We start from the raw sequence: 57,671 nt of genomic DNA, 5'->3' as shown, positions 1-57,671 counted from the left end.
GTTCTGGTCGACGACCGCCCAGCTGCCGTCCGGCTGCTGGACCAGGACCGCGTGCTGGTGCGAGACGCCCGGGTCCTCCGGTGGCACCGACAGATCGATGTCGGGGGTGTCACCGGTGGAGTGGCGGCGGCGGCCGATCGTGAGCTGGTTGCCGACCAGCTGACGCTGCTGCTCCGGGGAGTACGCGGGCAGGTTGAGGCTGGAGGCCTCGGGGCCGCTGCGGTGCATCATCGCCATGAAGTACTCGCGGTCGGGACCGATCGTGGCCGTCCAGCCCGCGGGCGCCTGGTTCTGCGGCGGGAAGCCGGGGCCGGGGCCGGGGCCCTGGCCGGGACCGGGACCGGGTTGACCGTGCAGACCGGGGCCCGGCTGACCCTGCGGACCCGGACCCGGCTGGCCCGGACCCGGCTGGCCCTGTTCGGGGAAGCCCTGCTCCGGGAAGCCCTGGCCAGGACCGCCGGGGCCGCCGGGGCCGCCCGGGCCGCCCGGACCGCCCGGGCCCTGGTCGGGGAAGCCGGGCTGCGGCGGGGCCGGGGCGGGAGCCGGAGGTGCAGGCGGCGCCATGGACTCCTGCGGGGACGGCGGGGCCTGGCCCGACGGCGGCGGGATCATCCAGTCGTCGTTGCCACCGGGGCTCGGCGGAGGCGGCGGCGACTGCGGACCCCCCTGCGGGAAGCCGGGCGGCGGACCCTGCTGGGGACCGCCCTGCGGGCCGGGCCCACCGAGCGAGCCCTGAGGACCGGGGCCGCCCTGCGGACCAGGACCGCCCTGAGACATATCCGGGAAGCCGGGCGGCGGCGGACCCTGCATGCCCTGCGGGGACTGGGGTGCCTGAGGTGCCTGAGGTGCCTGGGGTGCCTGGGGTGCCTGCGGAGCCGGGGGCTGCTGCGGGCCGCCCTGCATCGGCGGAGGCGGAGGCGACGGCATCGACGGCATCGACGCGTCCGGCTGCAGCGGCTCCGCCGGGCGGTTCATCTGCGAGGGCCGCGAGCTCGTGTACTCACCGCCGCCGGACGGCGGTCCTGCCTGCGCGAAGCCGGGCGGCAGGTTCAGGCCCGGGGCCGGCGGGGCCGGGGGCGCGGGTGCGAACGACGTCGCGGTGTTGGTGAGGAAGTTCCACCGGCACTCCTCGCAGAACGGGGCGTTCGCCTCGCGCGGGGTGTTGCACTGCGGGCAGTTCTCCTGCGGGCCTCCGGCACCCGGCTGCGGGTAGCCGTACCCACCACCGGGGGCGGGCGGGCCGGGCTGCTGCTGCGGGTAGCCGTACCCACCGCCAGGGGCGGGAGGGCCGGGCTGCTGCTGCGGGTAGCCGTACCCACCGGCCGCCGGGGGCGGCGGGGGCGGCGGAGGCATCGCACCGGCCGGCGCGCCTGCTCCTGCCATGCGTTGGCCGCAGACCTCGCACCAGTCGTCGGAACCCGACTGGTGTCCGTTCGGGCAGGTCGGCATGTCGGCGCTCCCCCTCTCCTTCACTCCTGCAGGTTCTTACTTCTGCACGTTCTTACTTCTGCACGTTCTTGACGCGAACCGTTCGGGTCGACCTGGTCTCGAGAGTCATCTCGTCGGCCTCTTCGACCTTCGCTTTCAGTCGCACAGTACCCGTCGCCGCGTCGACGACGTCGACCACCTTGGCAAGGAGCTTGGCCGTATCCGCGTTGCCCGAACCCGCGGCCAGCTGAACGGCGCGGCCCAGCTTGGCCGTTGCCCCGTCCGTATCGCCGGACTTACGGGCGTCGAGTCCCTGCTGGATGACTTGTGCCAGTTCGGCCTGGCCTGTGTAGTGCGCGACCTGGGGGTTGATCGCCGTGGAGGCCACCAGGTCGTCCGTCCAGACCGCCCGTACCAGGCCCTGCGAGACGCTCTGGGCGTTGCCGTCGCCGCGGTCGATCACCAGGGAGACGCGGGCCGCGAGCATCTCCTGGCCGATTCCGGCGTCCGGGACCTCGACGCATACGTGGTAGTCACGGGACTCGTCGCCCCAGGAGCCGGTGGGGTAGTCGCCCGCGCGGGGGCCGACAGGGGTGCGGCGGTCGGTCACGTCCTCGACGGTGGGCGCGACCTGCTTCACGAACTTGATCTCCGCGCCCATCGGCGTCCACAGCCGCAGTGCGACGTCGGCGATCTCCTTGCCCATCGCCGTCTCCATGAGCTGGGTGAAGTCGGCGGTCAGTTCGGCCGGGTCGGCCACGATGTCGGCCGAGCCGAGCAGGGCCGAGGCGATTCCCGTGACTTCTTTCACTTCCCAGTCCGTGCCGACGCCGCGTGCGTCACAGGTGAAGCGGCCGGCGGCGGCGTCCAGGGCGGCCCGCAGGTCCTCGGGCGACTCGTGCTCGTTGCGCCCGTCGGTCAGCAGGATGCCGTGGCGTACGGCGGTGTCCGGGACGCCGTCGGAGTTCAGGAGCCGGTCGGCCAGGCGCAGCCAGCTGCCGATGGCGGTGCCGCCGCCCGCGGAGAGCCGGCGCAGGGACTGCCTGGCCGCCTCGCGCGTACGGGGACCGGCGACGGCGAGGCGGCCGCCGCCCGGGTAGACCTCCTCGGCGACGTGGGTGCCGGCGATCACCGCGAAGCGGACGCCGTCGCGCAGCGCGTCGATCGCGGCTGCCGTGGCATCACGGGCGCCGCGCATCTTCGTCGGCGGGTAGTCCATCGAACCCGAGCAGTCCACCATGATCGCCACGGCTGCGTCCGGGCTCGTGCCGTCCGGTGTACGGCCGTCGGCCGTGCCGCCGCCGGCCGACGTCACCGTCACGATGGCGTTGACCTCGCGGCCGCCCTCCGGCAGGTACTCGTTCGCATAGACCTCTACGGCGAACTGCGGACCGTTGGGTTTCGCGAAATTGGCCATGAAATGTGCCCCCCTTGATTCCCCTGATCCCCTGATTCCCCTGCTCCCGCGAGCCCCTGATTCCCCTGTTCCCCCGAGCCCCGTCGCCCGCGGGACCCGTCAGGCCGAGCCTGCCCCCGGTGCCGCGACGGGGAACGGCAGCACCGCCACTGTTACGTTGTCGTGCCCGCCGCCGTCCAGGGCGTGGCCGACGAGGACCTGGGCGCTGTGCAACGGCCGGCTGCCTGCGTCGGCGGGCACGGCGGCCGCCATCTCCTCGACGCCCTCCGCGTAGTTCCACAGGCCGTCCGTGCACACGACGACCACACCGGGCCGGTCGGGCTTGAACGACGCGGTGTGCGGCTCCAGTTCGTACGCGTCCGCGCCGAGCCAGCCCGTGATGGCGTGGGCCCGCTCGTCCGCGTACGCCTCCGCCTCGTTCATCAGGCCCGCGGCGACCATCTGCGCCGCCCAGGAGTCGTCCTCGGTGAGGCGGGCGGCGGGGACGGAGCGGTCGGCCGGGATCCAGTACGCGCGGGAGTCGCCGACCCAGCCGACGACGAGCAGGCCGCCCGCGACGACCGAGGCGACGATCGTGCAGGCCGGGGCGTTCTGGTGGTGGTCGTGCTCCGCTGCCGGACCGCCCTGCTCCGCAAGGGAGTTGACCGCGTCGGACGCGGCGATGATCGCGTCGTGCATGGCCTGCTGCGGGTGGACCTCGCGGGGCAGCGCGGCGAGCAGCGACTCGTTGGCGGCCTGGGCGGCGGCGACCGAGGCCTCGTCGGGCCGCGTCGCGGAGGAGACCCCGTCGCAGACCACGGCGACGACCGCGGGGGAGCCGTCGGGCAGGGCCGTGGCGGAGACCGTGAACGCGTCCTCGTTGCGGTGGTGGCGCAGGCCGCGGTCGCTGACGGCGGCCACGGCGTCCAACTCCTGCTCCATGTGGTCGCGTTCGCGCGGCTGGGCGTGCCCGCAGCGCTCGCAGTAGCCGTCCCGGTCGACACGGCCCGCGCGGCAGGCCACGCAGAGCTTCGTGCCCGCCGGGGGCGTGGGTGTGGGTGTGGCCGTACGCGGATCGGGCGTGCCGCGCGACGGCGTGGACGGCTCGTCGAAGTCACCGAGGCCGTTCGCGGCGGCAGGGGCGGGGCCGGGGGCGGCCGGGGCCTGCGGTGCGGGCGGAACACCCGGCATGGGCGGTACGTCCGGCATGGGTGGCGCATCCGGCAGGGGCGGTACGGAGTGATCCGCGCCCGGGGTGCGTTCCGTTCCCGGAGTGCGTTGCGTTCCCGGGGTGCGTTGCGTTCCCGGGGTGCGTTCCGCGCCGGGGGAGTGGGCCGCGCCGGGGGAGTGTGCGGTGCCGAGCGGGCTCGCGGCGGCCGGGAGTTCGGCGTCGGCCGAGTCCCTGCCCGCGAGGTCGCTGGGCAGGTGCACCGGCGCCGGTACGTCCGCGCTGTCCACCTCCCGGGCCTCGGGCCACTCGACCGGGGCGCCCGGCGGGGCCGGGAAGGGCGGAGCGGGCTCGGTGGCCGGTGACGCCGCGCCTGGGCTGATGGCGATCGTGGGATGGTCCTCCTGCTGTGCGCGCACGGCCGACAGGTCGTACCCACACGCTCCGCAGAACAGGTCACCCGACTCCAGCGGTTCGGCACAGCTGGGGCACGTCGGCCAAGGAGACCCGGGGGTCACCTGGTGCATCTGCGACATCAATCACACCCACGTCCGGGGGCGGAAGCGGTTGGCCCGCTCCACCAGTTCGATCCTTTCGGCGCCGCCTTTGGCCAGCCTGGCGAGCGTCCGGTACGAGCGTTCGAGCCCGAAGCGCAGGCCACGCTCGTCCAGACTGCTGCCGAGCAGCACGGTCTCGCCGGGGCCCTGCGGCGGCGCAGTAGTGCCCCGGCTCCCGGAGAGCACCCAGTCAAGGGCGGTCCCCAGGACCTCGGCCGACAGTTGTTCGCGGCGGACCGCGTCCAGACCGAAGTGCTGCAGCGCCTCGACCTGCCCCGCGGCGGCGGTCAGATCGTCGAGCAGCGGTTCGTGCACCGCCTGGTCCCGAAGTCGGGCGCGTACGGCGGCGATCCGGGCCGCCGTGAAGTGAATCGACGCCTCCGGAACGGCTTCCAGGGTACGCACCGCCGCCCGCCGGTCGCCCGCGGCCAGCTGGACCCGCGCGAGCCCGAACGCCGCGCTGACGTATCCCGGATCGGCGGTCCACACCAGGCGGTAGTACTCGGCGGCGTTGTCCAACTGCCCGAGCACCTCGGCACAGACGCCGAGGGCCAGCTTCGGCGCGGGCTCGCCGGGGAACGCGTCGTAGACGGCGTCGAAGGAGAGCGCGGCGGTCTCGAAGTCGCCGGTGGTCAGGGCGACCAGGCCGCGGTACCAGATCACCCGCCAGTCGTCCGGGTGGCCGTGTTCGAGCTCGTCGAGGCAGCGCACGGCGGCGTGCAGCTCGCCCGTCTCCAGGCGGGCCCGCAGCTCGCGCAGGCGCAGCTCGACCGAGGGCGCGGGGGCGGCGTCGAGCGCGGCGATCAGCTCGGCGGGCGCGGAGGCCATCAGGCCCGCCAGGAACCCGGCGTTGAGATCGCCCGCGTCGACCAGCGGCACGGGAAGGGCGAGCGCGGTCGCGGCGGTGTCGAGGGGGCGGACACGGCACCCGGCACCGGGGTGGCCGCCGGAACCGGCGCCTCCGGCGCCCGCCTTGGCAGCTCCTCTGCCCACCAACGCACCAGCGGCTCCGCCGCCAAGCATCCCGGCACCTCCGGTGCCAGAAGAATTGACGTGCCCGGCACCTCCAGCGGAACGCGCACCCCCAACAGAACCCGCACCTCCAGCGGAACGCGCACCCCCAACAGAACCCGCACCCCCAACGGCCCGCACCCCCAACCGCGAGACCTCCCCGCCCCCCGCCACGAACAACTCCGTGTCCGTGACCCGCACCTCGGGCCCGAACAGGGTGGACAGGGCCGGGCGCGGGCGGCCCGACTGGACGGCGACGACCTCGCGCAGCACGCCCGTCAGCTGCTCGGCCATCTCCTGCGCGGAGGCGAACCGGCGGGCCGGGTCGGGGTCGGTGGCGCGGACCAGGAGGCGGTAGAACGACTCGTACCGCTGGAAGACCTCGATGTTGCCGGGGTCGGGCAGGGAGTCCACGAAGAAGTTCGTGTACCCCTGGAAGTCGAAGGTGAGGACCGCGAGCGTGCGCGCGACCGTGTAGAGGTCGGACGCGACGGACGGCCCAGCCTCCGCGACCTCGGGCGCCTGGTACCCGACCGTGCCGTAGATCGCCGACTCGTGGTCGTCGAGGCGGCGCACGGCACCCATGTCGATCAGCTTCAGCTGGTCCTGCTGCTGAATCGCGTTGTCGACCTTGAAATCGCAGTACAGGAGGTTGCGGCTGTGCAGGTGGCCGAGCGCCTCCAGGGCCTCGATGCCGTACGCGCAGGCCTGCTCGACCGGGAGCGGGTCGCGTCGGCCCTCCGCCGTGCGGCGCTCGTTGGCGATCTCCTTGAGGGACTTGCCGCCGACGTACTCCATCACTATGTAGCCGTCGAGGGAGCCGGTGCGCTGGTCGAGGTGCTCGACGAAGTTGTAGATGCGGACGATGTTGGCGTGCTCGATCTCGGCGAGGAAGCGGCGCTCGGAGATGGCCGCGGCCATCGCGTCCTGGTCGCCGGTGTCGAGCAGGCCCTTGAGGACCACCCAGCGGTCGGACACCGCGCGGTCGATGGCGAGATAGATCCAGCCGAGCCCGCCGTGCGCGAGGCAGCCCACCACTTCGTACTGCCCGTGCACGATGTCGCCGGAGCGGAGCTTAGGCACGAACGAGTACGGGTGGCCGCACTTGGTGCAGAACCCTTCCGTCCGCCCCGGGCGGTCGCCGCGCGCCCGGCCCACCGGCGCACCGCAGTCCGAGCGGGAGCAGAACCGCTTCCTCTCGGGGACCTCCGGGTCCGCCTGGACCATCGCGCGCGGGTCGGGACGCGGCACCTGCGGCATCTCTACCAGGCCCACGCCGAGCCGCCCGCGCCCGGAGGCTCCGGACGGCGAGCCGGAGCTGCGCACCGAGACGGAACGAGCGGAGGCCGGGCCCGACATGGAGCGGGTCAGCCGGCCGGAGACCGAGCGCCGGGACGTGGACGACCGCGAGGAGCGCGAGGAACGGGACGACCGGGAGGAGCGGGCCGAGGTGCTGCCGCGGGCGGGCGCGGTGAGGCCCGTCGGCGCGGACGCGAGCAGGCCGTGCGGTGCCACGACCGGGGCCAGACCGCAGACGTCGCAGTACAGCTCGCCGCCGCCCATGTCCTCGTAACGGCCCTCGCAGTCCGGGCGCTGGCACTCTCTGCGCTCATCGGCGCTCACGGGTACCTCCTCACCTGCCGCCATCGATCCCTCTGCCGCCATCGATCCCTCTGCCGCCATCGATCCCCCTGCCGCCATCGGTCCCCCTGCCGTCGTCGGGCGTGTGCTGCTGCGGTACGCGGCCGGAGAGGACCTCCGCCGCCGCGTACTGGTAGCGCAGCACGGCGTCCTCGGCGACCCGCAGGTCGCAGGGCGCGCTCCACAGCATGCGGCGGGCCGCGTCGTACCGCTCGATCAGGAGCGGGTCCTCGGCGGCGCCGTGCCGGGCGACCTTCGCCTTGTACGCGTCGAGGCGGCCGCGCAGCTCCGCGCGGACCGCGAGCGGAGCGGTGACGGCGGTCAACGACTCGCGGGCGCGCAGGAGTTCGTCCTCCGCTCGCCGCTCCAGGGACTCCAGGAGCGGGGAGAGCCGGTTCCACTGGCCGTGCCTGCGGTACTCGGCGGCGGCCGCGAGCTGTTCGTGCAGCGCGGTGGGCGGTCCGCTGACCGCGGGCACCTCAGTCGCGGCGATCTTGGCGAGCACCTCCCCGCGGGCCGTACGAGCCTCCGCCAGGGTCCGGTCGGCGCGGGAGAGCACGTCCCGCAGCCGGCCGAGGCGCGCCTCGGCGTCCTGGCGGACGGTGAGCACGGCGTCGATCTCCCGGCGCACGTCTTCGAGTGCGCGCGCCTCGTGGTCGTACCGCTCGGTGTCGGGGCGGCCGCCGCCGGGGGCCGAACTGCCGCTCCTGGCGCGCCAGAAGGCCAGCGGGTCGGAGATCACCTGGGCGCGCAGCTCCGTCAACTCCCGGGTGATCCGCTCCAGATCGTCACCCGCGGGGTGCTCGCCCGGGCGTACGCCCACGGATGCGGCGAGCTTGCGGGTGCGGTGCAGCTCGGCGGCGAGGAGGTCGATCCGGGCGGGCAGCGCGGACCAGACCGCGTCGGCGGCCACGACCACGTCGAGGGACGAGGCGTACAACTCGTTCATCCGCTCGACCAGTTCGGGCAGCGTGAACTCCTCGCTGAGCCGGGCGGGGCCGGTCAGGGACTCCGGGGCGCCGGTCGCGGGCGGTCCCGCGGAGACGGTGACGGAGCGGCCGCGCAGCAGTTCGGTGAGCTCGCCGAGGTCGTCACGGCTGGGCCAGCGTCTGCGGGCGCGCAGTTCACGGGCGCCGGTCAGGGCCGCGGAGTACGCGTCGAAGTACGCCCACAGGCGGGTGATGGCCTGGTCGGCGGCGGCCCAGCGGTCCGCGGTGACGCCGGTCAGCTCGGCGCCCTCCAGGAGTCTGCGGCCCGCGTGGTCCTGCAGGGCGAGCAGGGACGTCTCCACGGCCTCGTGCTCGGCGCCGATCCGGGCCAGGGCGCGGTCCACCTCGTCCCTGTCCATGACGGGTCCGGGGAGTGGTCCGGGTCCTGCGGGTCCCGCGACGCCCATCGATCACCTCTCGCTGTGCCGGTTCTGCGGTTCGTTTCGGTACTTCTCCGTTGGCCTGGCTCGTCCGGTCCGCCTCGTCCGGTCCGGCTCGTCCGGTCCGCCTCGCCCGGTCCGGCTCACCGCCCTCAGTCCTCGCGGTACTTCGGCTTCGGCGGTCCGTCCACGTTCTTCAGATCGTCCGCGAGCCAGTCCTCGTACGCCTTGTCCCAGTCGCTCTTGTCGTCCGAGCCGTTCTTGCGGTAGTCGACCAGGACCTGGTTGACCTGGCGGACCAGGTCGGGCGACTCCTTGCTCATCGCCACGCCGTAGTACTCGGTGGTGAAGGGGTCGCCGACCAGCTGCACCGTCGGGTCCTGCGCGGCCTGGCCCGCGGCGAGCGCGCTGTCGGTGACGACCGCGTCCACCTCGCCCAGCTGGAGCCGTACCAGACAGTCGAGTTGGTTGGGCACCGTGGTGGAGACATCGGCGCCGAACGACCTCTGCTTGAGCTCGGCCTCAGCCGTCGAACCCGCGGCCGTACACAGCCGCTTGCCCTTCAGCGACGCGTTGTACCCGGTGATCTTCGACTCCTTGGGGACGAGGAGCTGCTGCCCGGTCTCGAAGTACGCGGTCGAGAACGCGACGTCCTCGGCGCGGTCGCAGGTGATCGTCATCGTCCGCACCACCATGTCGACCTGCCCGGACTGGATGGCCCGCACACGCTGGTTGGTGGGCACCGCGCGGTAGACCACCGCGTCCGGGTCGCCGAGCAGGGCGTCGGCTATGGCCCGCACCAGGTCGATGTCGAAGCCCTCCAGATCACCGGTGGAGGGGTTGCGGTACCCCCAGCGGTAGCTGTTCTGGTCCACGCCGACGATCAGCTTGTTCGGTTTGTCCTCGCGCTCCTTGATCTCCTTGACCGTGGGTCCCTCGTCCTTGCTCGGGCGCAGGCTGCGCACCGCCGACTCGGGCGTGCAGTCGTCGGCCGCGGCGGGGCGGGTCACGCCGAGTCCCGGGCCGCCGGTGCCGATGGGGTCGTCCGGGCCTGTGCGGGACAGCGGGAGCAGGGTGAACAGGGCCGTCAGGACGCAGGCGAGGGCCATCGCGACCACGCCGCCCCAGCCGCGCAGTCGGCCGGGCAGTCGGCCAGGCAGCCGACCGGGCAGGACGCGCGCCGGAAAGAAGCCGTCGCCGCGCTGCTTCCGGGTCATCCCGCCCCCTCGCGTCGCTCCTGACGGGCCCGAATCTCTCGTAGCTCTCGTAGCTCTCGTCGATCTCATCGGGCTCATCGGTACTCCGAAAGCCTGCGGCCGATGCCGAGCACGGCGCCCGTCGCGCCGAGCACCGCGACCACCGCCGCGCCGACCGGCAGCCCCGTCATCGCGCCGCGGCCGTCCTCGGCGGCTCTCCTGAAGTCCCGCTGTTCATGCGCCACGGCCTGCTCCAGGGCCTGATCGGCCCGGTCGAAGGACTCGCCGGTCGCCTCGTCGTCGCCTATGACGCGGTCGCGGGCCTTCTCGTAATCCCCCTGCATATCGGCGTCGCGGGCGGCCTTGTGGCGCTTCTGCCATTCCTCCACGGCCCCCATGGCCTTCTCGACGGGCACCCGGCCCTCGTCGTCGTCGGCGTGGTGCAGGGCCGCGCCGAGGGTGCCCATTCCGGCCCGGTCCGTGCCGCCGTCGCCGAGCTTCCGCATCAGGGCGCGGTAGTCCACGTCGTACTTGTCCTGCCCGGCGTTCGGGCCGTCCGGGACCGTGACCGCCCCGCGCGCGACCAGGGTCAGGTTCTCGTTGCTGCGGGCCTGGAGGGTGCTGATCCGGGCGTCGTTGAGGACGTTGAGCGAGCGCACGCCGTTGTCGTACGAGTCGGCCAGGGCGGCGAAGGCGACCGTGTGCCCGGCGAGCAGCCACAGCAGGACGGCGGCGGCCGTGCCGGTCGCGGTGACCAGGCCCGGGTTGAACACCCGGTTCGTCCTGCGGTAGTTGCGGCGCTGGGCCCACACCAGGGCGGCCAGGGCGAGCAGGCCGAGGGCTGTCGCGGCCCACGGGTACGACTTCGCCGCGTCGTAGTCGGCGCCCAGGCGGGCCTTCTCCGCGTCGTAGAGCTCCTTGGCGGCGGGGAGCATCTCCGTCTGCATCAGGTCGTTGGCGTTGCGCAGGTACGCACCGCCGAGGGGGAGGCCCTGGCGGTTGTACGTACGGGCTGTCTCGATGCGCTCCGCGTACTCCGGGAGGAGGGCGTTGAGCTTCGCTATCCCGTCGCTCGCGGTGCCGGAGCCCTTGCTGTTGGCGGCGGCGGTGGTGAGTTTGCGGGCGGCCGTCGCGATGTCGTCCTCGTACCGCTCGCGGACCGCCGCGGGTTCCTGGCCCTCGGCGAGGAAGCCGCTCGCGGCGGCGGTGTTGGCGTCGGCGAGGGAGACGTAGATCGCGGCGGCGTCGGCGGTGAGGGGCTGGCTGCGCTCGATGACATCCTCCGCGGCGGCCGCGCGGCCGGAGGTCTGCCAGGCGGTGACGGCGCCGAACGCGATGACGAGCAGGGCGAGTACGGCGCCGAGGATGCGCAGCCTGCCGGGCTCGGTCGTCGCGGCGGCGCGCAGGTGCTCCGCGCCCTCGGCGAAGGCGGTGCGCCGCCGTGGTACGGCGCTGCCGCTGTGCGGGTCTGTCACCTCTCGACCTCCCCCGTGGCCATCCGACGGTCACCGCTCCCCAGGCCGTCCAGTATGACCGCAGGGACTGACAATGGCTCCGGCGTTTCCTGGATCTTGTTCGTAGCGCAGCGGGAACCTGGGGGCCAGCCCCTGCCCTTGTACACGTACGGGGGGATTGTTCGGTTCCCCGGGGTGGGGTGGGCAACTTGCGTTGTGCGGCGGCTGGTTCGGGTGGCGGGGGTGTTCTGTTCCCCTCCCCGCCCCTTCCCGAAAGTCCTGCCGGACGGGCCTCCTCAATCTCCCCCAGCTACCGCTGGGAGGTGCCCCCAGAGGGGCTGAATTTTCAGCCCCTCCGGCGATTGAGGAGCGGGGTCCGGGGCGGAGCCCCGAAGCGCCGCAGGCTTTCGGGAAGGGGCGGGTAGGGGAAGGATCAGGCGGGTGGCGCGTAGTGGTCGCGCAGCCGTGCGTACGCCGCCTCCTCCGCCCCCACCCGATCCAGCCCCAACAGCGCCGCGCCCAGGACAGGCCGGGCCGTCATCACCAGAGGGGCCGCCTTCGGGGCGCGGGCCGCGAGGCGGGTGCGGATGGCCGTGTCCAGGCCGGAGTGGCCTGCCGCGAGGATCGAGCCGCCGAGCAGCACCGGGACGTCCGCGTCCGACAGGTCGAGGCGGTCGAGGGCGACCGTGGCCATCGCGACCACCTCGGCCGCGAGCCGTTCGACCAGGGAGCGGGCCACCGGATCCCCGGCCGCCGCCGTGGCGAACAGCACCGGGGACAGTTCGTGCCGCCGTACCGCCTCGATGCGGCCCAGGTGCAGGGCCTCGATCAGCGCGGCCATGTCGGCCAGACCGAAGTGCGCGGGCAGGGCGCGGGCCAGTTCCGTGGGCCCGCCCCGGCCGTCCGCCGCGCGGGCCGCGTGCCACAGGGCCTCCTCCGCCAGGCCCCATCCGCCGCCCCAGTCCCCGGAGATGCGTCCGACCGCCGGGAAGCGCGCCGTACGGCCGTCCGGGGTCATGCCCACGCAGTTGATGCCCGCCCCGCACACCACGGCGACCCCGAGCGGCAGCGCCCCGGCGGGCAGTCCGGCGCGCAGGATCGCGAAGGTGTCATTGCGCACGTCGACCGTGCGCCCCCACCCCCGGGCCCGCAGTGCCTGGGTCAACTCCCGCTCCTCGACCGGCAGATCAGCGTTGGCCAGGCACGCCGACACATGTGCGACCCGGTCGAGCCCGGCCTCGGCGAGTGCCCGTACGACCGCGTCCGCGAGCCCGTCGACGGCCCGTTCCACGCCCACGCGCGGCGGCTGGAACCCCGCGCCGCGCGCCGCCCCGGCGACCCGGCCGTCGGGCGTCACCACGGCCACGTCGGTCTTGCTGTTGCCCGCGTCGACGGCGAGCACGGTCCCTCTGGGGCCCGCTTCTGTCACGCCCACGCGAGGTGCTCCCGGTTGTGGGCGATGAGCCGGTCGGTGAGGGTCTCGGCGTACTCGTACTGCCCGATCAGGGGGTGGGCGAGCAGCGCCTTGAAGACCCGGTCGCGGCCGCCACGCAGAGCGGCTTCCAGGGCGAGTTCCTCGTACGCGGACACGCCTGCGATCAACCCCCTTTGCAGCGGGTCGAGTTCAGGCACGGGGAGTGGGGCGGCGCCCCGCGCGTCGACGCGGGCCTGCACCTCGATCACCGCGTCGTCCGGCAGGAACGGCAGCGTGCCGTCGTTGCGGACGTTCACCACCTGGTACGGACTTCCTCCGGTGCCGATCAGGGACGCGGTGAGGTCGACGGCGGCCTCCGAGTAGAAGGCGCCGCCCCGCTTGGCGAGCAGCGCGGGCTTCTCGTCGAGCGCCGGGTCGGCGTACAGCTTCAGCAACTCCGCCTCCATGGCGGCCACTTCGGCGGCACGGGACGGCTTGGTGGCGAGTTCCCGTACGACCTCGTCGTGCGCGTAGTAGTAGCGCAGGTAGTACGAGGGGATGACGCCGAGGCGGTCGAGGGCGGGGCGGGGGAGGCGCAGGTTGTCGGCGATCTCGTCGCCGCTCTCCGCGAGGAGCCGGGGCAGCAGGTCCTCGCCGTCCGGGCCGCCGAGGCGGACGCCGTTCTCCCAGGTCAGATGGTTGAGGCCGACGTGGTTCAGGAAGATCTGCGCCGGGTCGACGCCGAGGGACGCGGCGAAGCGGCGCTGGAAGCCGATCGCGACGTTGCAGAGGCCGACGGCCTTGTGCCCGGCCTGGAGCAGGGCGCGGGTGACGATGCCGACGGGGTTGGTGAAGTCGACGATCCACGCGTCCGGGTTGGCGCGGCGGACCCGTTCGGCGATGTCGAGGACCACGGGCACGGTGCGCAGCGCCTTGGCGAGGCCGCCCGCGCCGGTGGTCTCCTGGCCGACGCAGCCGCAGTCCAGGGGCCAGGTCTCGTCCTGTTCGCGGGCGGCCTGGCCGCCGACGCGGAGCTGGAGGAGCACGGCGTCGGCGCCGTCGACGGCCGCGTCGAGGTCGGCGGTGGTGGTGAGGCGCCCGCCGCGGTCCTGCCGGGCGAAGATCCGGCGGGCGAGGCCGCCGACCAGGTCGAGGCGGTCGGCGGCCGGGTCGACCAGGACGAGTTCCTCGACGGGCAGGACGTCCCTGAGCCGGGCGAAGCCGTCGACGAGTTCGGGTGTGTAGGTGGAGCCGCCGCCGACTACTGCGAGTTTCATGGGAGTTGAGCCTTTCTATGGCGTACGAGGACGGCTCTCAGCCTTTGACGCCGGTCAGGGTGACGCCCTCGACGAAGGCCTTCTGGGCGAAGAAGAACAGGACGATGACAGGGGCCATGACGAGGACGGTCGCGGCCATGGTGAGATTCCAGTCGGTGTGGTGGGCGCCCTTGAACGATTCGAGGCCGTAACTCAGTGTCCAGGCCGCGGGGTTCTCGGAGGCGTAGATCTGCGGTCCGAAGTAGTCGTTCCAGCAGTAGAAGAACTGGAACAGGGCCACGGCCGCGACGCCCGGTTTCGCCATCGGCAGGACGACCTTCAGGAGGGTCCGGAATTCGCCGCAGCCGTCCACCCGGGCCGCGTCCAGGTATTCGTCCGGGATGGTCAGCAGGAACTGGCGCAGGAGGAAGATGGAGAAGGCGTCACCGAAGGCCATCGGAATGATCAGCGGCCACAGGGTCCCGCCCAGGTCCAACTGCTTCACCCAGAACAGGTACATGGGAATGATGACGACCTGCGGCGGCAGCATCATCATCGAGACGACCAGCATCAGGGAGAGCCGCCGGCCGCGGAAGCGGAACCGGGCGAGGGCGTACGCCACGGGAATCGAGCTGAGCACGGTGAGCAGCGTGCCGAGCCCCGCGTACAGCAGGGAGTTCTTCCACCAGGTGAGGAATCCGGGGGTGTCGAACACCTTGACGTAATTGCCGAACTCCCAGGTGTTCGGGGTGAGATCGCGGGTCAGGGCCTGCTGGTCGCCCATCAGCGAGGTGAGCAGCACGAAGACGAACGGCAGCAGGAAGAACAGGGCGGCGGCGACCCCGAGCGCATGCACGCCGACCCAGCGGAGCAGAGCGGTCCGGTTCATCGCTCACCTGCCCCGACGAGTCCGGCGCGGCGCCGCATGAGGAGAGCCGTACCGGCCATGGCGAGGGCGAAGAGGACCAGGGCGACGACGCAGGCGGAGCCGTAGTCGAAGCGCTGGAAGCCGAGGTTGTAGACGGCCTGGGGCAGCGTGAGCGTGGATTTCTCCGGATAGCCGGGCTCGAACTGCTGGCCGCTGCCGCCGATGATCCCGGAGGCCACCTTGGAGGCGACGATCGGCTGTGTGTAGTACTGCATCGTCTGGATCACTCCGGTGACGACGGCGAAGAGCACGATCGGCGAGATGTTCGGCAGTGTCACGAAGCGGAACCGCTGCCAGGAATTCGCCCCGTCCAGTTCGGCGGCCTCGTACTGCTCCTTCGGTACGTCGAGGAGTGCGGCCATGAAGATGACCATCAGGTCGCCGACGCCCCACACCGCGAGCATGGTCAGGGCGGGTTTGGACCAGTCCGGATCCGTGAACCAGCCGGGTGCCGTGAGGCCGATTCCCTCCAGGGCGCTGTTGACCGGCCCGGTGCCGGGATTGAGCAGGAAGACGAAGGCCAGGGTCGCGGCCACCGGCGGCGCGAGATACGGCAGATAGAAAAGGGTGCGGAACACCCCGGCACCGGTCTTGATCTTCGTGATGAGCAGCCCGACGCCGAGCCCGAACGCCACCCGGCACGTCACCATCACCAGAACCAGCCACAGCGTGTTGCGCAGGGCGGGCCAGAACATGGTGTAACTGCCGAAGACATAGGACCAGTTGGCGGTCGAGTTCCACGTGGGCGCGCCGAAGCCGTCGTACTTCATGAACGAGAAATAGACGGTCGACACCAGCGGATAGGCGAAGAAGACGGCGAAGCCGATCAGCCAGGGCGACAGAAAGGCAGCGGTGCGCAGCGCCGACCTTCGGCGCTTCGCGCGCAGCGTGTACGCGGAGTACGTGGAGTATGTGGAGTACGTGGTCATGGGCCGTGGTCCCCGGGCTACTTGGCCTGTGCGATATCGGTGTCGATCTCCCGGGCGGTCTTCTCCAGGCCCGCCTGAATGTCCCGCACGGCGCCCTTCTCGACCTGGTATCCGAAGTTCTGCAGCGACATCTGGTACGTGATGCCGTTGATCGCGCCGTCACTGGTGTTGGAGTCCGGGTGCCGCGCGATGTCGAGGAATGTCCTGAAGCGCGGGTCGAACTTCAGCTTCGGGGACTTCAGAGCGGCCTTGGTGGACGGCACGTTCTTGATGGCGTTCGCGAACTGCACGACCGCTTCGGTGTCCGTGGTCATGTACTTCACGAGTTCCCAGGCGGCGTTCTGCTTCTTGCTCGACGGGGCGATCCCCATGATCGTGCCGGACAGATACCCCTTGCCGTAGCTGTCGATCTGGTCCTTCGGCACGGGGAGCGGGGCCACACCGATCTCGAATCCGGGATCGGTCGCCTCGGCCATGCCGAGCCGCCACTCGCCGTCCAGCTGCATCGCCACCTGGCCGGTGTGGAAGGGGTGTTCGGCACCCCATTCGTCACCGAAGGTCTTCTGGTACTTCTCCAGCTTCGCGTATCCGCCGAGCCTCTTCACCAGGTTCCGCTGCCAGGTGTACATCTCCTTGAACGACGGGTCCTTCGCGATGTTGGACTTGCCGTCCTTCGTGAAGTACGTGGGGCTCCACTGCGAGATGTAGTGCGAGGGCACGGTCTCGTAGCCGTGGTAGTTCGGCATGAACCCGAGCTGTTCGTAGCTGCCGCCCTTGTGCTTGGTGAGCTTTTCGGCGGCCTTGTCGAACTCCTCCCAGGTCTTCGGCGGCGCCTCGATCCCGGCCTCTTCGAAGGCGTCCTTGTTGTAGTAGAGCCCGTACGCATCGCTGAGCAGCGGCAGGGCGCAGCGCCTCCCCTCGAACTGCGTGTAGTCGAGCAGCGGTTTCGAGAAGGTCTTCTCCAGGTCGAGCCCGGACTTCTCGATGAACGGGCCGAGGTCGGCGAAGGCGCCGGACGAGCAGAATTTCCCGACGTTGGCGGTGGTGAACGACGACACCACGTCCGGGCCCTTCGAACCGCCCGCGCGCAGCGCCTGGTTGAGCTTCTCGTCGTTGATCCCGCCGACCACTTTCACGGTGATGTTGGGGTGCTTCTTCTCGAACCGCGCGATGTTCTCGTCGATGGCCTTCACCTCGGACGGCGCGGTCCAGCCGTGCCAGAAGGTGATCGTGGCCTTCGCCTTCGGGTCGTCGCTCGGACCCGTTTCGGTGGAGCCCACGCAGCCGGTCGCGAGGACCGATATCGCTGCGGTGGGGACGGCGACGCGGAGGAACCTGTTTCTGCGCATGACGGTGTCTCCCTCGGCGGGGGCAGGGGCAGGAGGTTTCAGGAGCGTGCGGGTGTCGTGCGGGTGTCGTGCGGGCGTCGTGCGGTGGAGCAGGTCAGTGGGCGGAGGTGTCGAAGACCTCGGCGCGGGTGACGGCGAGCGCGCTCTCCAACGCGCCGCGCAGCACCGGCTGTTCGGTCACCTCGCCGAGGACGAGCCGGGGCCGGGAGGCGGCGAGCTCGGCGAGTTCGGACTGGATCAGGGCGCGCAGCGGTTCGCCGCCCGCGCAGGTCACGCCGCCGGACAGGACGACGAGCCCGGGGTCGAGCACCGCGACGACGGCGGCGAGACCGGTCGCGATCCGCTGCGCGGTCTGCCGCAGCAGCTCCCGCAGGGCCTCGGCGTCGCCGCTCTCCCGCTCGGCCTGGGCGTCGCCGCTCTCCCTCTCGGCCTCGGCGGCCCGTCTCAGGAGGGCGGCGGCCGTCTCCGCGTACGGCTGCTCGGCGGTGTCGATGCCGAGGGACTTGGCGATCCGGGGTACCGACTGGGCGCCGGCCAGCTCCTGGAAGCCGCCGCTGTTGGCCTTGGCGACCTGCCGTACGAGCGGGGTGCCCGGCACCGGCAGGAAGCCGATCTCGCCCGCGCCGCCGGTCCAGCCCCGGTGCAGCCGGCCGCCGATCACGAGGGCGGCGCCGATGCCCTCCTGGTTCCACAGCAGGACGAAGTCCTGGTCCTCGCGGGCGGCGCCGAGGCGCTGCTCGGCGACGGCGGCGAGGTTCACGTCGTTCTCGTAGTCGACCGGCATCGGCAGGGCCGCGGCCAGCTCGCCGAGGAGCGCGGGGGAGTGCCAGCCCGGCAGGTGGCTGGCGTACCGGAGGCGTCCGGTGTTCGGGTCGAAGGCGCCGGGTGTGCCGATCACCACCCGGTGCAGCTCGGCGCGGGTGAGCCCGGCGTCCTTCGCGGCACCGTCGACCGAGGCGAGCACCTGACGTACCACGTCATGGCCGCCGCGGCCGGGGGTGCGCAGCTCGAAGCGGCCGGCCTCGGCGCCGGTGATGTCGGCGACGGCGGCGACGATGCGCTCGGGCGTGACGTCGAGGGCGGCGACGTGTGCGGCGGAGGCGTTCACCGCGTACAGCTGGGCGCTGGGGCCCGGGCGGCCCTCGCTGGTGCCGGTCGCCACGACCAGGCCGGCCGCTTCGAGACGGGCGAGCAGCTGGGACGCGGTGGGCTTGGAGAGGCCGGTCAGCTTGCCGATCCGGGTGCGGGAGAGCGGGCCGTGGGTGAGCAGCAGGTCGAGCGCGGCCCGGTCGTTCATCGCCCGCAGCACCCGCGGTGTACCCGGTGTTCCGGGTGTCGTGGGGGGAGTCCCCGCCATGCCGTGCTCCTCCGTACGCAGGTCCCGTACTGTTAGGAAGGTTTCCTATTGGTTGTGAGGAACCTAGCAGCGGGCTTCGGGGTGACGTCAAGAGTGCGGACACGGCGCACCCCCGCCGGTTGCCGACGGGGGTGCGGAGAAGAGCTGAGGGTAAGGGGAGAAGGGGTGAAGGGGTGAAGGGGGCGAAGGGGCGAAGGAGCGAAGCGGAGGGGCCGTTACTTGCTGAGGCTCGACGGCGGTATCGGGGACGCCGCGATCGACTGCGGGGAGGTCGCCGAGGCGTACGCGGACGGGGCCGCGACCGCCGGGGCCGGGTTGCCGTTCTCGTCCTCCTCGGCGGCGAGCATCATGCGGCCCACGATGCGGATGCCCGCGACGTCGAAGGCCTCCTTGATCCGCCAGCGCAGCTCCCGCTCCACGCCGAGCGCCTTGCCCGGCATCGTCTTGGCGCTGACCCTGATGACCATCTGGTCCAGGTAGACGGCGTCCAGGCCGAGCACCTCCACCGGGCCCCAGAGCCGCTCGTTCCACGGCTCCTCCTTGCTCATCACGGCGCCCACCTCGGTGAGCGTCTCGCGCACCTTCGCCAGGTCCTCGTCCGAGCGCACCGTGACGTCCACGCCGGCCGTGGCCCAGCCCTGGGAGAGGTTGCCGATGCGCTTGACCTCGCCGTTGCGCACGTACCAGATCTCGCCGTTGTCGCCGCGCAGCTTGGTGACGCGCAGGCCCACCTCGATGACCTCGCCGGAGGCGACGCCCGCGTCGACCGAGTCACCGACGCCGTACTGGTCCTCCAGGATCATGAAGACGCCGGAGAGGAAGTCCGTGACGAGGTTGCGGGCGCCGAAGCCAAGGGCCACACCGGCCACACCGGCACTCGCGAGCAGCGGCGCCAGGTTGATCTCGAAGATGCCGAGGATCATCAGCGCGGCCGTGCCCATGATCAGGAACGAGGCCACCGAGCGCAGCACCGAGCCGATCGCCTCGGAACGCTGCCTGCGCCGCTCCGCGTTGACCAGGAGACCGCCGAGCGCGGTGCCGTCGACGGCCTGGGCGCTGCGGTTCATGCGCTCGATGAGCTTGGTGATCGTGCGCCGGATCACCGTGCGAAGCACCGTGGCGATCACGATGATCAGCACCACCCGCAGCCCGATGCCGAGCCAGGCGGACCAGTTCTGCTCGATCAAGGCTGCGGCGTTCGTCGCCTTCTGCTGGGCCTCGTCGAGCTGGTTCGCGGGGTCCTTGGCGGATCCGGCCGACAGCGTCGACACGACGGACAGAAACACGGCGGGCACCTCCGGGCGTAGCGGCTGCCCACAAAAGGGAGAGGAGCGGGCAGACCAACCACACTAACGGGGCATTGTGTGTGGATCGTTGTGATGTTCGAAGGAGAGACGGTGCTCACGTCGAGGAGGGCCGGTCACGGTCGGCCGCCCCCCGGTGTGGTCGAAAACACTGCAAGCCCGTTACCGGCGCATGGTGGCGCTTCGACCAGGCATGAGGGGAGACTGAGAGCAGATCGTCCCGGCGCGAGCCACGCGCCGCCGGCGTACAAGGAGGCATCCGTGCCGCATGTCCTGGTCCTCAACGCGTCGTACGAGCCCCTCGGCGTCGTACCGCTCCGCCGCGCGCTCGTTCTGGTCCTCGAGAACAAGGCTCAGTGCCTCGAGGAGTCCGGCGCCTTTATGCACAGCGCGACCTACACCATCCCCGCACCCAGCGTGGTCCGGCTCAAGCGCTTCGTGCGGGTCCCCTACCGGGGGCCCGTTCCGCTGACCCGGCGCGCCCTCTTCGCCCGCGACGGGGGCCGCTGCATGTACTGCGGTGGCGTCGCAACCAGCGTCGACCACGTCATCCCCAAGAGCCGGGGAGGTCAGCACGCCTGGGAGAACGTGGTGGCGTCATGCCGCCGCTGCAACCACGTGAAGGCCGATCGTCATCTGCTCGAACTGGGCTGGCGGCTGCGTCACAAACCCGCCCCGCCCACCGGACTCGCCTGGCGCATCATCGGCACCGGGCATAGGGACCCGCGCTGGCTGCCCTACCTGCAGCCGTTCGGCGCGGACGACGCGATGGCCCGGATCGACGGCATCTCTGCCTGAGGCGTCCGGGTTTTTGTGTGACCGGGGCCGGTCGCCCGCGCCTCGACGGGTGACCGGGCTTCGGTCGGCGTGCGCAGGGGGACCCGTCTCAATCGCCGGAGGAGCCGGATTTCACCTCGTACGCCTCCACACCCCACAGCGAGTACCCGAAGCGCGTCCCCCGCTTCTCGCCCTGCACGCGGACGTAGCGGACATCTCGCTCGTCCATCCGGACCGTTTCCCGCCCGCCGCGGCCCTTGTCGACCGACGCCGCCGTGCGCCAGGTCTCGCCGTCCTCCGAGACCTGCACGCGGTACGCGGAGGCGTACGCGTCCTGCCAGTGCAGCGCGACCTTGCCGAGCCGCACCGGGCGGTCGAACTCCGCCTGCCACCACGCGTCGTCCTCGGCCGGTGAGGACCAACGGGTCTCCGGGTCCCCGTCGTTGGCCGCCGCCGCCGGGAAGTCGCGGGTCTCGTCGCCCGACGAGGTCGCCTTCGCGCCGCGCGCCAGATCGGGCCCGCCGGTGCGCGGGTACGCGCGGACGGTCAGCGTGCGGGTCTCGCCGCCGTACGAGACGGGCACCGCGTAGCTTCCCGCCGGGGTGCCCTCGGGCACCGTGATCTCGACCGGGACCGTGACATCCGTGCCGCGCGGCACCTTCGCCTCGTCCGGCACCCGCACCTCGACGCCCTCCGGGGCCCGCGCCGTGAGCTTCCCCCGGACGTCGGCGGGCCGCCGCGCGGTGAGCTTCGCTGTGACGCGTTGCGCCGGGCCGCCGATCTCCGCGTCGGCCTCGTCGCGGCTCAGCTCGAACGCGGCGTCGGCGCCGTCGGCGAACCAGGGCACGACGTGCTGCGCGGGCACCGTCGTCCGTACCGCGTCCGCCCTCAGGCCCTTCGCGGCGGTCTCCGTCCAGCCCTTGCCGGTGAGCCGGCCGAGGGTGCGCCAGCCCTCGCCGGGGACGTGCGCCTGCACGGTGCCGCGCTCGCCGGGCTCCGTCACCGCCGTCACGGCCTCGATGGGCCGCGGGCGCGGCAGCCGCACGGTGTACGAGGCGTCGTCCTCGGCGACCTCGCCGCGCTCCTCGGCGGTGCCGGACCAGCGCTCCGACTCCTTCTCGGCCTTGTCGAGGAACGGCCCGAGCACGCCCTTGCCGACGGTGGCGCGGCCCGACCGCACCTCTTCGCGGGCCGCGTCGAGCTCCTCGCGGTGCCGCCAGGCCCGCGCCCCGTCGCCGCGGCTCTGCGCGAGCAGCATCTCGACGGCGGCCTCGCCCGCGGTGCCGTACCGCCCCAACTGCTCGGTCCAGGGGGCCACTTCGGTGCCGAGTTCGGTGTCGCGCAGCCGCTGCGGGGTCTCGCGGAGCACCGTGAACGCGTCCTTCAGGCGCTGCCCGGCGGCCTCGGTGCGCCGCAGGTCGCCGCCCGCGCGCTCCCGCCAGAAGGCGTCCATCAGCGGCCGCAGATACGCGGACTCGTCGGCGCCGAGCACCGAGGAGGCCGTGTTGCCCGCGAGGGCCCGTACCGCCGCACGGCGCTTCGCGTCGCCGTCCGCGAGCTCGGCCGCCGTGGCGTCGACGGCGGCGCGCCAGGACTCCTGCGGGCGGTACGCCTTCGGGTTCCAGGCGTAGTCGGCGGCCGTGAACAGCGGGATGCGGGAGGCCACCGGCTGCTCCATGGCGTTGGCCAGGAGCGCGGCCGAGCCGCTGGCGACGGCCGGTTCGCGGCCCATGTAGGGGCCGAGGAAGATACGGTCTTGCGCGTAGTCGTTGACCGGGTAGTTGTCCATCGTGACCAGCGGATGCCCGAACGCCGCGCGCGCACCGGCCAGTTCACGCCCGGTGATGGTCTTCGGTACGACGCCGACGCCGGTCCACGCCACCTGCACCTGGTCGTCCAGCTTCGCGGAGAGCGCCTCGCGGTACTCGGTCGCGCCGTCCTGGAAGTACTCGGTGGGCATCAGAGTCAGCGGCTCCGCGCCCTGGTGCCGCTCCCGCAGATGCGCGGCGAGCGCCCCCGCCACCTTCGCCTGTGCGGCCGCTGCCGCCTCCGGTCCGGAGCCGAACGTCTCGGCGTCCGCGTCGCAGTGCCACTCGCTGTACGACACGTCCTGGAATTGGAGCTGGAAGGCCCGCACGCCGAGCGCCCACATCGCGTCGACCTTGCGGAGCAGCGCCTTCAGGTCGTCGTCGGACGACAGGCACATGGCCTGGCCGGGCGAGACCGCCCAGGTGAGCGTCACGTGGTTGCGGGCCGCCCGCTCGGCCAGGGCGCGGAAGCCGGCGCGCTGCTCGGCGGGGTACGGCTCGCGCCAGCGCGCCTGGCGGTACGGGTCGTCGCCGGGGGCGTAGACGTACCGGTTGAGCTTGGTGCGGCCCATGAAGTCCAGCTGTTCCAGGCGCTGTTCACGGGTCCAGGGCGTGCCGTAGAAGCTCTCGGCGAGGCCGCGCACGCCGGTGCCGGGCCAGTCACGGACGCGTACGCCGGGCACGGAGCCGGAGTCGCCGATCAGCTGGCGCAGCGTCTGCACGCCGTGGAAGAGGCCGTCCTCGCCGACGCCTTCGAGGGCGACGGTGGGCCTGCCCGCGACCCCGCCGACCGCGAGGCGGTAGCCGCCACTCGGCAGGTCGGCGCGGTCGGCGGAGCGCAGGGCGCGCAGTGCGGCGGCCGCGCCGGAGCGTCCGCCCCCGCCCGCCTCGCCCGCGCGCACGACGAGGGCGCCCGCGGGCGGCTTCGCCCCGCCCCCGACCTCGGTGACGCGGCGGGCGCCCGCGTTCCGCAGGAGGGTGCGCAGCGCGTCCACGGCGTACGGGTCGGCGCCCGCGTCCGTCGCGACGTACACCTGCTCGCCGATGCGTACGGCCCGGCCGCCCGCCTGGGCCTGCTGCGGGCGTGGCCACACCTGCGGCAGGGAGTCGTCGCTCGCGCGGTCGGTGCCCGCGGGGGTGTCGGGTTCGGTGACGGCGGGCTGCGGTGGCGCGGCGAGGGCTCCCGGTGCGCCGCCGATGAGGCCCCCGATCACCGCGGCCGCGATGGCTGCCGCCCGCTTCCTGCGCCGCACCTGCACGGCTGCCCCGCCCTTCTTCCGTACTTCCCGCACTCAGCGTCGGACGTCAGCTTAGGGCGCGGGTGCGGGGGGTTGTCTCCCCTCCCCGCCCCTTCCCGAAAGTCCTGCGGACAGCTCCGGGGGCTTCGCCCCCCGGGCCCCCATCCCGGGGCTGCCGCCCCTGTACCCCGCTCGGGGCTCCGCCCCGGACCCCGTATCGCGCTGAGGCGCTCGTCCTCAAACGCCGGACGGGCTGGTTTTTAGGAAGCGGGGCCCGGGGGCGCAGCCCCCGAAGCCGTCCGCCAGGACTTTCGGGAAGGGGCGGGGAGGGGAAGAAAACCGCCCGTCCCGGCACCGAAACGGCGCACAATCAGCGGCGAAACCCCCGCAACCCGCGTGATGTGCGTCACGTCGCGTACCCACCCCGCAGCACCCCGCAACCCCTCCCCGCCCAGACGCCCCAAGGGAAAGCCCCCAACTCCCGCCGCCGGAACAAAAGGTGGCCGCGAACGCGTTGGTCGAATGTGATCGGTTCCGCTGGGTAGGGAGCCCATCCGACCATGCCGCCCACCGAAGGAGGCCCTCGTGGCCGCATCGGCTCAGCTTCTGCTCGACGCTCTCTCCAAACGGTCGGAGCTGCGCGACCTGCCGGACATCTCGCTGGTGTCCGATCCCGACTCCGGGTTGCTCGGCTCCTGCGCCTGCTGCGTCGAAACGCCCCTGACGAGCGAGCCCCCGCTCGCCGACGCGGCCCCCCTCACCAGCGAACCCCCGCTCGCCGCCGCCCCTCTGACGAGCGAGCCCACCGCCACCGGAACCGCCGCCGGAACGGACCCTTCCCTGTACTGACGGGCGAGCCCGTACGGGTACCCCGGGCGCGCGGCCCGTCAGGGCACCCGCTAGTTTGGCACCGTGGACAAGAAGAACGCCCTGCGCACCGGCGCCGTAGCAGCCGGTACGACGCTGATGATGCTGCTCATGTCGTCCCCCGCGCTCGCGCTGACCCGCGACGACGGCGACGACCCCGGTCCCGGCCTGAACGTGATGGAGACCCTCGGCCTGTACGTCGTGGCGCCGATCGTGCTCTTCCTGGTCATCGCCGGTCTGGTGATGGTCGGGGACAAGTCACGCAAGGGCCCGAAGCAGGGCTGACGCCCGCAGATTTTCGCGAGGGCGCGCCCCACCACCGAGGTGGGGCGCGCCCTCGTCCGTATGCGCGAAACCCCCAACCTTTCACTTCTGCTGAACAGATCTGTCGAAAGTTTTCGATGGACCTAAGCAAGCGTGAAGTGCGACGGTAGCTCCGCAACGTGATCGAGGAGCCCGCGAGGGCAGAGGGGCAAGGGGTAACGATGGCAGTCCTGGACCGAGTCCACGGCAGCGCGACGACGGAAGCGGCCGATCCGGCCGACCGGGGAAGCGGGGGGAAGGCCCGGCGGGCCGCCACCCTCGGCCTGCTGCTCGCCGCACTCGCCACCGTGGTCTGGTCGGGCAGCTTCGTCACCTCGCGGGCGCTCGCCGACTCCGTGCCGCCGATCCAGCACGCGTTCTGGCGCTGGATCGTCGCGCTCGTCGCCGTCGCGCCGTTCGCCGCCCGCGCCGCCTGGCGGCAGCGGGCCCTGCTGCGGGAGCACATCCGCTTCCTGCTGCTCGCGTCCCTGCTCGGCGTGACCGTCTACAACACCCTCGTCAACCAGGCCGGGATCTCCACCACCGCCGGGAACATGGGCATGATCATGGCCGCCTCGCCGGTCGTCATGGCGCTCTACGAACGCCTCGGCGGCACCCGGCTCGGCGCTCGCAGGGTCGTCGGCATGCTCATCGCCTGCGCCGGGGTGCTGCTGCTCGTCAGCAAGGGCTCGCTCGCCATGGACTTCGCCGTCGGCGACCTGTGGATGCTCGCGGCGGCGCTCTCCTTCGCCTCGTACAGCGCGCTCCTTCGCCGCAAGCCCGCCGCGATCGAGGGGCTGTCGTTCCTGTTCAGCACGTTCCTGCTCGGTGCGCTGATGCTGGCACCGGTGTTCGTCGCGAGCCTCGTGATCCAGGGCGGCTTCGAGCCGACGCCCGCGACCGTCTCACCGCTGCTCTACGTCGGCGTGATCTCCTCCGCCCTCGCCTTCTTCGCCTGGAACAAGGCGATCTCGCTGATCGGCGCCGCCCGCGCCGGAGTCGTCTACTACCTGCAGCCCGTGTGCGTGGCGCTGCTCTCCTTCGTGGTCCTCGGCGAGCCGACCGGGCCCCTGCAGATCCTCTGCATGGTGCTGATCCTCGGCGGCGTGATCCTCGGGGCGGCGCGCGGCGGCACGTCGGCGAGCACCAAGTGAGCGCGGCGCGGGGCGGGCCGGGCGGCCCGGATAGGTTGCCGGGTATGACCGAGTGGGACATCAAGAAGCTGCAGATCCTGCGCACCCTCAGCGAGCGCGGCACCGTCACGGCCACCGCCGCCGCGCTGCTCATGACCCCCTCGGCGGTCTCCCAGCAACTGTCCAACCTCGCCAAGCAGTTGGGCGTACCGCTCCTGGAGGCGCAGGGCCGCCGGGTGCGGCTCACCGACGCGGCCCACCTCGTACTGCGGCACGCGGAGGCCGTCTTCGCGCAACTGGAGCGCGCCGACGCCGAGCTGGCCGGGTATGTGCGCGGCGAGGCGGGCGAGGTGCGGGTCGGCGCGTTCTCCACAGCGGTGCCCGCGCTCGTCGTCCCGGCCGTACGGCACCTGCGCGCGGCGGCGCCCGGGATCGAGGTGCGGATTCGGGAGGCGGAGGCGGCGGAGGCGTACGAGCTGCTCGCCGGGGGAGACGTGGACCTCGCCCTGTCCCTCGCCGCGCACGCGCCGACGCCGCGCGACCCCAAATTCACGCGCGTGCCGCTGCTTGCCGACCCGCTGGACGTCGCCCTGCCCGTCGGCCACCCGCTGGCCGGGCGGGCGCGGCTGCGGCTCGCCGAACTCTCCGAGGAGGCCTGGATCTTCGGCGGCAGCGGCCCCTGGTCGGAGATCACCCTCGCGGCCTGCGAGGCGGCGGGCTTCGTACCCGAGCAGGCGCACAGCGCGGCCGGCTGGACCGCGATCATGGCGATGGTCGAGGCGGGCATGGGGGTCGCCCTCGTCCCCCGGATGTCCGCCGTGCGCAGGGCGGGCGTCGTGATGTGCACCCTCGGCCCCGACCAGCCGCGCCGCCACGTGGTGGCCGCGATGCGCCGGGGAGCGGAGGACGGACCGGCTCTGGCCCGGGTCGTGGAGGCGCTGCGGGAGGCGGCGGACGCGCTGGGACGCGACTCAAACCCCGCCTGAGGAGATGTCAATCACGCTTGGCACGGGCTTACTTGGGGTAGTCCGCGAGCCGCGCAACCCACTCGGCCATTTCTTCACAACTTGATCATATTCCGCTTTCGATCAGTGGCTACGATGCGAGGCGCCTTGATCAACATGGGGCGCGGTTCATGCCCCGCGACGAGAGTGAGTGCTCAGTGGGGACCGACCTGGCCGTTCCGCCCATCTATTCGCCGTTCCGCGAAGCGATACATCCGCAGTACCAGGACATAGACCAACAGACCGCACTCTGGGCGGAGAAGTTCCGCATCGGCTCCGACGAGCTGCGCGGCCGGCTGGTCCGGCACGACATCGGCGGCTTCTCGGCCCGCATCCTGCCCGAGGGCCGCGAGGAAGTCGTCTCGCTGCTCTCCGACTTCGTCCTGTGGCTGTTCGGCGTCGACGACGGACACTGCGAGGAGGGCGAACTCGGCCGCAAACCAGGCGAGTTGTCCGGCTACCTCTCCCGGCTCCTGCGCGTCGCGCAGAACCCCGAGGCCCCGATGCTCCTCGACGACCCGCTCGCCGACGGCCTGCGCGACCTGCGCCGCCGCGTCGACCGCTACGGCACCGCGGGCCAGGCCGCGCGCTGGGTGGACGCCCTGCGCGAGTACTTCTTCTCCGTCGTCTGGGAGGCCTCGCACCGCACCGCGGGCACCGTCCCCGACCTCGACGACTACACCCTGATGCGGCTGTACGACGGCGCCACCTCCGTCGTCCTGCCCCTCCTGGAGATGGGCCACGGCTACGAACTGCAGCCCCACGAGCGGGACAACACCCGCGTACGGGCCGCCGCCGAGCTGGCGTCGTTCATCATCACCTGGGACAACGACATCTTCTCGTACCACAAGGAGGCGGGCGGGAAGGACGAGTTCTGGCTCAACGCGCTGCGCGTGCTCGAACGTGAGCGGGGCATCACGCCCGAGGCCGCGCTCGACCTGGCGATCTCCCAGCGGGACCGGGCCACCAGCCTGTTCCTGCGCCTGTGCGAGCGGCTGCGCGCCGACGCGAGCCCGCAGCTGCGGCAGTACCTGGACTCCCTCGCCAGCTTCATCCGCGGCGCACAGGACTGGGGGATCACCTCGGTCCGCTACACCACGCCGCACGACCCCGCCCGGTTCCCGGACGCGTTCCGGCAGACGCCGGTCGACGCGAGTCCGGAGCCGTTGGGGATCTCGGTGGTGGACTGGTGGTGGGACCTGATCCCCGACGGAGTCCGCACCGCCGACGCCGAGGAGCCGCACAGTGGCCGCTGACCTGCGCTCCGTCCCGCGCGCGCCCGGCGCGCTGCCGGTGCTCGGCCACGCCCTCAAGCTGTGGCGCGACCCGCTCGGCTTCCTCAAGTCGCTGCGCGCCAGCGGTGAGTTGGTGCGTGTCGACCTCGGCACCATGCCGATGTACGTGGCCACCTCGGCGAGGCTGATCAACGAGGTCACCGTCAAGAAGGCCCGCAGCTTCGAGAAGGGCCGGCTCTACGACCGCGTACGCCCCCTCGTCGGCGACGGCCTCGCGACCGCGAGCGGCGAGATCCACCGCAGGCACCGGCGGCTGATGCAGCCGATGTTCCACAAGGAGCGGATCTCCGGCTACGCCGCCGTGATGAGCGGCCGGGCCATGGAGCTCGCCGAGTCCTGGACGGACGGGCAGGAGATCGCGGTCGAGCAGGTGATGGGCGAGTACGCCATCGAGACCCTCGCGGCGACCATGTTCTCCACCGACATCGGCCGTCCCGCCGTGGCGGCGGTCCGCCGCCACCTGCCGGTCATCCTCAAGAACATGCTGATCCGCGCGGCCTCCCCCAAGCTCTTCGACCGGCTGCCGATCCGGCCCAACCGCGACTTCGACGCGGCGTCCGCCGGCATGCGCAAGGTGATCGACGAGGTCGTCGCCGGGCAGCGCAGCTCCGGCGACACCGACCGCGCGGATTTGCTGTCCGTGCTGCTCGCCGCGCGGGACGCGGACACCGGCGAGGCGCTGACCGACGAAGAGGTCAGGGACGAGCTGGTCACCATCCTGTTCGCCGGCACGGAGACCACGGCCTCCACCCTCTCCTGGACGTTCCACGAACTGGCCCGCCACCCCGACGTGGAGAAGCAACTCGTCGCGGAGATCGACGAGGCGGTCGGCGACCGTCAGGTCACCATCGAGGACATTCCCCGACTCCCCGGCATCCGGCGGGTGCTCGACGAGATCATCCGCCTCTACGGCGTGACCCTGCTGATGCGCCGGACCACCGAGGAGGTGGAGCTCGGTGGCGTCTCGATCCCGGCCGGTACGGAAATCGCCTTCAGCCTCTACGCGATGCACCGCGACCCCGACCTGTACGTGAACCCCGACGCGTTCGACCCCGACCGGTGGCTGCCCGAACGCCGGGCGGAGATCGGGCGGGAGGAATTCGTGCCGTTCGGTTCCGGCAACCGCAAGTGCATCGGCGACGTCTTCGCCTGGACCGAGGCCACGATCGCCCTCGCGACGATCCTGCGCCGCTGGCAACTGCGACCCCTGCCCGGGCACACGCCCAAGGAGGCGGCGTCGGCCATGACGCACCCCGACCACGTACCGATGAGGGTGGTGGCACGGCCCTGACGCCATCCCGCCTCTCGGTCACCCTCCGAAGAGGCGGGACCACCAGGAACGTCCGGTGCCGGAGGAGAGGGCCGCCGCCTCGGGTGGAGCCGTCTGCGAAACGGCGGGCAGCGGGGCCGACTCGGGGAGAGCCGGGAGGTTGCCGGTGACCTCGTTCCGGCGCGGGGTGAAGACCACGGGCAGCGACACCATCTGCTGCGACATCATGGACGCCTTGCGCGGCACCTGGTCCACGGGCACGGCCAGTTCGATGTCCGGCAGCCTGGTCAGGAGCGTGTCGATGCCCGTCTCCGCGATGGCCCGCCCGATGTCCTGGCCCGGACATTCGTGCGGTCCACCGCTGAACGCCAGGTGGGAACGGTTGCCGCGGACCGGCTTCGACAGGTCGGGGCGGACCTCCGGGTCCCTGTTCCCCGCCGCGAGGCCGAGCAGGATCGCGTCGCCCTCCTTGATCTGCTGCCCGCCGAGCTGGGTGTCCCCGGTGGCCCAGCGGCCGAGGACCGCGGTCATCGGAGGCTCGTCCCACAGCACCTGGTCGAGCGCGTCCGGCAGGGTCATGTGACCGCCCGAGAGGCTCGCGCGGAACCGCTGGTCGGTGAGGACCGAACGGAGCGTGCAGGCGATCAGGTTGGCGGTGGTCTCGAACGCCGCGATCAGGACGAGACGGACGTGCTCGACGATCTCGTCGTCGCTGAGCTGCGACTCGTGGTCGAGCAGCCAGGACGTCAGGTCCCGGCCCGGCGTCTCCCGCTTGCGCACCAGGAGCTGACCGAGCGCGTCGAGGATGTACTGGTTGCTCTGGACCGCCGTGCGCGTGCCCTTGAGCATGTCGCGGGCGGCCTCGACGATCCGCGGCCCGTACTCCTCGGGCATGCCGACGAGCTGGGTCATCACCAGCATGGGCAGCTGCTCGGCGAAGTCGGCGGCCAGGTCGGCGCGGCCCCGCTCCGCGAAGCGGTCGATGAGCTGGTGCGCGAAGCGCGTGACGTAGCGGCGCACTCCGCGCCGGTCGAGGCGCTCCAGCGACCCGGTCACGGCACCGCGCAGCCGCTGGTGCTCGGTGCCGTCGGTGAAGATGCAGCTGGGCTGCCAGGCGGCGATGGGCGCCAGCGGGTGGTCGGCCGTCACACGGCCCTCGCGCAGGTCGCGCCAGCGCCGCGAGTCACGGGAGAACCGCGAGGGAGTGCGGGCCACATCGAGGTTCTCGCGGTGTCCGAGTACCAGCCAGGCCTTCAGGTCACCGGGCAGCAACACCGGCGCCACGGAGCCGTGTTCAGCACGCAGCTGCTCGTAGAGAGCGCTCGGGTCCGCCTCGGCCTCCTCTCCGTAGAGCCGCCGCAGACCTTCGGCGTCCAGGTTGTGCGCGGGGCAGCCCGGCGGTGGGGCGGCGCCGTCGGAGGGGAAGGAGGAAGGGGTCACGACGCCTCCGTAGTAGCGACAGCAAGGCCCTGCAGATACCGCATCAACGCCATCAGCACGTCCCGGCTCGATGTGCGAAGGCGCGCGTCGCACTCCACGATCGGCACCGACGCCGGCAGGTCGAGCGCGCCGCGCAGCTCGTCGAGCGGGTAACTCGGCGCGTCCGGGAAGGAGTTCACCGCGACCACGAACGGTACGGAGCGCTCCTCCAGGCGGCCGATCACGTCGAAGCTGACCTCCAGGCGGCGGGTGTCGACCAGGACGACCGCGCCGAGCGCGCCCTCGAACAGGCCGCGCCACAGGAACCAGAACCGCTCCTGGCCGGGGGTGCCGAACAGGTACAGGACCAGCTCGTCGTTGATGCTGATGCGGCCGAAGTCCATGGCGACCGTCGTCGTGGACTTGCGTTCCACGCCCGCCGTGTCGTCCACGCCGACCCCGGCCTGCGTCATCGTCTCCTCGGTGGTCAGCGGCCTGATCTCGCTGACCGAGCCCACCAGGGTGGTCTTGCCGACGCCGAAGCCGCCGACGATGACGACCTTGACCGCGGCCGCGGCGGTCTCGGGCAGTACGTCCTCGCTCCGCGGCCCGGCGGCTTCGACCGAGCCGGGGCTCTCAGAGCTTCTGAAGTCCATCGATCACTGCCTCAATCAACGCGATGTCGGGGAGTTTTGCGGGCGGTACGGGCGGTCGGGAGAACACCCGGTTGTCGGCGATGAGGTCGCTGAGCAGCACCGTGACGACGCTGACCGGCAGGCTCAGATGTGCGGAGATCTCCGCGACGGACAGCGGCCGTTGGCAGATCCGGACGATCGCCGCCTGCTCGGGCTGCATCCCCGGCCGCGGCGCCGACCTGGCCACGATCAGGGTGACCAGGTCGAGCGTCGTCTTCGCGGACGAACCACTGCGGCCACCGGTGATCACGTAGAGCCGTTCGGGGCCGCCCCCGTCCCAGTGCGGTCCGTCCGAGTTCACCTCGCGGCCACGTCCTGCCGGGGCGGGGTGCTCAGGTGCTCGCCGATGCGCAGGACCAGGTCCCGCATGCGCTGGCCCATCAGGCCCGCGTCCACCCCTTCGTCGGCGAGCACGGCGAGGAACGCGCCCTGCCCGGCCGCCATCAGGTAGAAGAAGCCGCCGTCCATCTCGATCACGACGAGCCGCATCCGGCCCTCGCTGTACGGGAGTTCGGAGGCGACCGCACCGGCCAGGCTCTGCAGTCCCGCGCAGGCGGCGGCGAGCCGGTCGGCGGAGTCGGTGTCGGCGCCGTACTGCGCCATGCGCAGGCCGTCGGCGGAGAGGACCACGACCTGGCGGGTCTGCGGGACGCCTTCGGCGAGGTCCTTGAGCATCCAGTCCATGTTGGCGGCCTGGCCCGAGTGTCCCTGCTGCTGAATCACTGCTCGTTCCCCTTGCTAGCCGACGCCGAGGGGGCGTCGAGTTCCTGTGCGGCCCTCAGGCCGTTGCCGGTCGCCGCGGGGGCGGCGCCGCTGGTCTCGCCGGACAGGCCGCTCTGGAAGGCGGCCAGCCACATGCCCGGCTGGACCCCGTCCGAGGCCTCCTCGGTGGCGGGGCGGGGCTCGGGGGCCGGGTCGGCGGGCGCCCGGCGGCGCCGCTGCGGCAGGCCGTTCGCGGTGCGTTCGGTGACCACGGGCGCTTCGTCGTCCACCGGGTTCACGGGTCCTGTCACCGGGCGCTCCGTTCGGGGTGCGGTAGGAGCCTGGGCGGGCACGGCGGCCGGGTCGGCGGCCCGCTGCTCGGCGAGGGGCATGGGGGGCAGGGGCCGCTCGGCGCGCTCGGCGGACGCCGTGGGCTCGGCGACGGACGCGGTGACGGGTGTGGCGGCGGGCGCGGCGGCGGGCGCCACGGCCGGCGTCGACTCGGTGCGCGGCCCGGGGACCTGCGCCACGGACTGCGCGGCCTGCGGAACCTGCGCCACGGCCTGCGCGGCCTGCGGGACCTGCGCCACGCCCTGGGCGCCCGCCCGGCCCTGCGCCACGGACTGCGCGGCCTGCGCCACGCCCTGGGCGCCCGCCCGACCCTGCCCGCCCCGCGCCGGCGCGGCGGCCGCGCCCGTACGAGGACCCGAGGCGGCGCCGATGCCGTGCGCGAGGCCGGTCGCCTGCGCCACCGTGGTGATCAGCTCCTGCGGCACGATCAGGACGGCGCGGACACCGCCGTACGCGGACGGCCGCAGCGACACCTGGAAGCCGTACGCCTGCGAGAGCCGGCCGACCACGGCGAGGCCGAGGCGGGGGCTCTCGCCCAGGTCGTAGACGTCGATGCCCTGCTGCGCCTGCTTCAGCATCCGCTCGGCGCGGCCGCGGGCCTCCTCGCTCATCGAGACGCCGCCGTCCTCGATCTCCACAGCGATGCCCGACTGCACGTCGACGGCCGTGAGATGGACCTTGGTCTGCGGCGGCGAGTAGCGCGTGGCGTTGTCGAGCAGCTCGGCGAGCGCGTGGATCAGCGGTTCGACGGCGGTGCCCACGACGGCGATGTCGGACACCGAGTGCAGCTCGACGCGCTGGTAGTCGATGATCCGCGACATCGCGCCACGCATCACCGAGTACAGCGGCACGGCCCGCGACCACTGCCTGCCGGGCCGGGCGCCACCGAGCACCGCGATGGAGTCGGCGAGGCGGCCGATCAGGGCGGTGCCGTGGTCGATCCGCAGCAGATCGCCGAAGACGTCCGGGGACTGGCCGTGCCGGTCCTCCATCTCCCGCAGTTCCTGGGCCTGTTGGTGCACGATCGCCTGCACGCGGCGGGCGATGTTCACGAACGCGCGCTGCGCCGAGTCGCGCAGGTCCTCCTCGGCGGTCACCGCGTCGACGACCGAACGCAGCACCTCCAGGTGGGCGTCCGGTGCCTGCAGCGAGGCGAGTACGTCCTCGGGGAAGTCACCGCGCCGCAGCCGGGCCACGATGTCGGGAAGCAGGGAGTCGGCGAGGTGCAGCGTCTCCGCCTCCTGCCGCCGCAGGGCGGCCTGCCAGGCGGCCGATTCGGCGCTCAGCGCGGCGATCCGGCGCCCGCGCCGGGCGGCCTCACCGCAGGCGGCCGCCACGACGACCGTGGCGACGGCACCGGCGATGACGACCGGAAGCAGAGCGGCCGAGGGGACCAGGAACGCGGCGACGGTGGTGCCGACGGCGAGCGCCAGCGGGACCGACAGCCACACAGGCGCGGGAGACTTGGAACTTCGTGGGGATGCCCCCGCGCGAACCCTCTGCACTGCGTTACTCCCGTACGTACGCGAAGATCATCAGACGGGTCGGTAGCGTAACGCCTTCGGGTGAATTCCCATGACCAGGGGTCAAGTCCTTGGCCGGATCCGCGTGTCGGGGGACAAGAGGGTCGGGCACGGGGTGTACGGAGGGCCCGGCCCCCGGGCGGTCGCGGTCACGACCCCCGGAAACCGGGCCCTCTGAGCAGACGTCAGGAGACGCCCGCGGCTGCGTTCGTCAGGCCGCCGCAGCGTCCGCGGCCTGCGCCTTCAGTGCCCGCTCGACGCCCGCGCGGGACTCCGAGACGAGCCTGCGCAGCGCGGCGCCCGGGTCCTCGATCGCGAGCCAGGCGTCCGTCGTGTCGAGCGTGGCCTGGGAGATCTGCAGTGACGGGTAGAGGCCGACGGCGATCTGCTGCGCCATCTCATGCGAACGAGATGCCCACACATCCTTCACAGCGGCGAAGTACTTCTCCGTGTACGGGGCCAGGAGTTCACGCTGGTCGACCTGGACGAAGCCCGCGATCACCGCCTCCTGCACGGCGTTCGGCAGTTTGTCGGATTCCACCACCGAGGCCCATGCCTCCGCCTTGGCCTCGGCGGTGGGCCGCGCCGCACGCGCCGTGGCCGCGTGCCGCTCACCGGCCGCAGTCTTGTCCCGCTCGTACTCGGCGGCGATCTCCTCCTCGTCCGCGCGGCCGGTCGCCGCGAGCCGCTCCACGAACGCCCAGCGCAGCTCGGTGTCGACGGCCAGGCCCTCGATGGTCTGGGTGCCGTCGAGGAGGGCGTCGAGGAGGTCGAGCTGCTCCGGCGTCCGCGCGGCAGCCGCGAAGGCGCGGGCCCAGGCCAGCTGGTGGTCGCTGCCCGGCTCGGCCGCCCGGAGGTGGGCGAGCGCGGCGTCGGTCCACCGGGTCAGTCCGGTGTCCCGCCAGTCCGGGGCCGCGTACAGCTCCAGGGCCAGCTTGACCTGGCGGTGCAGGGACTGCACGACGCCGATGTCCGACTCCTTGCCGATGCCCGACAGGACGAGCGAGAGGTAGTCGCGCGTCGCCAGCTCGCCGTCGCGGGTCATGTCCCAGGCCGACGCCCAGGACAGGGCGCGCGGCAGCGACTCGGTGAAGTCGCCGAGGTGCTCGGTGACGGCCTTCAGGGACTCCTCGTCGAGCCGGACCTTCGCGTACGACAGGTCGTCGTCGTTGAGCAGGATCACCGCGGGCCGCTGCTTGCCCACCAGGGCCGGTACGGCGGTGAGTTCACCGTCGACGTCCAGCTCGACGCGGTCGGTGCGGACGAGCTTGCCGCCGGTCAGCTCGTACAGGCCGATCGCGATGCGGTGCGGACGGAGCGTCGGCTCGCCCTTGGCGCCGGCGGGCAGCGCGGGTGCCTCCTGCCGCACGGCGAAGGCGCTGATGACACCGGAGGCGTCCGTCTGGATCTCCGGCCGCAGCACATTGATCCCCGCCGTCTGCAGCCACAGTTTCGACCAGGTCTTCAGGTCGCGCCCGCTGGTCTCCTCCAGGGCGTCGAGCAGGTCGGTGAGGCGGGTGTTCCCGTACGCGTGCCGCTTGAAGTAGGCCTGCACGCCGCGGAAGAACTCGTCCCTGCCGACGTACGCCACGAGCTGCTTCAGGACGCTCGCGCCCTTGGCGTAGGTGATCCCGTCGAAATTGACGAGCACATCATCAAGATCATTGATCTCGGCCATGATCGGGTGCGTGGACGGCAGCTGGTCCTGCCGGTACGCCCAGGTCTTCATGGAGTTGGCGAACGTGGTCCAGGAGCTCGGCCACTTCGAGCCGGGCGCGTAGGCCTGGCAGGCGATCGACGTGTACGTCGCGAACGACTCGTTCAGCCACAGGTCGTTCCACCACTCCATGGTGACCAGGTCGCCGAACCACATGTGCGCCAGCTCGTGCAGGATCGTCTCGGCCCGCACCTCGTACGCGGCGTCCGTCACCTTCGACCGGAAGACGTACTGGTCGCGGATGGTGACAGCGCCCGCGTTCTCCATGGCACCCGCGTTGAACTCCGGCACGAACAGCTGGTCGTACTTGGCGAAGGGGTACGCGTAGTCGAACTTCTCCTGGAACCAGTCGAAGCCCTGCCGGGTCACGTCGAAGATCGCGTCGGCGTCCAGGTACTCGGCGAGCGAGGGCCGGCAGTAGATGCCGAGCGGCACGCTCTGCCCGTCCTTCTCGTAGGCGGAGTGCACGGAGTGGTACGGGCCGACGATCAGGGCCGTGATGTACGTGGAGATCCGCGGCGTCGGCTCGAAGACCCAGAGGTCGTCCTTGGGCTCAGGGGTCGCCGAGTTGGAGATCACCGTCCAGCCCTCGGGCGCCCGCACGGTGAACTGGAACGTCGCCTTCAGATCCGGCTGCTCGAAGGAGGCGAACACCCGACGGGCGTCCGGCACCTCGAACTGCGTGTAGAGATAGGCCTGATCGTCGACAGGATCCACGAACCGGTGCAGACCCTCACCGGTGTTCGTGTACGCGCAGTCCGCGACGACCCTCAGCTCGTTGCGGCCCGCGAGGAGTCCGCGCAGGGCGATCCGGGAGTCGGCGAAGGTCTGCGACGGGTCCAGCTGGTCGCCGTTCAGGACGATCTCGTGCACGGTCGGCGCGACCAGGTCGACAAAGGTCTCGGCACCCGCCTCGGCACTGTCGAAGCGCACCGTGGTCACGGAGCGGTACGTGCCTCCCTCCTGCGCGCCGCTGAGATCGAGGTCGATCTCGTACGCGTCCACGGTGAGCAGGCGCGCCCGCTCCTGTGCCTCTTCGCGGGTCAGATTTGTGCCAGGCACGCGGTCATCTCCTCGGGGTGGGACTGGGTGGGGATTCCGTATGGGTCCTTTTCGGCAATCCTTTTCGGCAATCCGTTTCGGCAATCCTTGCACGTCCTTTGGGCATCCTTGCCGGTGTACGGAACGTCATGGGGAGGGGTCGGGTTCGCGTGCTGGAGATCAAGGGCCTGGGGCACACCTACGCCGACGGACACCGGGCCGTCGACGGCATCGACCTGGAGGTGGACCGCGGCGAGCTGGTCTCGTTGGTCGGCCCATCGGGCTGCGGCAAGTCGACGCTGCTGCGGTGCGTGGCGGGTCTGGTCCGGCCGACCGAGGGCGCGGTGGTGGTGAACGGCGAGCCGGTCTCGGACGTCCCCGCCGATCTGGCGGTCGTCTTCCAGGACTACACGCGCTCCCTCTTCCCGTGGCTGACGGTCCGGGACAACGTGGCGTTGCCGCTGCGGCGCCGGGGCCTGGGGCGGGCGGAACGGCGGGAGGCGGCGTGCGCGGCCCTCGACGAGGTGGGCCTCGGCTCCGCGGCCCGCAAGTACCCGTGGCAGCTCAGCGGCGGAATGCAGCAACGCGCGGCGATCGCAAGGGCGTTGGCGTACCGCCCGTCGTTCCTCCTCATGGACGAACCGTTCGGCTCGGTGGACGCGCAGACCAAGGAGGACCTGGAGGACCTGATCCTCAGCGTCCGCGCGGGCACGGGCATGACGATCCTGCTCGTCACGCACGACATCGACGAGAGCGTGTACGTCGGGGACCGGGTCGTGGTGCTTACGGGCAGCCCGGGGCGGGTGCACTCCGACTTGCGGGTCGAGCTTCCGTCCCCACGGGACCAGATCGCTACGCGGGAGTCGGCGGAGTTCGTGTCCCTTCGGGCTGCGGTGGGGCGGGCGGTTCGGCGAGGATAGGGCCAATTGTCCGGCTGGTGGCGGGAGTTGGGGCTTGTGGGTACCAGGTACGGGGACTGGGTCAGGCAACGCCGTGAGGCTGCGGGCATGACCCAGCAGGAGTTGGCGGACGCGGCGGTGATGACGCGGTCGCACATCGCGCATATCGAGGCGGGGAGGAGGGTTCCGTCCCGGGAGGATGCGCGGAGGCTGGATCGGGCGCTGGGGACTGGGGATGTGCTGCAGAGTTTCCTGCCAGGTGGCGAGGACGAGCATCCGGTGGCCGAACACTTCGAGGCGGCACGCCAGTTGGAGCAGCAGGCGACGGTGATCCGGGAGTTCGGGCTGAATTACGTGCCGGGCCTTCTGCAAACCGAGGCGTACGCGCATGCGGTACTGCGGGAGACCGCGTACCCGCCTCTGAGTCTGGAAGAGCGGGAGAAGGCTGTCGCCACACGGCTCAAGCGAGCTCAGATCCTGTCCGATCCGGTGACACCCATGGTGTGGACGCTGCTTGACGAGGCAGTTATCCGGCGCCCCATCGGTGGGCCAGTCGTCATGGCGGAGCAACTTACCTACCTCGCCGACCTGTCCGACAGCGAGCGCATTCGCGTCCATGTTTTGCCGATGGCAGGAGGAGGCCATCCCCTTTTGCCGACGTCGCTCATGCTCATGTGGTTCGAAGACCAGCCGCCGACCGCGTACATGGAAGGGCTCTACACGGGAGGCGTGCAGGATTCCCCCGCCCTGGTAGAGACGCTGCAAGGCGCTTACCATCACGCACTGGGGGACGCCCTGCCCGTGAAGCAATCAGTGGCCCTCTTAAGGGCGACAGCGAAGGACTACGCAAGCCATGACGGTTGAGACCCATTTGCCCCGCGCTTCGGTACTGGTCGGCTGGCGCAAGTCGAGCTACAGCGGGGGCGACCAGGGCAACTGCGTAGAGGTGATCGACACACTCCCCGCCGAGGCCCTGAACGCCTGGCGCAAGTCCAGCTACAGCGGCGGCGACGAGGGCGACTGCGTCGAGGTGCTCGACAACGTCCCCACCGCCATCCCCGTCCGCGACTCCAAGAACCCCCACGGCCCCGCCCTCCTCATCCCCAAGCACAGCTGGGCCTCGTTCATCAGGGCGCTCAACGAAGACAGCGTCTGAACGAGGTGCACGGCCTGCGCGACGCCTGAAAACGGCAGGGTCAGGAAGGCTGCTTGACCGCACGGTGGGTGGTCCTCGTGCCTGCAGCGGGCCGGGACTTCGCACTCTTGGGGGCGAGCTGGGAGACCCGCTGGTACGAGATGCCGAGGACCCGCGCGGCATCTCGGACGGTGAACCCGCGCCTGGTCAGCGTCCGGGCAGCAGCGGCGAGAGCCCGGTCTTCCTCGGCGTCGGCAGCCACCTGTTTCTGGCGAGCTACGTCGAGGTCGTCCAGCGCGTCGACGACTTCCGGGTCGCCGGGGAGCAGTTCGACGCTGAACGGCCCGTCGATGCCAGCGTCTTCGTGGACGGTGCGTACGAGGTCCTCGGCCATCTCCTGTGCCTCGGTCCAGGTGGCGCCCTGGGTGAAGGTCACGTAGTTGTCGGGAAGGCCCTTGACCTGGACCGCCCACCACTTTCCGTCTCGCGTGGCCTGTGCGGTGTACGTCTTCATGCCCTCGTCTCCTCGTCGGTGTTGCCCCGGAGGGCGGGGAGGCTTCAGGCCTCCTCCGCCCCCCGGACGATCGCTCTGGCTGTGCCCTCGGCGATCTCCGTGTGCCTCGGGATGATCAGGGTCTTGGTTCCGAAGTTCCAGACTTCGTGGCCGCTTCCCTGCCGCCTGAGGCTGAAGCTCACCCCCTTGTCGGATGCCATCTGGTTCAGCGTCCTGATGAGGTCTCGCTTCTTCACGCGTACTGTCTAATCTAAACGAACGCTCTAGTCTAATCCATGCGAACAAAGCTTGCGTGCCTGCGTCAAGGTCGTCACTCATCGCGACGCTCAGTAAAGACCACGTCTGAATTCCGCCAGCTCGGATCGCCCGGCGAGGGGACCGTGGACGTATGACGACCTACGCCCCCCGCCCCATCATCCCCGCAGCCCTCACAGAGCTGCGCGACGTCGACGACACCGGTCGCCCATGCGTCCCCTTCACTGAACGGTCGGGCGGTGCCCCGTTGCGCTGCTGTCTGCGGCCGGTCGAGAAGGGCGAGCGCGTCGCCCTCGTCTCGTACGCGCCGCTGCGCCGCTGGGCCGTCGAGACGGGGGCGGAGCCGGGGGCGTACGACGAACAGGGCCCGGTGTTCATCCACGCCGAGGAGTGCGCGGGCCCGGTCGCGCAGGACGGCTACCCCTTCACCCGGCCCGGCGCCCTGAGGACCGTACGGCGCTACAACGCTCAGGGGCGGATCGTGGGCGGCCGACTCGTCGAGCTGACTGACGCCCCTGACGCGGGACTCGACGCCGCGCTCACCGACGCCTTCGCGGACCCCGAGGTGGCCCTCGTCCACGTACGGGCCGTCGAGTACGGGTGCCTGCACTTCGAGGTGCGCAGGGGCTGACCGGGTCGGTGGCCAGGGTGATTGGATTCTGTAGCCCGAGCCCAGCAACCCGCCGACCTCATGAGAGCCCCATGCGCCGCAAGACCGCACTGCCCGCCGTCCTGACCCTGATAGCCACGCTGTCCGCAGGAGCCTGTACGTCGGACGACATCAACGAGCCTCTGCCGCGCAGGAGTGAGGCAAAAACGCTGGCGTGGGCCAAGCAGTACACGTCGGCCATGGCCCGGCACGCGGAAGTGCGGATCACGGACGACCCGGCCCCGCGGAAGCACTTCGAAGAGTGCATCGGCAGGGACGGAGAGATCGCCGACGACGGGCGATACCAGCTCAGCTATGCCGCCTATGCCAATCTCCCGGAAGCGGAGCACATCGCCGCAGTGCGCAAGCTGCGCAAGGAACTTGAGGACCATGGCGTCCGAGTCACCAGCCACACAGAGCGCCCCGAGACGCCCGAGGTCATCCTGTATGGCGCGAACGACAAGCAGCAGTTCTCCGTGACCGCGGACTCGGTGAATCCGCCTGGCACCCTGCGGCTCGAGGTCTCCACGCCCTGCTTCCTCCCGCCCGGAGTCAAGCAGCAGCAGTTCTGAACCAGCGTCGAGCCGGATCAGGTCGTCTCCCTGATCGCCCGGGCGAACGCCCGGACCCTCTCCGTCTCGCCGTCCTCGTGCCAGACCAGGCCGAAGGTCGAGTCGGGGAGGCCGTCCACCGGGACGTAGGCCACGTCGCTGCGGCTGTGGTAGCGGGACGTCGGGCGGCACAGGAGCATGGACGCCCGGCCCGTCGCCGTCAGGGTCAGGCCCTCCTGGAGTGTGGTGACCGACGGGCCGGGGACCTCGGAGGGGGCGTGGGCCCTGCGCCAGTACGCGGGGGCCGGGGGTGCGGCCGTGACCAGGGGGAGCGCGGCGACCTCGGCGGCCGTCAGGGACGTACGGGTCGTGAACGGGTGATCGGCGGCGACCGCGAGGTTCTGCCGCTCCTTGGAAAACAGCGGGCCGAGGACCAGATCCCGCTCCTCCACCGGGAGCAGCACGACCGCCGCGTCCACCGCGCCGCGTCGCACCGCGCCGAACGGGTCGGAGAACGGCAGCTCCACGATCTCCGTGACGCAGCCCGGGTGCGCGGTCTGGAACGCCGTGATCGCCGCCATCAGCCGGGCGTTCGCCGCGCCCTGGAAGCCGAGCCGCAGCGTGCCCTCCACGCCGCGCGCCGCCGACCGCGCGTCCTCGACGGCGGCGCGCAGCTCCGCGTACGCGGGACGGAGGCGGGCGAGGAAGCGCTCGCCGAGCGGGGTGAGCGCGACGCGGCGGCTGCTGCGGCTGAACAGCCGTGCCCCGACCCGGCGTTCGAGCGCGCGCACCAGCTGGCTCACCCGGCTCTGCGAGACCAGGAGCCGCTCGCCCGCCCGGCCGAAGTGCAACTCCTCCGCGAGGACGAGGAAGCACTCCAGCTCCCGTGCCTCCAGGCCACCGCCGACCTCCACCGCCACGCCCCCTCCGATCGATCAGTCACGCTCATTGAAGGATGAGAACTTCGGCGTTGTTCCCCGAGGACGTACGGCGTTGGCTTGAGCCATGCGTACGAATGAGCCGCCGGTCACCGGCACCGCCCCCCAACTCGCCGCCCCCTCAAGGGCGTTGCCCCTGTCCGTCCTCGCCGGGGCGGCCGCCACCTTCACCGTCGTCACCGCGGAACTGCTGCCCGTAGGGCTCCTGACCTCCCTGGCCGCGGGGCTCGGTGTCTCCCCGGGTACGGCCGGGCTCGCCGTCACCCTGCCCGGCCTCGTCGCCGCGCTCGCCGCCCCGCTGCTGCCCGTCGCCGCCCGCACCGCCGACCGGCGCACCGTCCTCGTCGGACTGCTCGCGCTGCTCGCCGCCGCCAACGTGGCCTCCGCGCTCGCCCCGCACCTCGCGGTCCTGCTCGCCGCGCGCGTCCTGGTCGGCGTGGCCATCGGCGGGGTGTGGGCGATCGTGGCGGGGATCGCCGTACGCCTGGTGCCGGGGCCGGCCGTGGGACGGGCCACCGCGTTCGTCTTCAGCGGCATCGCCGTGGCCTCCGTGGTCGGGGTTCCGGCGGGTACCTTCCTCGGCGAACTCGCGGGCTGGCGCTGGGCGTTCGGTATCGCCGCGCTGCTCGCCGCGGCCGTCGGCCTGCTCCTCGCGCTCGCCCTGCCGCCGCTGCCCGCCGAGCGCGGCACGGCCCTGCGCGCCGTCCTCGGCTCGGCCCGCCTGCCGGGAGTCCGCGCGGGCCTCCTCGTCGTGCTGTTCCTGGTCGCCGGTCACTTCGCGGCGTACACGTACGTACGGCCCGTCCTTGAGCGGGTCGACGGACTCGGCGCCGGGCTGATCAGCGGGCTGCTGCTCGCGTACGGGGCCGCGGGGATCGCCGGGAACTTCGTCGGCGGCGCCCTCGCCCCGCGCGACCCGCGCCGCACCCTCCTGGTGATCTCCGCGGTGCTCGCGGCCGGGGTGCTCGCCCTGCTCACCGCCGGGGGCTCGCTGCTCCTGTCGGCGGTGCTGCTGCTGGTCTGGGGTCTCGCGTACGGCGGGGTCTCGGTGTCCAGCCAGAACTGGATGGCGGCCGCCGCACCCGAGGCACGGGAGCCGGTCTCGGGCCTCTACGTGGGCGTCTTCAACATCGCGATAGCCCTGGGCGCCCTGCTCGGCGGCCGCGCGGCGGACGGGTTCGGCGCTGACGGGGCGCTGTGGCTGGGAGGAGGGCTGGCAGCGGCCGCGCTCCTGGTGGCGGCAGGCAGCAAGCGCCGGACCGGCTGAGAATTCAGCAAAGCGCCGGACCGACTGAGAATGCAGCCGGTCCGGCGCTTGAGGACGAGCCCGCAGGGCGATCGACGGGGCGCGGACCGGCCCCCACCGATCGCCCGACGTAAGCCGACCTCAGCCCTTGAGCTCGGCCGCCACCAGCTCCGCGATCTGCACCGCGTTCAGCGCCGCGCCCTTGCGCAGGTTGTCGTTGGAGAGGAACAGCGAGAGGCCGTTCTCCACCGTCTCGTCACCACGGATGCGTCCGACGTACGAGGCGTCCTTGCCGGCGGCCTCCAGCGGCGTCGGGACGTCGGCGAGGACCACGCCCTCCGCACCCGCGAGGAGCTCCTTGGCGCGCTCCGGGCTGATCGGACGCTCGAAGCGGGCGTTGACCTGCAGCGAGTGGCCGGAGAAGACCGGGACGCGGACACAGGTGCCGGAGACCTTCAGCTCGGGGATCTCCAGGATCTTGCGGGACTCGTTGCGGAGCTTCTGCTCCTCGTCGGTCTCGTTCAGGCCGTCGTCCACGATCGAACCGGCCATCGGCAGGACGTTGTACGCGATCGGCGCCACGTAGTTGTTCGGCGCGGGGAACTCGACCGCGGAGCCGTCGTGCGTCAGCTTCGGGGCGTCCGCGCCGACCTTCTCGACCTGGGAGTACAGCTCGTCCACACCGGCGAGACCGGAACCGGACACCGCCTGGTACGTGGCGACGACGAGCGCGGTCAGGCCGGCCTCGGTGTGCAGCGGCTTCAGGACCGGCATCGCGGCCATCGTCGTGCAGTTCGGGTTGGCGATGATGCCCTTGGGGCGGTCGACGATCGCGTGCGGGTTGACCTCGGACACGACGAGCGGGACCTCGGGGTCACGGCGCCAGGCCGAGGAGTTGTCGATCACCACGGCGCCCTGCGAGGCGACCTTCTCGGCGAGCGCCTTGGACGTGGCACCGCCGGCCGAGAACAGCACGATGTCCAGGCCGGTGTAGTCGGCCGTGGAGGCGTCCTCGACGGTCACACCGTCGAGCACCGACCCGGCGCTGCGGGCCGAGGCGAACAGGCGCAGCTCGTCGACCGGGAACTTCCGGTCGACGAGGATCTTGCGCATGACCGTGCCGACCTGACCGGTGGCTCCGACGATTCCGACCTTCACAGGGTTCCTCCGCATTTCCGTGCATGACGTCATCCGTCCATGCCCTCTGGCATCCATGATGCGTCTGTCCAGGTCCGGCTTGTCCAATCCATTGTCCGACGTGCAAGACGCCACACCGAGCCCGGCGCGGGACCGAACGTTTCCGGCGCACCCGGCGTCGTAGGGGAAACGCAGGGCGGCGAAGGGCGGGGGGATGCTGCGCGGAAGATCACGTCGGAGCGAGGCGGGTGATGAGCGGACCGACCCGCTGAGCGCGGCCCAGGAGGGCCGGGTACGGGCCGTCCTCGCACTCGGCGGTGTGCCGCGGTCCGAGCTGCCGGACGGCGTCCAGCAGGTACGGCTCAAGCTTCTGGAGCGCGCCGCGGACGGCCGGGAGGCGCCGCGCGACGTCTCCGCCTGGGCCGCCGTCGTCGCCTCCAACCTGGCGATGGACTGGCACCGGGCCAGGGCGCGCCAGGAACGCCTCGGCGAACGGCTCGCGGCGCTGCGCCAGGAGTCGGTGGCCGGGTCGGTGGAGGAGTCCCAGGTGTGGTCGCTCACCCTGGCCGAGGGCCTGGACGACCTGACGGCCGTCCAGCGCCAGGTGCTCGTGCTGCGCTTCTACGCGGACCTCCCCGTCCGCGCCATCGCGCACGAGCTCGGTGTCCCCGAGGGCACGGTCAAGAGCCGCCTGCACGCGGCCGTACAGGCCCTGCGCGCCCGGCTGCACGAGGACGAGGTGGTGTGACGTGAGCCCCAGGGACCACAGGGAACACAGGGACCGCAGGGACCACAGGGACCCCAACGACCCGCCGGCCGATCCGCTGATGGCGGCGATCACGGGCGAGGACCCGCCGGACGAGCTGCGCGCCGACCCCGCGTACCGGGCCGCTGTGACGGATGTCGCACTCCTGCGCGCGGAACTGCACCGCCTCGGGGACGCGCTCGGCCGACCACCGGAGCCCCTCCCGCCGCCCCGCACCCGCACCCGCCGTACGGCACTCTTCGCCCTCGCCGCGAGCTGCGCGGCCGCCCTCCTCGGCGGCACGATCTGGCTGTCCGCCGCGCCGGGACGGGAGGGCGGGCAGGGCGCCGGGGGCGCAGCGATGACCGCCGAGGGCGCCATCGCCTGCGCCCGGCTGATCGTCGAGGGCACCGTCGTACGCGTCGACTCGCTGCCCGGCGCTCTCCAGGACCGCATCACGCTCGACGTCACCCGCTCGTACAAGCCGGAGAAGCGGGGCGGCCACGAGGTGTCGTTCGTGATGGACGTGAACGTCGACCCACGCCTTCGCCCCGGCGACCACACCCTGGTCCTCGTCCCGCGCGGTTCCGTGCACCCCAGCCACTGGTCCACCGGCGAGGATGTGGCCCGCGAGCGCGCCTGGATCGAGCGGGCGCTGCCGGGGGCGCGGGAGATGACCTGCGGCTGGCCCCGAGACGACACCCGCCCCGACGTGTGACGGGCCCCGGACGGCTCAGCCGTCCGGGGCCCGCGTGCCGCCTGTCGCCGTCAGGGCATCACGGCGTCAGGGCGCCAGAGCGTCAGGGCAGCACCTTCTCGATCCGCACACTCCCCGAACCGGCGACCGTCCCACGGGAGTTGAGCACCTGCACCTCGCCGAAGAACTGCCGCCCCTCGGGCGCCGCGCCCGCGACCACGACCTCGGCGCCGATCTGCGCGCTCGCCCCGTTGGCCAGCTTCAGCGGCTCGCCGGAGTCGACCTTCACCTCGCCGAGCGACGGTGCGAAGTACACGTCGAGGTAGTCGTAGGCCGTGGACCCGGACGGGACCGAGTAGCCGTCGACGATGACCGTGTACGTGCCCGGCGCGGGCTTGGCCAGGCTGACCGCCTCCTCGGAGTCGCCGTCCGCCGCCTGGCCGACGACCCTGCCGTCCTTGACGACCGTCAGGTCCAGGTCGGTGGTCTTGTCGGCCGGGTTGCCGATGGCGACGTCCAGCTTCTCGGCGCCCTCCGGCACGACCACGGTGGTCTCCTGCGACTCACCGTGCTTGATCGTCGGGCGGGCCGCCTTGGACGAGCCGAGCGGGCCGCCCTTCAGCTCGCCGTCGACGGCCGCGTACCCGTTGGTGACCTTCCACTCGACGGGCGCCGCCTCGCCGATCTTCGCCTCCGGCACGGTCTGCACGGCCGGGTCGAAGGCGACGCCGAGCAGTGAGACGTCCAGCTTGTACGGGTTGTCGAGCCGCGGCGACGTACGCCGGGACTCGACCTCCAGCTCCCACACGCCGGGCTGCGGGTCCGCGTACGAGCGAAGGTCCGGGCGGCAGGTGTTCGCCGGGTTCGCGTAGTTCGGGTAGCAGTTGACCGTGGAGGTCGGGTCGACCGGGACGCCGTACGGGTGCAGCGAGATGAACCGCGTCTGGCTGCCCTTCCGCAGGCCGCCGAGCGCCACTTCGAGGGACTTGGCGCCCTCGGGCACGGTGATGAAGTACGACTCGGTGCTGTTGCGCTGCACCGAGCCGCGCGCCTCGAACGCGTACGACGGCTTCTTCAGGTCGTGCGCGACGACGACGGTCGACATGATCTGCTTGTCGGTGCCCTCGGTGCGCGGGTCGTCCAGCTCGACGATGGCCGAGTGGACCCCGGCGGTGCGGGGCTTCGCCGTGACCTTCACGGTGACAGGCTTGTTCAGCGGCAGCGCGATCCGGCTGCGGCTCGCGAGCCTGAACGTGCCGTCGTTGCGGGCCAGTTCGACCTTGTGGGTCAGGGTGCGGTCGGGCCCGCTCGTACGCGTCACGGTCACGTCGTACGTCTTCTTCTGGCCGGTCCGCAGGCCGCCCTCACGGTCGTAGATGCCGGTGCCGGACTTCTTCAGCTCCTGCTCAAGGGCCGTGTCGACGGGCGCCTTCACGTCGTACGAGTGTGCCTTCGCGCCGTCCTCGATGGACTCCCAGGCGTCCACGACGTCCATCAGGCCCGCACCCTCCTGGTGCGGCTGGAAGCCGCGGATGTGGTGGGCGGTGGAGGTGAGCGCGGTGCGCAGCGCGTTCGGGGTGAGCTCCATGCCCTTGCGCTTGGCGGCCGAGATCAGCAGCGCCGAGGCGCCCGCGGCCTGCGGCGAGGCCATCGAGGTGCCCTGCAGCATCGAGTACCCGGCGGGCAGTTCGTAGCCCGCCTCGGCGACCGGGCTGCCGGGCAGCCAGGTCTGCGTGGTGTTGATGGCGGCGCCGGGCGCGGCGAGCGTCGGCGTGAACCCGCCGTCCTCGCGCGGGCCGCGGGAGGAGAACGGCAGCATCGAGTAGCGCTGCTCCACCACCGAGCCGTAGTTGGCGGCCCACGTCTCGCGCGAGATGGAGGCGCCGACGGAGATCACCTTGTCGGCGAGCGACGGGTCGCCGATGGTGTTCACGCCGGGGCCGCTGTTGCCCGCGGAGATCACCAGCTGCACGCCGTATGTGTCGATGAGCCGGTTGTAGAGCTCCGTGCGCGCGTTGTTGCCGTCGTTCAGCGCGGGGAGGCCGCCGATGGACATGTTGACGATGTCGACGCCGCGCAGCGTCACGAGGTCGATCATGCCCTCGGTGAGCGCGACGTTGGTGCAGCCGCCGCTCCAGGTGCAGGCCCGCGAGGAGACCAGCTTCGCGCCCGGCGCCGCACCGTTCATCCGGCCGCCGAACAGGGAGTTGGCGGCGGTGATGCCCGCGACATGGGTGCCGTGCTCGGACTCGATGATGCCGATGTTGACGTAGTCGGCCTGGTCGCCCGCGGCGTTGTACGTGACGTCCTTGCGGATCTCGACCACGAACGGCACTCGCTCGACGACGTCCGTCTCCGGCTTGTCCTTGCCGAAGTAGCCGACCTGGAAGCCGTCCTTGTACGGCTTCATCGCCTCGTCGTCGGTGAAGTCCGCGTCGTCGTTCAGATCGACGCGCACGGTCCCGGACTCGGCGTCGTACAGCACACCCCACTTGTCCGTGGTGTCCCCGTCCCGGTTCAGGTCGCCGTTCGCGTCGCCGCCCGTGGAGGCGGACTCACGGAACCAGTTGACCTGGTACGAGCCCTCGGGGGCCGTCCAGCTCCGCCCGTCGAAGGTGAACGTGGGCCCGGCCGCGGGGGTGTTCATCCGGCGCCAGGTGCCGTCGCCGTCGATGACCGGGTCGGTGGCCGTCACCCAGTCGACGATCTTCCGCTCGCCGGTGGTGGTCTTCTGCAGCGCGGGGTGTCCGAGGTCGACCCCGGAGTCCAGGATGCCGATGGTGACGCCCCGCCCGTCCGCCTTCGGGTTCTTCCGGACGAACTCGACGGCACCGGTCTCGAAGGACGGGTTGTACGGGTTCTTCGCCGGGGTCTTCTTGCCGGGCGCCGGGTAACTCGCCCCCTGGTCCGCCGACTTGGCGCCCTTCGCCCGGTCGGCCGCAGGCGTCGGGTCGTCCAGCTTCACCTCGTGGCGCAGGTCGATGCCGTGCACGGAGGAGAGCTCGGCGGCGCCCTCGATCGCGGCGTCGGCCCGCTTCGTGGGCACCGTGGCGCGTACGTACCCGAGCTTGTCGTAGGTACGTCCCACCGAGCCGCCCTCGACCGAGTCGAGCTGCTCGGCGACCTTCTCGGTGGCGCCGGGCGCGGTGGCGACCATCATCGTGACGGTCTTGTCCCCGTCGGCTATCGCCTCGTCGAGCAGCCGGGCGTCGGAGGCGCCCAGCTTGTCGCCGGGCGAGGGGTCGGACTTGGCAGCGGGGGCCGGTCCGTCGGCGGCGAAGGCGGGCATGGGCGCGGTCGCGGACAGCGCGGCCGCGAGAGAGGCGGCCATGGCTATCCGAGCCGCACGTCTCGCACCTGGTCTTGAGGTCATCTGCATCCCTGTGCTGAAGGAACGGTCCGCAATTCGGGACCGGATGACCGCATAGCTTTACGCAACTGACCTGCTTTTGGGGAGAGTTCGCCAAAAAGTGACCATCGAGTGATCGGTATCGCCGTGTGGCCGTAACGTTCGGGGATGCGTGAGGAACTCCGGGTGGCGGCCTACGCCGTGTGCGTACGAGACGGACAACTGCTCCTGGCCCGCCTGTCCGGCGGCGAGGCCGACATGCGGTGGACGCTGCCCGGCGGCGGCATGGAGCACGGCGAGGACCCCTACGACACGGTGATCCGCGAGGCCGAGGAGGAGACCGGCTACGAGGTCGAGCCGGTCACCCTCCTCGGCGTCGACTCGATCCGCCGCCGCTACCCCCGCAAACTCGGCACGTTCGCCGACTTCCACGGCCTGCGCCTGGTCTACGAGGCCCGGATCACGGGAGGCACCCTGCGCCACGAGGAGTCCGGCTCGACGGACAGGGCGGCGTGGCATGACCTGGGGGCGGTGGGGGAGTTGGCTCGGGTGGGGTTGGTGGACGTGGGGTTGCGGTTGTGGCGCGCCAACAAATTGAGCCCCTCCGGCGATTGAGGAGCGGGGTCTGGGGCGGAGCCCCAGTTCCGGGAAGGGGCGGGGCGGGGAGAGAAGCCCGCCGCAGGCGCCCCCCACCCGCACAGCCCGCGCGACCCCCGATCGGCCGCCCCCGTTGCACCCGCGTTCACACACAGGCCACCCCCGGTGCCAAGCATCCAAAGGACCGCAGCCGCGAACGCACCGCACCCGGGGAGACCGCGCCATGCCGCGCATCCGCTCTGTCGCCGCCAGCCTCGACCGCCGTTCCTTCCTCGCCGCCGCGGGTGCCGTCTCGGCCTCCACGGGCATCGGCCTCGCCGTCGGCCTCAGCGGCGGTGAGGCCAACGCCGCCCGCCCGGCCGCCGCCCGCCCGGAAGCCGGCACCGCGCTCACCTCCCGCAAGGCCCCCGCCGCCCCGCTCACCCCGTACATCAGCGGCACCACCCTGCACAGCACCTCCGCGCCCCGCCCCGCAGGCCAGGGCTATGTCCGCCTCGGCGAAGGCCCCGGCTGGGAGCGCGTCGTCCGCACCGACCTCGCCGCCCCCGAGTCCGGCCGCGCCGACCGGCGTACCGCGCTCGCCGCGTTCGTGCAGTTCACCGACCTGCACATCGTGGACACCCAGCACCCGCTGCGGTACGAGTACGTGCGCGCCGAGACGTCCAGTGCCTGGCGGCCGCAGGAGACCCTGTCGGTGGCGGGCGCGGTCGCGCTCGTCGAGCGGGTCAACGCGCTGCGCGGCGCGCCCGCCACCGGCGCCCCGCTCAGCTTCGTCATGACGACCGGCGACAACACCGACAACAACTCGCGCGCCGAACTCGACTGGTTCCTGCGGACGATGAGCGGCGGCAGCGTCACCCCCAACACCGGCGACCCGCGCCACTACGAAGGCGTCCAGGACAGCGGCCTCAAGCAGTACTGGCACCCGGACCGCGCCGACTTCCGCGACGCCGACAAGCAGCTCGGCTTCCCGGCGATCCCCGGCTTCCTGGAGGCGGCCACCCGCGAGGTGCGCAGCCCCGGCCTGAACCTGCCCTGGTACTCGACGGTCGGCAACCACGACTCCCTGCCCGGCGGCTGCTACGCATCGGGCGACGCGTGGTTCCACGAATTCGCGGTCGGCGGCAAGAAGCTGATGTCGCTGCCCGAGGACCGCGCGGCCGCGTTCTGGAAGAGCGTGAAGAAGGGCCGGGACCCGAAGGGCGAGCAGTTCCGCGAGCTGATGCGGACCGAGCGGAAGCGGCTGCGCTCCATCACCCCGGACGCCTCCCGCGCCCCGTTCACCCCCACCGAGTACGTACGCGCCCACCTCGACCCGGCGTACGCGGGCCCCGGTCCCATCGGCCACGGCTACACGCGGGAGAACGTGGACGCGGGCACGCAGTACTACGCGTTCCGCATCGCCGACGACGTGCTCGGCATCAGCCTCGACACCACGGACCCGGCGGGCCACTACGAGGGCTCCCTCGGCACCGCCCAACTCGACTGGCTGGAGCGGGAGTTGACCCGGGCCGAGCAGGACGGCTCGTACGTCGTCGTCTTCAGCCACCACACCAGCACCAGCATGCGCAACCTGCGGCCCGACCCGGACCGGCCGCGCGAGGCCCGGCACGGCGGCGAGGAGGTCCTCGAACTGCTCGGCCGGCACAGCCGTGTGCTCGCGTGGATCAACGGCCACAGCCACCGCAACAGGATCACCCCGCACGGCTCGTTCTGGGAGATCACCACCGCCTCGCACATCGACCACCCGCAGCTCGCCCGCGTCGTGGAGCTGGTCGACAACCACGACGGCACGCTGTCCGTGCTCACCACGCTCATCGAGTCGTCCGCCCCGCACCGTACGGATCTCGCCGATCTCTCCCAGCCCGGACTCGGCGCGCTCTACCGCGAGCTGGCCTTCAACGCCCCCGGTCGCAAGCCGGATCTCGGCGGCGACCGGGACGACCGCAACACCGAACTCGTCCTCCGGAAGGGCTGATTCCGGCCCCCTCGGGCCCTGGCCGATCAACCCCTCGGCTCTGTCCGGAGTCCTGCCCGCCAAGAGGAGAACCAACAGAACAAGGAAGCAGGGGGACTCTCATGGCAGTACGTACGGTGCGGACCGGCCTGGTGGGACTCGCGACGGTGGCGGCGCTGACGGCGACCGCGTTCACCTCGCCCGCCCAGGCCGAATCCGGCGGGGGGCACCGGGCGACGCAGAAGGCGATGGACGCGGCCGTGGCGGCGGGCGTGCCCGGAGTGGCGGGCCAGGCGCGGGACGCGCACGGCACGTGGAAGGGCACCTCAGGTGTCGGCGACCGCGAGTCCGGCACGCCGCGCAGCGCCCACGACCGCTACCGGATCGGCTCGCTCACCAAGACCTTCGTGTCGACGGTGCTGCTCCAGCTCCAGGCGGAGGGCCGTGTCGACCTGGACGACCCGGTGGAGAAGTGGCTGCCGGGCGTCGTCCACGGCAACGGCCACGACGGTTCGAAGATCTCCGTACGCCAACTCCTCAACCACACCAGCGGAATCTTCAACTACACCGCGGACCCGGACATCGCGCGCAAGTCCTTCACCACGGACTTCCTGAAGCACCGCTACGACACGTACGAGCCCGAGCAGCTCGTCGCCGTCGCGATGCGCCACGAGCCGACCTTCGAACCGGGCACGGACTGGAGCTACTCCAACACCAACTACGTCCTCGCCGGAATGATCGTCGAGAAGGTCACCGGGAACTCCTACGCGGACGAGATCGAGGACCGGATCATCGACCGCCTCGACCTCGACGCCACCAGCCTGCCCGGCACCGACCCCACCGTGGCCGAGCCGAGCAGCCGCGCCTACTCGAAGCTGGCGCCAGCGGACCAGGACGTGCCGATCCACGACGTCACCGAGATGAACCCGTCCGTGGCGGGCGCGGCGGGCGCGATGATCTCCGACTCGGCCGACATCAACCGCTTCTACTCCGCCCTGCTGCGCGGAAAGCTGCTGCCCGAGCGGGAGTTGAAGGAGATGAAGGCGACGGTCCCGACCGGGGACGACGCCCCGAACCTGACGTACGGGCTCGGCCTGATGAAGATGGCCGGCCTGTCCTGCGGCAAGGAGATCTGGGGCCACTCCGGCGGCATCAACGGCTCGGGCACGTACGGAGTGACCACCGAGAACGGCCGCCACGCCCTGGCCTTCAACTTCAACGGCGACTGGGCGGGGGACGCGGGGCCGATCATCGAGGCGGAGTTCTGCGGCGAGTAGCGGCCGCGCCGGAGGGGCTCAAATTGAGCCCCTCCGGCGATTGAGGAGCGGGGGTCCGGGGGCTGGCCCCCGTGGCTGTCCGCAGGACTTTCGGGAAGGGGCGGGGAGGGGATGAAAAAGGCCCCTACCTCGGCAGCACCACCACATAAGCCGCCGGATCCCGATCAGCCGCCGCCATCAACGCCGTCCGCACCACCGTCGCCTGCTGGTCCAGAGCCCCCCGCAGCTTCGCGGGCGTCAGATGCACCACCGTGATCCCCAACTGCTCCAGGTGCTCACGCCTGCGCACATACTCGGACCACTCGTCCTCCGGCGCCGCCCGCATGTCCAGCTGCACGGCCACGGACTGGTCCGGCCAGAACGCGTCGACCCCGCAGAGGTGCGGGCCGCCCGGCAGGCGCAGGTCCACGTTCCACACCGGGTCGGGCAGCCCGAACTCCCGGACCAGCTGGAACAGCCGGTCCTCCGCGACGGCCCGGCCCTCGGCGAGCAGCGACTCCACGGCGTCCACCACGTGCGGCCGATCGAGGAGCCGGGCCTGCTCCAACTCCCGCACGATCGCGGCCGGTTCGCAGTGCCCCTCGCGTACGGCCTCGGTGAGCAGCCGACGCACCGTGCCGCCGTCGGTGAGCCGCTCGACCGCGTCCGCGAGCGCCCTCGGCACCGGCGCCACATGCACCCCGGCGATCTGCTGCGGCCGCGGCAGCGCCGCACTGCGCACGATCCGCGCGCAGCCGGTGGAGCGCAGGCGCCGGGTGCGCGGTACGAGGACGTCGATCCGGTCGAGGGAGCGCAGCGGGGGAGCGGAGGGGAGCTGGTGCAGGGCCAGCGCCGCGAGGCCCGTGATCATCGCCTCCTCGTACGGCAGCACCGCTCCGTCCTCCACCGGCCGAGGCGCCTGCTGCGGTACGGGGCCGGGGCCCGGCGGCCGTCGCGCGTAGAGCAGGACGGCGTGCAGCCGCTCCTCGCTCGTCGGGGGCCCGGGATGCGGCAGGAAGACTCCGGGCAGCAGCTCCTGCGGGGGTGAAGGGCGGTGCGACACGGGGGAGTTGTGGTTCATGACGGGCAGATTCCCGGGCTCACCGGGCCCGCTAACCGCTGTTACGACCCCGTTGACGAACGCGGACAAGCCCGCCCTAAAGCTCTCGCTGGGGCGGACCGAAAGGCGCAGGTCCATTCGGGGGTTACGGGTGGGCGTTCACCTGACTTGTCACAAGTTCGCGCCGTCGCACAAACGGGGGTCCGGGGCACGGCCCCGAACCCCCGTTCCGTACGAGGACGTACCAGGACTACGCCCCCGCGTCACACGCCTGCCCGCGCAGTACGCGCGCGAGGTCGTCCCGGGCCTCCAGGACCAGCCTGCGCAGCGCGGGCGCCGCATCCGCGTGGGACGCCAGCCACGCGTCCGTGTCCGCCAGCGTCCGCGGAGAGTCGAGCAGCGCCGGGAACATCCCCCGCACCACATGCATCGCGATCTGGATCGACCGCTCCTCCCACACCCGCTCAAGCACGTCGAAGTACTTCGGCGCGTACGGCGCGAGCAACTCCCGCTGCGACGGCTGCGCGAACCCGGCGATCGTCGCCTCGACCAGCGCGTTGGACAGCGCGTCCGACTCCACGACCTGCGCCCACGCCTGTGCCTTGACCGCCGCCGAGGGACGCGCGGCCAGGCACCGCACCTGGTGCCGCTTCCCGGACGCGGTGTCGTCGCGCGCCAACTCCGCGCCGAGCGCGGCCTCGTCGGCCCGGCCGTGCGTGGCGAGCGGTTCGAGGAAGGTCCAGCGCAGCTCCTGGTCGACGTCGAGCCCGTCGATCTTCGCGGTGCCGTCGACGAGCCCCTGGAGCAGCTGCAGATCGGCGTCGGCCGACGCCACCGAGGCGAAGAACCGGGCCCACGTCAGCTGGTGCTGGCTGCCCGGCTCGGCGAGCCGCAGCTCGCGCAGGGCGCCCTCGGCGACCAGCCGCCCGCCCTCCGCGCGCCAGTCCGGGGCGGCGTAGTGGGTGAGCGCGGAACGGGCCCAGGCATGCAGCATCTGCAGCACACCGATGTCGCTCTCCTGCCCGGCGAACCGGAGGAAGAGCCCGATGAAGTCCCGCGCCGGCATGAGCGCGTCCCGCGTCAGGTTCCACAGCGCTGTCCAGCACAGGGCCCGCGCCAACGGGTCGGTCAGATCCCCGAGGTGGGCGCGGATCGTGTCCAACGACCCCTCGTCGAAACGGATCTTGCAGTACGTGAGGTCGTCGTCGTTGACGAGGATCAGCGCGGGCCGCTCCTCGCCCGCCAGCTCCGCGACGACGGTGCGCGGACCGTCCACGTCGGTCTCGGCACGGGCGTACCGCACGAGCTCACCCTCCGGGCTCAGCCGGTACAGGCCCACGGCAACGCGGTGCGGCCGCAGTTGAGGGTGAGGGTGGCCCGCCGACGGAGTCGGCTGATCAGGCGCAGCGACCGCCTCCTGGAGCACGGCCAGCTCGGTGATGCGGCCCTCACCGTCGTAAGTGGCCAGCGGGGTGAGGGTGTTGACGCCCGCCGTCTGGAGCCACGCCCGCGCCCACTCGCCCATGTCACGGCCGGAGGTCTCCTCCAGGGCGGACAGCAGGTCGCCCAGCTCCGTGTTCCCGTACGCGTGCCGCTTGAAGTAGCGCCGCGCGCCCTCCAGGAACGCGTCCTGCCCGACGTACGCGACGAGCTGCTTAAGCACCGACGCGCCCTTCGCGTACGTGATCCCGTCGAAATTGAGCTTGGCCGCCTCCAGGTCACGGATGTCGGCCGTGATGGGGTGCGTGGAGGGCAGCTGGTCGGCGCGGTACGCCCAGGACTTGCGGTTGTTGGCGAAGGTGATCCAGCCGTCGGTGAACCGGGTCGCGCCGACCATCGAGAAGGAGCCCATGAAGTCCGCGAAGGACTCCTTGAGCCACAGGTCGTCCCACCACCGCATGGTGACGAGGTCCCCGAACCACATGTGCGCCATCTCGTGCAGGATGACGTTGGCCCGCCGCTCGTACGACGCCCGCGTCACCTTGCCGCGGAAGATGAACTCCTCGCGGAACGTCACACAGCCCGGGTTCTCCATCGCACCGAGGTTGTACTCGGGCACGAACGCCTGGTCGTACTTCCCGAAGGGGTACGGGTAGTCGAAGTGGTCGTGGAAGAAGTCCAGGCCCTGCTTCGTCACCAGGAACACGTCGTCGGAGTCGAAGTACGGGGCGAGCCCCTTGCGGCACATCGCGCCCAGCGGGACGGTGAGCCGCGTACCGTCCTCGAAGACGCGCTCGTACGTGTCGGTGACGTAGTGGTACGGACCGGCGACGAACGCCGTGATGTACGTGGAGATCGGCTTGGTCTCCGCGAACCTCCAGACCCCGTCCACGAGTTCTCCGACACCGTTGGACCACGCCGTCCAGCCCTCGGGCGCCGTGACCTCCATCCGGTACGGCGCCTTCAGGTCCGGCTGCTCGAAGTTGGCGAAGACCCGGCGGGCGTCGGCGGGCTCGTACTGCGTGTAGAGGTACACCTCGCCGTCCTCGGGGTCGACGAAGCGGTGCATGCCCTCGCCGGTCCGGCTGTAGGCGCACTGCGCGTCCACGACCAGCTCGTTCTCCGCGCGCAGGTCCTCCAGCTCGATGCGGGAGCCGTCGAAGACCTCGGACGGGTCGAGGTCCGTGCCGTTCAGGGAGACGGCGGTGACGGACGGGGCGATCAGGTCGACGAAGGTCGCGGCGCCCGGCTCGGTGCAGCGGAACCTGATCGTCGTCACCGACCGGAAGGTCCGCGTCCCGGTCTCGCTGCCCCCGATGGCGGACCGCAGGTCGAGGGCGACGTCGTACCCGTCGACGGACAGCAGGGCGGCCCGCTCACGGGCCTCGTCACGGGACAGGTTCTCACCGGGCACAAGCACTCCTCTTCGGCCTTGTTCGAGTGTTTCCCGATCCTGCCATGTGCGCGCGGGACCGGACATCCGGGAATGCCCGGGCCGCGCCCGCTGTTATCGGCCACTGGACGCGCACGACGGCTACTGGATTCCGTACGAGGAGAGACATGACGACCAAGGCGACGAACGACACGGTGATCGCCGACTTCTGGTTCGACCCCCTGTGCCCCTGGGCCTGGATGACATCGCGCTGGATGGTCGAGGTGGAGAAGGTCCGCCCGGTCACGGTCCGCTGGCATGTGATGAGCCTCAGCGTCCTGAACGAGAACCGCCTGGACGAACTCCCCGAGCACTACCGCGAGTTGCTTTCCACCGGCTGGGGCCCGGTCCGCGTGGTGACGGCGGCGCAGCAACTGCACGGGGACGAGGTCGTCGGCGACCTCTACACCGCGATGGGCACGCGGTTCCACAACCGGGGCGAGGGCGCGACCCGCGAGACGATGGCCGCCGCCCTGAAGGACGTGGGCCTGCCCGAATCCCTCCTCGACTTCGCCGACTCGGACAAGTACGACGAGGAGCTGCGGGCGTCCCACCACGAGGGCATCGACAAGGTCGGCCAGGAGGTCGGCACGCCCGTCATCGCGGTGCCCGGCGAGGACGGTGAGCAGGTCGCGTTCTTCGGCCCGGTCGTCACCCCGGCCCCGAAGGGCGAGGCGGCCGCGAAGCTCTGGGACGGCACGCTGCTTGTCGCCTCGACTCCGGGCTTCTTCGAGCTGAAGCGCACCCGCACGAAGGAGCCGGACTTCTCCAACCTGGACTGACCTCCAACCTGGACCTCAAGAACAGAAAGGCCCCCGAGAGTCATGTCCTCTCGGGGGCCCTTCCTCATTCCGCCCGCCCGGTGAAGGTTGAGAAGACGATCACGAGGTGGGGCGTTCTGGGGCTTGCTCGTC

Annotated in this window: 47 protein-coding genes (1 of these 47 running past the window's edge); 19 read left to right on the top strand and 28 right to left on the bottom strand. The window is 71.7% G+C overall.

The genetic code is table 11. The annotated features are described in order from the left end of the window. From QIT00_RS25540 to QIT00_RS25475, 14 genes are all read right to left on the bottom strand, one after another. Positions 1-1,449: the 5' portion of an FHA domain-containing protein gene (locus QIT00_RS25540; RefSeq protein ID WP_282537736.1), read on the bottom strand. 126 nt of this gene lie to the left of the window's left edge; the window shows 1,449 of its 1,575 coding nt (coding positions 1-1,449); it begins with the start codon at positions 1,447-1,449; its stop codon lies off the left edge, out of view. Between the two features lie 52 nt (positions 1,450-1,501). After that, positions 1,502-2,845, bottom strand: coding sequence for a vWA domain-containing protein (locus tag QIT00_RS25535; RefSeq protein WP_282537735.1), 1,344 nt, complete (start codon positions 2,843-2,845; stop codon positions 1,502-1,504). A gap of 99 nt (positions 2,846-2,944) precedes the next feature. After that, a complete protein-coding gene (locus QIT00_RS25530) occupies positions 2,945-4,528 on the bottom strand; it encodes a PP2C family serine/threonine-protein phosphatase (RefSeq protein ID WP_282537734.1) in 1,584 nt (527 codons plus the stop codon). 3 nt (positions 4,529-4,531) lie between these two features. After that, a complete protein-coding gene (locus QIT00_RS25525) occupies positions 4,532-7,207 on the bottom strand; it encodes a serine/threonine-protein kinase (RefSeq protein ID WP_282537775.1) in 2,676 nt (891 codons plus the stop codon). Then, a complete protein-coding gene (locus QIT00_RS25520; protein WP_282537733.1) occupies positions 7,194-8,597 on the bottom strand; it encodes a coiled-coil domain-containing protein in 1,404 nt (467 codons plus the stop codon). Before QIT00_RS25520 ends, QIT00_RS25525 begins: the two co-directional genes overlap by 14 nt. 125 nt (positions 8,598-8,722) lie before the next feature. Beyond that, positions 8,723-9,679 carry a glutamate ABC transporter substrate-binding protein gene (locus tag QIT00_RS25515; protein WP_282537774.1) on the bottom strand — a complete coding sequence of 319 codons (957 nt, stop codon included), beginning with the start codon at positions 9,677-9,679 and terminating at the stop codon, positions 8,723-8,725. Positions 9,680-9,861: 182 nt separating this feature from the next. Next, entirely contained in the window at positions 9,862-11,241 is a 1,380-nt protein-coding gene (locus QIT00_RS25510) for a hypothetical protein (RefSeq protein ID WP_282537732.1), read from the bottom strand. Between the two features lie 412 nt (positions 11,242-11,653). Continuing rightward, on the bottom strand, positions 11,654-12,655 hold the full coding sequence (locus QIT00_RS25505; RefSeq protein ID WP_282537731.1) for an N-acetylglucosamine kinase: 1,002 nt from the start codon (positions 12,653-12,655) through the stop codon (positions 11,654-11,656). Then, complete coding sequence (locus tag QIT00_RS25500) at positions 12,646-13,911, bottom strand: 6-phospho-beta-glucosidase (RefSeq protein ID WP_282537730.1); 1,266 nt, start codon at positions 13,909-13,911, stop codon at positions 12,646-12,648. The genes QIT00_RS25505 and QIT00_RS25500 overlap by 10 nt, the downstream gene beginning before the upstream one ends. A 37-nt stretch (positions 13,912-13,948) precedes the next feature. Beyond that, positions 13,949-14,779: a carbohydrate ABC transporter permease gene (locus QIT00_RS25495; RefSeq protein ID WP_282537729.1), complete on the bottom strand. Its 831-nt coding sequence runs from the start codon at positions 14,777-14,779 to the stop codon at positions 13,949-13,951. Continuing rightward, positions 14,776-15,747, bottom strand: coding sequence for a carbohydrate ABC transporter permease (locus QIT00_RS25490; RefSeq protein WP_282537728.1), 972 nt, complete (start codon positions 15,745-15,747; stop codon positions 14,776-14,778). Before QIT00_RS25490 ends, QIT00_RS25495 begins: the two co-directional genes overlap by 4 nt. A 17-nt stretch (positions 15,748-15,764) precedes the next feature. Continuing rightward, entirely contained in the window at positions 15,765-17,096 is a 1,332-nt protein-coding gene (locus QIT00_RS25485; protein ID WP_282537727.1) for an ABC transporter substrate-binding protein, read from the bottom strand. A gap of 94 nt (positions 17,097-17,190) precedes the next feature. Then, entirely contained in the window at positions 17,191-18,453 is a 1,263-nt protein-coding gene (locus QIT00_RS25480) for an ROK family transcriptional regulator (protein ID WP_282537726.1), read from the bottom strand. A gap of 215 nt (positions 18,454-18,668) precedes the next feature. Beyond that, complete coding sequence (locus QIT00_RS25475; RefSeq protein ID WP_408909851.1) at positions 18,669-19,739, bottom strand: mechanosensitive ion channel family protein; 1,071 nt, start codon at positions 19,737-19,739, stop codon at positions 18,669-18,671. A 279-nt stretch (positions 19,740-20,018) separates the two neighbouring features. On the opposite strand from QIT00_RS25475, the gene QIT00_RS25470 reads away from it, so the two are divergent. Beyond that, complete coding sequence (locus QIT00_RS25470) at positions 20,019-20,555, top strand: HNH endonuclease (protein WP_282537725.1); 537 nt, start codon at positions 20,019-20,021, stop codon at positions 20,553-20,555. Positions 20,556-20,643: 88 nt separating this feature from the next. On the opposite strand, the gene QIT00_RS25465 is transcribed toward QIT00_RS25470, so the two are convergent. Continuing rightward, on the bottom strand, positions 20,644-23,601 hold the full coding sequence (locus QIT00_RS25465; RefSeq protein ID WP_282537772.1) for a beta-N-acetylglucosaminidase domain-containing protein: 2,958 nt from the start codon (positions 23,599-23,601) through the stop codon (positions 20,644-20,646). A gap of 564 nt (positions 23,602-24,165) precedes the next feature. On the opposite strand from QIT00_RS25465, the gene QIT00_RS25460 reads away from it, so the two are divergent. The 6 genes from QIT00_RS25460 to QIT00_RS25435 all read left to right on the top strand — a co-directional run bounded on the left by QIT00_RS25460 (position 24,166) and on the right by QIT00_RS25435 (position 29,473). After that, on the top strand, positions 24,166-24,429 hold the full coding sequence (locus QIT00_RS25460) for a hypothetical protein (RefSeq protein ID WP_282537724.1): 264 nt from the start codon (positions 24,166-24,168) through the stop codon (positions 24,427-24,429). 63 nt (positions 24,430-24,492) lie between these two features. Further along, positions 24,493-24,732 carry a hypothetical protein gene (locus tag QIT00_RS25455; protein ID WP_282537723.1) on the top strand — a complete coding sequence of 80 codons (240 nt, stop codon included), beginning with the start codon at positions 24,493-24,495 and terminating at the stop codon, positions 24,730-24,732. Between the two features lie 200 nt (positions 24,733-24,932). Then, complete coding sequence (locus QIT00_RS25450; protein WP_282537722.1) at positions 24,933-25,904, top strand: DMT family transporter; 972 nt, start codon at positions 24,933-24,935, stop codon at positions 25,902-25,904. 44 nt (positions 25,905-25,948) lie between these two features. Continuing rightward, positions 25,949-26,869 (top strand): LysR family transcriptional regulator, encoded by a 921-nt coding sequence (locus QIT00_RS25445; RefSeq protein WP_282537721.1) that lies wholly within the window; start codon positions 25,949-25,951, stop codon positions 26,867-26,869. A 176-nt stretch (positions 26,870-27,045) separates the two neighbouring features. Then, positions 27,046-28,143 carry a selina-4(15),7(11)-diene synthase gene (locus tag QIT00_RS25440; RefSeq protein WP_282537720.1) on the top strand — a complete coding sequence of 366 codons (1,098 nt, stop codon included), beginning with the start codon at positions 27,046-27,048 and terminating at the stop codon, positions 28,141-28,143. Continuing rightward, positions 28,133-29,473, top strand: a complete 1,341-nt coding sequence (locus QIT00_RS25435) for a cytochrome P450 (RefSeq protein WP_282537719.1) — start codon at positions 28,133-28,135, stop codon at positions 29,471-29,473. The genes QIT00_RS25440 and QIT00_RS25435 overlap by 11 nt, the downstream gene beginning before the upstream one ends. 18 nt (positions 29,474-29,491) lie before the next feature. Here the strand turns inward: QIT00_RS25435 and QIT00_RS25430 are convergent, their stop codons facing one another. The 6 genes from QIT00_RS25430 to pepN (QIT00_RS25405) all read right to left on the bottom strand — a co-directional run bounded on the left by QIT00_RS25430 (position 29,492) and on the right by pepN (QIT00_RS25405) (position 36,921). Continuing rightward, positions 29,492-30,892, bottom strand: a complete 1,401-nt coding sequence (locus QIT00_RS25430) for a cytochrome P450 (RefSeq protein ID WP_282537718.1) — start codon at positions 30,890-30,892, stop codon at positions 29,492-29,494. Then, positions 30,889-31,527: a GTP-binding protein gene (locus QIT00_RS25425; protein ID WP_282537717.1), complete on the bottom strand. Its 639-nt coding sequence runs from the start codon at positions 31,525-31,527 to the stop codon at positions 30,889-30,891. The genes QIT00_RS25430 and QIT00_RS25425 overlap by 4 nt, the downstream gene beginning before the upstream one ends. Further along, the gene (locus QIT00_RS25420; RefSeq protein WP_282537716.1) at positions 31,508-31,867 is read right to left on the bottom strand and encodes a DUF742 domain-containing protein; all 360 of its coding nucleotides are present in this window, start codon (positions 31,865-31,867) and stop codon (positions 31,508-31,510) included. Before QIT00_RS25420 ends, QIT00_RS25425 begins: the two co-directional genes overlap by 20 nt. Further along, complete coding sequence (locus QIT00_RS25415; RefSeq protein ID WP_282537771.1) at positions 31,864-32,250, bottom strand: roadblock/LC7 domain-containing protein; 387 nt, start codon at positions 32,248-32,250, stop codon at positions 31,864-31,866. Before QIT00_RS25415 ends, QIT00_RS25420 begins: the two co-directional genes overlap by 4 nt. Positions 32,251-32,285: 35 nt before the next feature. Continuing rightward, entirely contained in the window at positions 32,286-34,070 is a 1,785-nt protein-coding gene (locus tag QIT00_RS25410) for an ATP-binding protein (protein ID WP_349017204.1), read from the bottom strand. 283 nt (positions 34,071-34,353) lie between these two features. Next, positions 34,354-36,921 carry an aminopeptidase N gene (gene pepN, locus QIT00_RS25405; protein WP_282537715.1) on the bottom strand — a complete coding sequence of 856 codons (2,568 nt, stop codon included), beginning with the start codon at positions 36,919-36,921 and terminating at the stop codon, positions 34,354-34,356. 149 nt (positions 36,922-37,070) lie between these two features. On the opposite strand from pepN (QIT00_RS25405), the gene QIT00_RS25400 reads away from it, so the two are divergent. The 3 genes from QIT00_RS25400 to QIT00_RS25390 are packed head-to-tail and all read left to right on the top strand — an operon-like array spanning position 37,071 to position 38,955. After that, on the top strand, positions 37,071-37,820 hold the full coding sequence (locus QIT00_RS25400; RefSeq protein ID WP_282537714.1) for an ABC transporter ATP-binding protein: 750 nt from the start codon (positions 37,071-37,073) through the stop codon (positions 37,818-37,820). 36 nt (positions 37,821-37,856) lie between these two features. Then, on the top strand, positions 37,857-38,663 hold the full coding sequence (locus QIT00_RS25395; protein WP_282537769.1) for a helix-turn-helix domain-containing protein: 807 nt from the start codon (positions 37,857-37,859) through the stop codon (positions 38,661-38,663). Further along, entirely contained in the window at positions 38,653-38,955 is a 303-nt protein-coding gene (locus QIT00_RS25390; protein WP_282537713.1) for a DUF397 domain-containing protein, read from the top strand. Before QIT00_RS25395 ends, QIT00_RS25390 begins: the two co-directional genes overlap by 11 nt. Positions 38,956-38,995: 40 nt before the next feature. On the opposite strand, the gene QIT00_RS25385 is transcribed toward QIT00_RS25390, so the two are convergent. Continuing rightward, positions 38,996-39,448, bottom strand: coding sequence for a type II toxin-antitoxin system HicB family antitoxin (locus QIT00_RS25385; RefSeq protein ID WP_282537712.1), 453 nt, complete (start codon positions 39,446-39,448; stop codon positions 38,996-38,998). Between the two features lie 44 nt (positions 39,449-39,492). After that, positions 39,493-39,684, bottom strand: a complete 192-nt coding sequence (locus QIT00_RS25380; RefSeq protein ID WP_282537711.1) for a hypothetical protein — start codon at positions 39,682-39,684, stop codon at positions 39,493-39,495. Between the two features lie 152 nt (positions 39,685-39,836). On the opposite strand from QIT00_RS25380, the gene QIT00_RS25375 reads away from it, so the two are divergent. Both QIT00_RS25375 and QIT00_RS25370 read left to right on the top strand, forming a co-directional pair. Beyond that, the gene (locus QIT00_RS25375; RefSeq protein ID WP_282537710.1) at positions 39,837-40,334 is read left to right on the top strand and encodes a DUF1203 domain-containing protein; all 498 of its coding nucleotides are present in this window, start codon (positions 39,837-39,839) and stop codon (positions 40,332-40,334) included. A gap of 71 nt (positions 40,335-40,405) precedes the next feature. Beyond that, the gene (locus QIT00_RS25370) at positions 40,406-40,924 is read left to right on the top strand and encodes a hypothetical protein (protein ID WP_282537709.1); all 519 of its coding nucleotides are present in this window, start codon (positions 40,406-40,408) and stop codon (positions 40,922-40,924) included. A 17-nt stretch (positions 40,925-40,941) separates the two neighbouring features. Here QIT00_RS25370 and QIT00_RS25365 read toward each other — a convergent pair whose 3' ends face one another. Then, a complete protein-coding gene (locus QIT00_RS25365; RefSeq protein WP_282537708.1) occupies positions 40,942-41,823 on the bottom strand; it encodes a LysR family transcriptional regulator in 882 nt (293 codons plus the stop codon). Between the two features lie 85 nt (positions 41,824-41,908). Here QIT00_RS25365 and QIT00_RS25360 point away from each other — a divergent pair, with 85 nt between their 5' ends. Continuing rightward, entirely contained in the window at positions 41,909-43,108 is a 1,200-nt protein-coding gene (locus QIT00_RS25360; protein ID WP_282537707.1) for an MFS transporter, read from the top strand. Between the two features lie 120 nt (positions 43,109-43,228). Here QIT00_RS25360 and QIT00_RS25355 read toward each other — a convergent pair whose 3' ends face one another. Continuing rightward, the gene (locus tag QIT00_RS25355) at positions 43,229-44,245 is read right to left on the bottom strand and encodes an aspartate-semialdehyde dehydrogenase (RefSeq protein ID WP_282537706.1); all 1,017 of its coding nucleotides are present in this window, start codon (positions 44,243-44,245) and stop codon (positions 43,229-43,231) included. 193 nt (positions 44,246-44,438) lie between these two features. On the opposite strand from QIT00_RS25355, the gene QIT00_RS25350 reads away from it, so the two are divergent. Further along, on the top strand, positions 44,439-44,972 hold the full coding sequence (locus tag QIT00_RS25350; RefSeq protein WP_282537705.1) for an RNA polymerase sigma factor: 534 nt from the start codon (positions 44,439-44,441) through the stop codon (positions 44,970-44,972). Position 44,973: 1 nt separating this feature from the next. Continuing rightward, positions 44,974-45,687 (top strand): hypothetical protein, encoded by a 714-nt coding sequence (locus QIT00_RS25345; RefSeq protein ID WP_282537704.1) that lies wholly within the window; start codon positions 44,974-44,976, stop codon positions 45,685-45,687. 82 nt (positions 45,688-45,769) lie between these two features. Here the strand turns inward: QIT00_RS25345 and QIT00_RS25340 are convergent, their stop codons facing one another. Further along, entirely contained in the window at positions 45,770-48,997 is a 3,228-nt protein-coding gene (locus QIT00_RS25340) for a S8 family serine peptidase (RefSeq protein WP_282537703.1), read from the bottom strand. 186 nt (positions 48,998-49,183) lie between these two features. On the opposite strand from QIT00_RS25340, the gene QIT00_RS25335 reads away from it, so the two are divergent. From QIT00_RS25335 to QIT00_RS25325, 3 genes are all read left to right on the top strand, one after another. Beyond that, a complete protein-coding gene (locus QIT00_RS25335) occupies positions 49,184-49,630 on the top strand; it encodes an NUDIX hydrolase (protein ID WP_282537702.1) in 447 nt (148 codons plus the stop codon). Between the two features lie 205 nt (positions 49,631-49,835). Continuing rightward, complete coding sequence (locus tag QIT00_RS25330; RefSeq protein ID WP_282537701.1) at positions 49,836-51,590, top strand: TIGR03767 family metallophosphoesterase; 1,755 nt, start codon at positions 49,836-49,838, stop codon at positions 51,588-51,590. 101 nt (positions 51,591-51,691) lie between these two features. Next, on the top strand, positions 51,692-52,846 hold the full coding sequence (locus QIT00_RS25325; RefSeq protein WP_282537700.1) for a serine hydrolase domain-containing protein: 1,155 nt from the start codon (positions 51,692-51,694) through the stop codon (positions 52,844-52,846). A 124-nt stretch (positions 52,847-52,970) separates the two neighbouring features. Here the strand turns inward: QIT00_RS25325 and QIT00_RS25320 are convergent, their stop codons facing one another. Both QIT00_RS25320 and pepN (QIT00_RS25315) read right to left on the bottom strand, forming a co-directional pair. Then, positions 52,971-53,906: a hypothetical protein gene (locus QIT00_RS25320; protein ID WP_282537699.1), complete on the bottom strand. Its 936-nt coding sequence runs from the start codon at positions 53,904-53,906 to the stop codon at positions 52,971-52,973. A gap of 229 nt (positions 53,907-54,135) precedes the next feature. Beyond that, positions 54,136-56,739 (bottom strand): aminopeptidase N, encoded by a 2,604-nt coding sequence (pepN, locus tag QIT00_RS25315; RefSeq protein WP_282537698.1) that lies wholly within the window; start codon positions 56,737-56,739, stop codon positions 54,136-54,138. 146 nt (positions 56,740-56,885) lie between these two features. Here pepN (QIT00_RS25315) and QIT00_RS25310 point away from each other — a divergent pair, with 146 nt between their 5' ends. Then, positions 56,886-57,539 (top strand): mycothiol-dependent nitroreductase Rv2466c family protein, encoded by a 654-nt coding sequence (locus QIT00_RS25310; protein ID WP_282537697.1) that lies wholly within the window; start codon positions 56,886-56,888, stop codon positions 57,537-57,539. The last annotated feature ends 132 nt before the right edge of the window (positions 57,540-57,671 follow it).

The organism is Streptomyces luteolus (genome assembly GCF_029968015.1).
Classification (GTDB): Bacteria; Actinomycetota; Actinomycetes; order Streptomycetales; family Streptomycetaceae; genus Streptomyces; species Streptomyces luteolus.
Note: the sequence above shows the minus strand (reverse complement) of the source record. Positions and strands in the feature narration are given on the sequence as shown.

Excerpts from the sequence above, each read along its gene's own strand:
- QIT00_RS25495 (WP_282537729.1), bottom strand. The coding sequence starts at position 14,779 with ATGAACCGGACCGCTCTGCTCCGCTGGGTCGGCGTGCATGCGCTCGGG.
- QIT00_RS25350 (WP_282537705.1), top strand. The coding sequence starts at position 44,439 with ATGCTGCGCGGAAGATCACGTCGGAGCGAGGCGGGTGATGAGCGGACC.
- QIT00_RS25330 (WP_282537701.1), top strand. The coding sequence starts at position 49,836 with ATGCCGCGCATCCGCTCTGTCGCCGCCAGCCTCGACCGCCGTTCCTTC.
- QIT00_RS25520 (WP_282537733.1), bottom strand. The coding sequence starts at position 8,597 with ATGGGCGTCGCGGGACCCGCAGGACCCGGACCACTCCCCGGACCCGTC.
- QIT00_RS25530 (WP_282537734.1), bottom strand. The coding sequence starts at position 4,528 with ATGTCGCAGATGCACCAGGTGACCCCCGGGTCTCCTTGGCCGACGTGC.
- QIT00_RS25390 (WP_282537713.1), top strand. The coding sequence starts at position 38,653 with ATGACGGTTGAGACCCATTTGCCCCGCGCTTCGGTACTGGTCGGCTGG.
- QIT00_RS25525 (WP_282537775.1), bottom strand. The coding sequence starts at position 7,207 with ATGGCGGCAGGTGAGGAGGTACCCGTGAGCGCCGATGAGCGCAGAGAG.
- QIT00_RS25325 (WP_282537700.1), top strand. The coding sequence starts at position 51,692 with ATGGCAGTACGTACGGTGCGGACCGGCCTGGTGGGACTCGCGACGGTG.
- QIT00_RS25375 (WP_282537710.1), top strand. The coding sequence starts at position 39,837 with ATGACGACCTACGCCCCCCGCCCCATCATCCCCGCAGCCCTCACAGAG.
- QIT00_RS25425 (WP_282537717.1), bottom strand. The coding sequence starts at position 31,527 with ATGGACTTCAGAAGCTCTGAGAGCCCCGGCTCGGTCGAAGCCGCCGGG.
- QIT00_RS25415 (WP_282537771.1), bottom strand. The coding sequence starts at position 32,250 with ATGGACTGGATGCTCAAGGACCTCGCCGAAGGCGTCCCGCAGACCCGC.
- QIT00_RS25335 (WP_282537702.1), top strand. The coding sequence starts at position 49,184 with ATGCGTGAGGAACTCCGGGTGGCGGCCTACGCCGTGTGCGTACGAGAC.
- QIT00_RS25320 (WP_282537699.1), bottom strand. The coding sequence starts at position 53,906 with ATGAACCACAACTCCCCCGTGTCGCACCGCCCTTCACCCCCGCAGGAG.
- QIT00_RS25535 (WP_282537735.1), bottom strand. The coding sequence starts at position 2,845 with ATGGCCAATTTCGCGAAACCCAACGGTCCGCAGTTCGCCGTAGAGGTC.
- QIT00_RS25370 (WP_282537709.1), top strand. The coding sequence starts at position 40,406 with ATGCGCCGCAAGACCGCACTGCCCGCCGTCCTGACCCTGATAGCCACG.
- QIT00_RS25445 (WP_282537721.1), top strand. The coding sequence starts at position 25,949 with ATGACCGAGTGGGACATCAAGAAGCTGCAGATCCTGCGCACCCTCAGC.
- QIT00_RS25360 (WP_282537707.1), top strand. The coding sequence starts at position 41,909 with ATGCGTACGAATGAGCCGCCGGTCACCGGCACCGCCCCCCAACTCGCC.
- QIT00_RS25310 (WP_282537697.1), top strand. The coding sequence starts at position 56,886 with ATGACGACCAAGGCGACGAACGACACGGTGATCGCCGACTTCTGGTTC.
- QIT00_RS25490 (WP_282537728.1), bottom strand. The coding sequence starts at position 15,747 with ATGACCACGTACTCCACATACTCCACGTACTCCGCGTACACGCTGCGC.
- QIT00_RS25485 (WP_282537727.1), bottom strand. The coding sequence starts at position 17,096 with ATGCGCAGAAACAGGTTCCTCCGCGTCGCCGTCCCCACCGCAGCGATA.
- QIT00_RS25480 (WP_282537726.1), bottom strand. The coding sequence starts at position 18,453 with ATGGCGGGGACTCCCCCCACGACACCCGGAACACCGGGTACACCGCGG.
- QIT00_RS25500 (WP_282537730.1), bottom strand. The coding sequence starts at position 13,911 with ATGAAACTCGCAGTAGTCGGCGGCGGCTCCACCTACACACCCGAACTC.
- QIT00_RS25515 (WP_282537774.1), bottom strand. The coding sequence starts at position 9,679 with ATGGCCCTCGCCTGCGTCCTGACGGCCCTGTTCACCCTGCTCCCGCTG.
- QIT00_RS25340 (WP_282537703.1), bottom strand. The coding sequence starts at position 48,997 with ATGGCCGCCTCTCTCGCGGCCGCGCTGTCCGCGACCGCGCCCATGCCC.
- QIT00_RS25450 (WP_282537722.1), top strand. The coding sequence starts at position 24,933 with ATGGCAGTCCTGGACCGAGTCCACGGCAGCGCGACGACGGAAGCGGCC.
- QIT00_RS25385 (WP_282537712.1), bottom strand. The coding sequence starts at position 39,448 with ATGAAGACGTACACCGCACAGGCCACGCGAGACGGAAAGTGGTGGGCG.